The sequence below is a fragment of the Nostoc sp. DedQUE09 genome, from assembly GCF_034530915.1.
Lineage (GTDB): Bacteria > Cyanobacteriota > Cyanobacteriia > Cyanobacteriales > Nostocaceae > Nostoc.
On record NZ_JAVRCE010000062.1, the window covers coordinates 1 to 48,071 of the forward strand.

Below are 48,071 nucleotides of genomic sequence, written 5' to 3' on the forward strand. Positions count from 1 at the left end.
CGAGTATTTGAACTGGATGAATCCACCTTTTATCTCCGTTGACGAGTATTTGAACCGGATGAATCCACCTTTACAGGTTGCTTGAGTAGGGGCGCTATGAGAATATTTACCTATTCTGCTGTTCTAAGATTTTGCGATCGCTATTCCCACACATCTATATAATAAGAAAACAGTTGCGATGAGCGATAACTATATTTTGAAACGTATATGTGCATACAGACAGCAAATCCTAAAAGAAAATAAAGAAACCTGTTTTTCGCCTATCCAACTAATAAGATACTAATAGTAATAGGATATACAAAAAATAGATTTATAGCCTTATCAAATTCATATTTGAGTGCATCTGAGTACAGCTTAATATATTGCAAAATATCTTGATAAAATCTTAGCAAATGCTTACGGGTAAAGTTTCTTGTAGCATGAACATAAATTCTTAACCCCTACCCCAAAAATACTAGTACCCCCATCATTAAATACTAGTGCCCCTACCCCAAGATAAATTTTAAGTTTATCTAGAGTCGGGGTTTTGGCGTTTGAGTACAACCTCAATCAATCCAATAAATCCAATCAGCATTGGGTTTTCTATCGAGTTGAAAGTCACCTGATATAAGCATAAAAATAGCAGATGACTCTTGTACCAGATAGACATTACCGATGCAACAGTCTTTAGACAGTATTAGCGATCCCCCAAGTACCAAAATGCAGGATTCTGCCCGTATATCCATGCTGAAAAATTTACTCTCTGGCGTTTTTTTTGAGCCATTATTGAGTGACTTTCGCATTATTTTTGAGCGCGATCCCGCAGCACGTAATTGGCTAGAAGTGGTGTTTTGCTACCCTGGATTGCACGCACTATGTTTGCATCGTCTTGCTCACTGGTTACATTGTCGAGGAGTCGGTTTTATCCCCCGTTTAATTTCTCATTTGGGGCGATTTTTGACCGGAATTGAAATTCACCCAGGTGCAGAGATTGGCGAGGGCGTGTTTATCGACCACGGAATGGGTGTAGTCATTGGCGAAACTGCGATCGTGGGCGACTATACACTGATTTATCAGGGCGTTACCCTTGGCGGAACTGGTAAAGAAACTGGTAAGCGTCATCCCACAGTCGGCAAAAATGCAGTGATTGGGGCGGGTGCGAAAGTTTTAGGTAATCTGCAAATTGGCGATCGCGTCCGTATTGGCGCAGGTTCCGTTGTCTTGCAGAATGTCCCCAGCGATCGCACAGTTGTGGGAATCCCCGGCCGAATTATTTCTCGCAACGAAAGCGTCAGCCTTTCTCCTTTAGAACATGGAAAGCTACCCGATGTGGAAGCAACTGTGATTCGTTCTTTGCTCTCGCGCATTGAAGAACTCGAAAAACAACTGCAAACTTTAGGCGTTAAGAGTCATTAGTCATTAGTCATTGGTCATTAGTCATTAGCAAAGGACAAGCGACAAATGACAAAGAACAACCGACAAAGGACAAAGGACAACTGACAAAGGACAAATGACAAATGACAAATCACGTTTTGCAGATTCCTTTGAGCGATCGCTGGCGAATCTATCACCGTTTGCAAGAGTTAAAAATTAATTGCTCTTGTCCCCCCGATGGTTCTTTACGAGTGCAAGTGAACAATTTGCTCGAAGTAATTCTAATTCGTAGTACAGTTATGCAACTTCTCGCTTCTCGTCACGAATTATTAGAATGGCTAGAGCGTTGCTGGCATTACAGTGATGAGTCATGATTATTTCAAAAAGACCTAATTTAGGCACGATTAATCTTGAATTCATGACGCAAGTACTGGACTTCATCCTTTTTGTTCATAGATGCACAAAGCTCAAATAGGTTTAGAGTTTGAAGCTACTGTCCGCTAGCAGAATTTATTGCAGACTGAGATGGATTAGATGGGGTTTAGATTTCGTTGGGTCTACTTAATCTGAAACTTCCCTGACATATAGCAACAATTAAAAAGGCGAAATTCCCAAATATAAATTGGAATTTCTGATTTTTAACCTTTTCCCAAATTAAGACATTGAAAGTTCAATTATGGCGACTCGGAACAGAGATATAAAACTACTCAATTTTTTGCACAATGAACTTGAACTTTCAAATGCCGATATTGCTGTAGCTCTGCGACACCGTGAATTAGAAAATGGCCCGTTACCGATGCTCCTCTGGCAGTATGGTTTCGTTGACTTGGAGCAGCTAGGAAAAATTTTTGATTGGCTAGCAGACCAAAGTTAGCGAATTTGCACCTCTTAGTGTTGAGTACCATTACCTGCCTAAATTACACCAAAATGCACTAGAAAAGATGAGGTTACGAAGATGATTACATCCTTAATTGCTGGCTTCTGTGTATTACTTTGTTCGGGATTTGCTAATAGTTATATTAGTTCATTGCTACTCGAAGACATTTCAACTGACATCGGTAAAAACGATTAGTAATTTATACATTGTTTTAGTTCCCTGTCATACAGATGTGATGCTAATAATGGGGCAATAATTAAGGATCATGTATCCTACATTATGAATTGTGATATTTTTAGCATTTACCATCACGAGGGATTGTAGAGGGAAAGGATATTAAGAATACTTCCAAGAGAGGGATATTTGCAATGAATCAAATCATAATTAATGACACTACATTACGTGATGGGGAACAAGCAGCAGGTGTTGCCTTTACTCTACAAGAAAAAGTAGCGATCGCGAAGTTTCTCGATGCTATTGGTATACCGGAATTAGAAGTGGGTATACCGGCAATGGGTGACGAAGAAACCCGTGCGATCGCCGCAATTTCTAACTTGGGTTTACAAGCAAAACTCTTAGGCTGGAACCGCGCTGTCATCTCAGATATCAAGGCTTCCATCGCCTGTGGTTTGAATCGGGTGCATATTGCCATTCCCGTCTCTGGTATCCAAATTGCCACTAAATTTCATGGTCAGTGGCGAGTAAGTTTGCAAAAACTCAAAGACTCAATCCACTTCGCCCTTGACCAAGGTCTTTGGGTAGCAGTCGGCGGAGAAGATTCTTCCAGGGCTGATGAAAACTTCCTCTTAGATGTAGCACTTTATGCCCAAGAATGGGGTGCATCCCGCTTCCGCTTCTGCGATACCGTCGGAGTACTCGACCCCTTCACCACCTACACCAAAGTCCAAAGGCTGGTTTCAGCGTTGACGATTCCCTTAGAAATCCACACGCATAATGATTTTGGTCTAGCAACTGCTAATGCTCTTGCGGGTATCAAAGCCGGAGCTTCATCAGTGAATACCACAGTCAACGGATTGGGTGAACGGGCGGGAAATGCAGCATTAGAAGAAGTTGTCATGGCGATTAAACGCATCTACGGCGTTAATTTGGGCATTGACACACCCAGTTTGCTGGAACTGTCTCAACTAGTCGCAGCCGCATCAGGTGCTAGCGTACCACCCTGGAAAGCGATCGTTGGCGAAAATACCTTTGCTCACGAATCTGGCATCCATGCTCACGGGGTATTGCAAAATCCCATTACCTATGAACCATTTGCACCCGAAGAGGTGGGTTGGGAACGGCGTTTAGTAGTAGGTAAACATTCTGGACGGCATTTAGTTGCTAACTTGCTAGAACAGCATGGAATTTTCTTGAACCCCCAAGAAACCCAATCTGTTTTAGATGCAGTGCGCCATCAATCGGTACAGAAAAAACGCAGTTTGACGACAGAAGAATTATTGAATTTGGTCAGAGAACAGAGGTACTCTCATGCAACGTGATGAATTAGAACTAAACTTGCCACCCGCTTTTGAAATTGGTGAAAAAGTCAGAGTTCGTAAACTGCTAAAAAACGATGGTACCTTTCCCGGTAAGGAAGTCGGCCAAGTTTTAGTCAACAAAGGAGATATCGGTTACATAGCGAGTATAGGCACATATTTGCAGACTTCCTATATATATGCTGTGCATTTCTTAGAAACAGGGTTTATCGTCGGCTGCAAGAAAAAAGAACTAGAATCGGTTGAGGAATCTCATGAAAGTAATGCTACGGATGAATGATGCCGGCACTTTAGTAGTTTACGTTGCGAAAAAAGACCTGGAAGAAGAAGTCGTCAAACAAACCGATGGAAATGATGGCAAGATTCTCACCCTAGCAAATGGTTGGGAATTAGAATTTCGTGAATTGCCAGACACAGCAAATTTACCTCAAACAGTAGAAGCTAAACGCCTCGCTTAAAAATAGTTAGGAGTTAAGAGTTATGAGTTGGAAGTTAAGAATTATGAGTTAAGAGTTATGAATTATTAACTCTTAGCTCCTCATTTTTAACTCCTCACTCCTAACTCCTCACTCCTAACTCTTCGCTTTAACTCCCCACTCCTAACTTTTTATCAATCATGGGTAACAAGTATTTGACGTTATCAGAATTGAATCTTGAGGGACAGTTACTAGGTTTTGTTGGTGGTGAACCAGGAAAATATAAATACTTGCAATTGGCAGTTCCATCTGGAAATGTAGATGTTAAACTGCCTAAAGAGTTACGCCGTTTACTAAGTTCATCCTTAGTTCCTGGTCAGCAAATTCGCATTTGTGGTCATAGTAAAATAGACTCGCGCACAAGTAAAATTAAAATTAAAGCCTATAAGGTGACACCAATCAATACTTGTCCAAAACAAGATTTACCACCTCAAACCAAAGCGAGGATTATGGTATGTCAAAAGGGTGGTTGCCTGAAACGTGGCGGTAAAGGGTTATTATCAGAATTAGAAAAAACTTTGTGCGATCGCGGTTTATTAGACAAAGTTACCATTGAACATACAAGTTGCCAAAAATGCTGTGGCAGCGCTCCCAACTGTGTTTTGCAGCTTGGTAAAAAGAAATACAAGAATATTCATCCTGAAGCGATCGCAACTTTGCTAGAAAGTCACTTAACAGAGTAATAATCATCTCTAGCTATTCTTAAAATAATACATAACTTTGTAGGGGTAAAAATTTATCCCTATTTTTTGTTGGTATAGTATAGCACCCTTGTCAAACTGCGATCGGCTAAGTTATAACTGCTGCACTGCTACTAATACCGAATATAAACAGAATTTATAAAAATTTCCAGTAGTCTTGTTCCATCAGTACTACAAGCTTAATTATTGTGTGTAACTTTTTTGGAATTACCTTAAATACTTAAAAAATAAATGTCTTTGTTCACGAATTTACTCAATCTGCATTCAGGAAACAAACCGCGTGAAGATTTTTTTACTGAGATTGTTGCTTATTTTTTATCCTTGAATAAAGATATTTTAATTGATTGGCTAAAACATCACTCAATCATTAGTGATGATAATTATTCCAGCGTCAAGATTTCAACTCAACAAGAACATCAAGCTCTGGCGAGCCATACTGAGGATAGTAGACTTGATATTGTAGTTGAACTTTCAACTGGTTTAAATACAGATGTAATATTTATTGAATCAAAAATTGGTGCAAAGGATGGAAATAATGCTTTAAAAAAATATGCTGATATTTTGAGTAATTTACCAAATGTCAGACATCGAATTTTAATTTACATCACCCGTGATTATGACCCAAAAGAAGAAATCAAACAATATGATTGTGATCCAAAAGCAGCAATTAAAGAGTATTGCCTTGAGTTATCACCCAAGATTAATTTCTTCCAACTGAGGTGGTATCAGTTTTATAGTTTCCTGGAAAAACGCGCATTTGATATCTTAGCCCAAGAAATCTTAATTTTTATGAGGAATAACAGAATGGCTCACAATAATCAACTTTCATCTATTGACATATTGACAATGGTAAATTTTAACAAAACACTCAATTTTATAGAAGCTACACTTAATGACGAAGTTAAAAAAGAATTTAAGCAAGCTTTTGAAGGTGTCAATAAAGCTGAACTGGATAGCTTATACCAGTGGAAATCTAAAAATAGATATATAATAGGCACTAGCCTTTCTATCAAAAAATGGGCTTTTTGGTGTGGTCTTGGATACTTCGACCTAAATCCAAGCAATTTAACAGATTATCCGTATGTAGGTATATTTTTACAGGTTTCTCCTAATTTTGTAGAACGTCCAAAAATTATTGAGTCCATGCAGAAAGTAATTAACGATAAACACAATATATGGACTCCTATTAATTTAACAATTTTGCCAGCATGGTCAACTATTTTTTATCAAAAAAGCCTACAAGAATTTTTATCTGAAAAAGATCAGTTGTCTGCTATTAAATTATTTTTCCAAGAGTCAATAGAGGAATTAAAAATGGTTCAAAAACAATATTTCAACTTTCTTCGGAATGGTGTAAGTATAGAAGAAACTACAGAAGCTGATAAAGAAGAAGACCTAGACACCTCACCATCTTTCATCGCATCACTTTAATCAGCTACAGCTATATTAAGATAAAAATAACTCTGCATTCTCGTAGTTGTTATGAGCTTTACCATTGCTAAACGCTTTACTATAGCTGAATATCACCGTCTAGCTGAACTCGGCTTCTTTGAGGAAAATGACCGAGTTGAGCTAATTAAGGGTGAAATAATCCAGATGGCAGCAAAAGGTACACCGCACTCTGTTTGTGAAACACGCCTAGAACGAGAATTATATAAACTAGTAGGCGATCGCGCAAGTTAATTTATATGCCAAATGAATCAGTTAATCTGCCATGTTTCCCTGATTTAGTTATGAATTTATCCAAGGTATTTTCAGGTTGACGTACCAAGGTCGATTAAACTAAATCCCCTTTGATAAACTAAACCAAGGCACAGTAAAGTTTCCAGAAAGAAGAGTGAGAAATTCTCAAAACATTTTGTAAAAATATTTGTTCACGAACCGATAATATAATCTCTACTTTTGCATTAGTTACCTGAGCAAACTCTATGTTTGTCGTTTCTTCGACTTCAGGGAGTAAATGTGCAACACCAAATAATTTTCCCAAAGGAGATGTTTTTAGAAAAGCTTGCCGTTGGGCGTGAGTCATCATCTCACTTGAGCCTACTCTTATTTCATCACTGCTCATATAGCTTTGCTTCTCCCCATTGACTTTCGTGTAGCTGACAGAATTTTGCTGCTGCTGTTCGTGAAAATCTGAAGCCATATAACTCTTCTCTAGGAGTGCTACGTGCGAAGCCAAGATATTCCATCTGCACTTTATCTCTATAGTATGACACAGCTGTATCTAGAGCTTCCAGAATAACTAGCGGCTCGTCTGCTTGTGTTTGACAAAATTCCAGACCTACCTTGGTTGCATACCAGATTAACCATTTGCCGATTGGTTCAATTAATCGTTCAGCTACATCTCCTCGACTTGTAGGATAGGCTTCTATATGTTCTATTTCTAGAAAACGGGGATATCCAGGATAGGGATAAAGACCATATTGCACTAATCCCCAAACTTTGCCCTTATAAACGAGTTTGACTATGTTTTGGCACTCAAAACTAGTATTTTTCCAGAAGTTTAACCAGCTACAGAACCAATCGTTTGGCATATCGTTTTCTCTAGCTGGCGAAAGAAAAGCTATTTCTTCAGCCGTCGATTGAATTCGGACTTTTACCTGATAGGAACCAATGCTAGTCAATTAAGTTTTACAACCTTTTAGTAGGAATCTTGCATATTCAAAGATTCTAAAGCACCTACTAAATAATATAAAACAATGAGCATATAAGTTTCATATTTTTCAAATCAATCCTTCCAAAGCGTGTTGCAAATCATTGGTCACATCAGCAACAGCTTGTTTAGCACCCAAACGATTTTCCTTATACGCTGGGTAACGCTCAGAAATAGATATAGGTTCACCCACAGTAATTTTAACTTTTTGCTTACCCAATTGTGGACGCTGTGCACTTTTATCGCCTTTGATTTTAGCAATCATTTGCCATAAAATTAAAGTTGTCTCAGCAAACCTTTCTACTGTGGGATTTTCACGAATATAATTACCAGAAACAGCCACGAAACTTTCTACTAAACGCATGTGCCACATCCGCGCATTTGCTTCTTCAGCAACGCGATCGCCTAAAGCTTTCTCTACAGCAGATATTCCTTTTACATCCTTAAAATCTTCTCTAAATATATAATTCCACCCAGCTTGTTCTACCCGCCGACATCGGTCACTCAAAGTACCTTTTGACTGCAAATCAAAATACTGTTCTGATATTAGTAGCGCCGCATTTAACAAAGCTTGCAAACGAACTGCTAGTGCTTCATTTCTATCTTCAATTTCTCCTACTACTGTTTTCATATCTGGCAGCTTTAGATGATAAAAGCGCGTGTAAAATTTTTCCATCAACGAAAGTAAATGTTCTGCCAAAGTTAACAACCGGGGATAAAGCGACTCTATAGAAGCTTTTTCTGCTTCATTCACAGGTAAACCACTAGCCCCTTCGATTTCGCTTAAAAGATTAGCGATCGCACCCCAAGGAGCATCAACATAACTATATTTAATCCCAACTGGTACAATTAGAACCTGTTGGTCGCGTCCAGCTTTGTGCAAATCTTCAGCACACCAAAAGCCTAATTGGGCAATACCAGGTTCTAGGGGGCTAATATTCTCTGATAAACCATTGGTTGCACCCTCTGGCGCAGCAGCCATCGGAAATTTCCCATTGGCAAACAAGTCACGCGCCGAACGTAACCCCGTCCAGTCAGCTTTACCTCGCTGAATCGGAGTACCACCTAAATGAGAAGCAATCCAGCCAACGTGGGAACCTGCCCATAAAGGAATGCCGCGATCGTAGATAAAATGAGCGTGAATGGGAAGTTGTAGCGCTGTACCTTGTGATCGTGCTACCTTTGGCACGAGTTGAGACAGCAAGTAGGTCAAACAAAACGGATCGTCTGTTTTAGGATGGCGAAATGCCAGCATAAAACGGATCTTACCCTCCTGAAACTGGCGATAAAGATCCACCAGCACCTCTACGTTGTCTGCTTCAATTTGGGTAATAGGTGTTTGCCAGTTTATCCAACTGGGTAGCAACAGATGGACAACTCGTAGAAATAAGGGGTTAAACGCTGGAGGAATAAATTCTAAGGGTGGCTGTGCTTGATAAATTACATCTGCCAAGGTAGTTTTCTCCTAAAATTGCGATCGAAAAAGGCGGAAGGCTATAAGTAAAAATGAAAAATAAATAACGCTGTGTACTTTGTACTTCATCCTTAATACTTCATACTTTAGTTGACATAGAAATTAGCGATCAAAGAAAGGCTATAAACGATGCGACTCTCACAAATGTTATTCGTTACACTCCGGGACGATCCAGCTGATGCTGAGATTCCTAGCCATAAATTATTACTCCGTGCAGGCTACATTCGTCGCATCGGTAGTGGTCTTTATGCTTATTTGCCTTTAATGTGGCGGGTATTGCAAAAAGTTTCTCAGATTGTGCGGGAAGAAATGAACGCTACAGGCGCACAAGAATGTCTCCTACCACAATTACAACCATCTGATTTATGGAAAGAATCGGGACGCTGGGACACTTACACGAAAGCTGAGGGGATCATGTTTTCCTTAATTGACCGCCGCGAGCAACAATTAGGATTAGGCCCAACTCATGAAGAAGTAATCACAGCGATCGCTCGTGATATGATTCGCTCTTATCGCCAGCTACCACTAAATCTCTACCAAATTCAAACCAAATTCCGCGATGAAATTCGTCCCCGCTTTGGTTTAATGCGCGGACGGGAGTTTATCATGAAGGACGCCTATTCCTTCCATACCGATGAAGCTAGCCTTAAAGAAACTTACCAGGATATGTATAAAGCCTACAGCAATATCCTGCGGCGTTCTGGTTTAGCTTTTCGAGCAGTGGAAGCTGATTCTGGTGCAATTGGTGGTTCTGGTTCCACAGAATTTATGATTTTGGCAGAAGCCGGTGAAGACGAAGTTCTCTACACTGAGGATGGTAAATACGCCGCTAACGTAGAAAAGGCTGTTTCTTTACCAATTGACGCCGAAACCTCACGGTTTACAACCTATGAGAAACGCGATACACCTGGAACAGAGACGATTGAAAAGGTGTGTCAACTCCTCAACTGTTCTCCTACTCAATTGGTGAAAAATGTCCTTTATCAGACAGTTTATGATAATGGCGCAACAGTGTTAGTTCTGGTAAGCATTCGAGGCGATCAGGAAGTTAATGAAGTCAAATTGCAAAATGAACTGACCAAATTAGCTTCTGAATATGGCGCTAAAACTATTATTAGTTTGAATGTACCAAATGTAGAAGCCCAGCAAGCATGGACAACTAAATCTCTGCCTTTAGGCTACATTGCGCCAGATATCGCAGATGAGTATATTACTGCTAATAAACAGATCCATCCCAAGTTTTTGCGCTTGGTGGATCAAACAGCAGTTGATTTAAAAAACTTTGTTACAGGCGCAAATGAAGCTGGCTATCACGTAGTTGGTGCTAATTGGAGTGAGCAATTTAAGTTACCAGAGCGAATAGTAGATATTCGTAAGTCAAGACCAGGCGATCGCGCCATCCATAACTCAGAACAAACCTTACAAAGCGCCCGTGGAATTGAAGCCGGTCATATATTCCAATTAGGCACTAAATATTCTCAAGCGATGGGTGCAACTTATACCAATGAACAGGGTGAAGAAAAGCCGCTAGTTATGGGTTGTTTTGGTGTAGGCGTATCACGACTAGCACAAGCTGCCGTAGAGCAATCTTACGATAAAGATGGGATTATTTGGCCAGTTGCGATCGCACCTTATCACGCGATCGTCACAATTCCAAACATTAAAGATGCTCAACAAATCGAAATCGCCCAAAAACTTTACACAGAACTCAATCAAGCGGGAATTGAAACCCTACTCGATGACCGCGATGAAAGGGCTGGAGTAAAATTTAAAGATGCTGACTTGATTGGCATACCTTATAGGATTGTAACCGGACGTGCGATCTCTAATGGCAAAGTTGAAGTTGTAGAAAGAGCCACGCGTAACTCTCAAGAAATTGCCATTGATGAAGTAACAACAACACTCAAACAGTGGATTACGGAAGCAATAGAGGGGAGAGGGAAGTAGGGAGTAGAAAATTTTTCATCCAACCTAACTTTTCACCTCATCTAGAAAGTTCCACGAAAAACCTAACGCCCTTCCCAAAATGGTAAGGTGGAAAATTCAAAGTCTCTCTCCTTCTAGGAGAGAGATTTAGAGAGAGATTTTCCAGATTCTGTAAAAAATTAAATTCTCCACTCCCCAAAATTTACATAATTTGGTAGGTGACGGATTAGAAGTAAAAATTCTAAAATTGAATGAGGGGCTTGCAAAATTAAAAGGCATTAAAGTCTCTTCCAGATTGTGAGAAACTCTTCAGTTACAAGTATCGTCGTTAACCAGGCTGCTCCTCACATAACTACCATATCAGCCCTCAGTTAGGAAGGTTTTGAACATGAAAGACCAACAAGGATCTAATCGTATTTCTTCAGGCGTAATTGCAGCGGTGTCAGCAGCAGTTGTAGCGGTGGGTGGCGGTGTAGCTTGGTTTACCACACAATCCGGCAATACTCCCACACCATCAAACCCTTCTGGCCGCATTGAACAGCCAGCACAGCCATCAACTAGGCAGCCAGCTAATGAGCAAACCCCCAACGTTTATTGGCTAAGATCAAACAACAAAAATGTTACTTTGGTTCCCCAGCCTGTTAGAGTCGCTTCTATTCGACCCAACCAGCCTTTAGAAGCAGCTTTCCAGAGTTTGTTAGCAGGCCCAACAGAAGGCACAGATTCTACAACCATCCCCAAAGGAACCAAACTGTTGGGGCTGAAGGCGGAAAATGATGAAGTTCACGTTAATTTATCTGAAGATTTTACCAGCGGTGGTGGTAGCACTTCAATGATGGGTCGCGTGGGACAAGTTGTTTACACTGCCACAACTTTAAATCCCAAAGCCAAAGTATACATTGACGTGAATGGCAAACCGTTGGATGTTTTAGGCGGTGAGGGTGTAGAGTTACAACAACCGCTAACTCGTGAACAGTTTCAGAAAAATTATCCACTTTAGTCATTAGTCATTAGTCATTGGTTTTTCACAAATGACAAATGACAACTGACAAAAGACCTAACGTTTGCTATTTAACACACGAAAATTACGGGCTTGCTGCTCCAACCTTGTGGCGAGGCGATCGCAAACCCGATTACACAACTCAAAAATCATTTGATCTTCCACCCGGTAATAGGCGCAAGTTCCTTCACTGCGGCGGCTAAGGATACCTGCTTGCCACATTACCTTCAGGTGTTTTGACACATTTGCCTGAGAAGTCTGTGTTGCCTCTACCAACTCTTGCACGCATTTTTCTTCATCCCGTAATAAGTGTAGCAGCCGTAGGCGCATTGGCTCACTTAATAGGCTGAAGTATTCAGCTACTTGTTGCACCACTTCAGGTGGTAAAGGCAACGTTTGTTTCATCAGGGTTGACCCGCAAGGACTGAAAGTTTTAACAATGACTCACATCATATATACATTAATACTTAATCAGGGTTAATTCGCATCAAAGGTTGACCATATTCTACAGCGTCGCCATTTTGGAGGAGAATTTCCATCACCTGTCCAGAGACTTCGGCTTCGATTTCATTCATCAGCTTCATGGCTTCAATGATACAGACTGTTTGACCCTTGCGGACGCGATCGCCCACTTCCACAAATGCCGCTTCCCCAGGCGCAGGAGCGCGATAAAACGTTCCTACCATTGGGGAAGGCACTTCTACTAATCTCTGGTCAATGGTTGAGGGAGGATTTACTGATAACTGCATTTGTGTGCTAGTTCCAGTATTCTCAAATACACGAGATGTGGACACCTCCGTTACCTGACTTCCGCTCATCTGGTTTACTCCAGATGAACTTGATGTCAAGCCTGAACCTACCACACCGCCTAAAGTCCCTTGACCTACCGACAACATTTGATTGCTAATGCTCACAGCCTTACGGACTGTTAGCTCAAAATCATCGCTTTTGAGTATGACTTCTGCAATATCTGTTTGTGCGATAGTTGCCAGTAATTGGCGGATTTCATTAAAGTCCAATGGCACAGTTTTTATTACCTCGACCTATCCGTAAATTAGCATTTTAAGTGTGGCAGGGAATTAATCCCTATGTAGGGATTTAAATCGGGACTTGCATCTCCATAGAGATGAAAGTTATTCCCTGCTGATATATTTATCTTCTTGGGTATCAACTTTGATGCGTTCTCCTTGAGAAATAAACAAAGGAACCATCACAACTGCACCAGTTTCTAGAGTTGCTGGTTTTGAGCCACCTGTGGCAGTGTCACCTTTTAAACCTGGATCTGTTTGGACAATTTCCAGAACCACAGACTTAGGCAATTCTACTCCTAGCACCTGGTCGCCCCACTTAATAACTTCAGCTTCCATACCTTCCTTCAGGTACTTGACGCGATCGCCAATTTGTTCGCGAGTTAATCTGCCTTCTTCGTAGGTTTCCATATCCATAAAGACAAACTCATCGCCTTCTTTATAGGTATGTTGCATCGTGCTTTTTTCTAGAGTGGCTTGCGGCACTGTTTCCCCTGCACGGAACGTTTTTTCCATAACGCTCCCACTCTGGACATTTTTTAGCTTAGTTCGTACAAAGGCAGAACCTTTACCTGGCTTGACGTGTAGGAATTCAAGCACTCGCCATACAGACCCATCTAATACAATTGAAACACCGGGTCGAAAGTCGTTACTGGAGATCATGAAACTTTCAAATTTTGGAAGACAATCGGCATTTATTGTACCCTTCTAGGGTCGTCATTGGGCATTTGTCATTAGTTAGTTGTCATTTGTCATTTATCCTCCGCCCTTAACGTGGGAAGATTATTGATGGGTTACGTCCAGTCAACAATTTAATGCTGCATTTGAGTTATCCCATGCTTAACTTATTAAAATCCTGGCTGAAGAACAGCCTAATGGCAATACTGCTGATAACAATATTTTTAGGCATAACTACAGCTGGGTGGACTCCCTCCAGTAGCGCCGCACTGCCAGCCGGCAATGCAATTACCGACGGAAAGGCTTTGTTGCGGTATGCACTCCCGATAGATAACAAACCTGTGCGGCAATTACAAGGCAGTTTAGAGGACATCTCTGCCCAACTGCGGGCGAATCGGCGTTGGGGTGCTATTTCCAAAGACATTAGCCAAGCATCCCGCATTCTCGATAAACCTTCCCAAATCTTAACAAGCGTTCCCGCAGAACGCCAACCCCAAGCCGAAGCTTGGATTACCGAGTTGAAATCTGGGGTGGGTAAATTGCAAGAATTGGCGAACAGCAAAGATAAAGAACAAATACTGGAAGAGAGAGGTAAACTACTAAATCTCGTTACTCAGCTAGAAGAGTCAATGGTGAAACAATTCCCCTTTGAAGTGCCTGCCCAGTACAATAATCTGCCGCAACTTAAAGGTCGTGCCACTGTAGAAATTAAAACCAACAAAGGCGATTTGGCCCTTGTCGTAGACGGTTACAGCGCTCCTGTGACTGCTGGTAATTTTGTAGATTTGGTACAGAGGGGTTTTTATAATGGCTTAGAATTTACCCGTTCTGAAGAATCTTACTTTCTCCAAACTGGAGATCCTGCTGGGAAAGATGTGGGTTTCATTGACCCAGCAACGGGCAAATATCGCGCTATTCCCTTAGAAATATTAGTTCAAGGAGATAAAGCACCGACTTATGGCATTACTCTAGAAGAAGCTGGTCGTTACGTTGATATGCCAGTTCTACCTTTTTCTGCTTTTGGTGCAGTAGTGATGGCCCGTCCCGAAAGTGAAGTAAATGGTGGTTCATCACAATTTTTCTTCTTTTTGTTTGAACCAGAACTCACCCCCGCCGGACGCAACCTATTAGATGGTCGCTATGCCGTTTTTGGTTATCTCACCGAAGGCAAAGAAGTTTTGGATAAACTGAAGGCTGGCGACAAAATTGAATCGGCAACTGTAGTTCAGGGAATAGAAAATCTGGTTCAGCCGCAAGCTGCATAAGAGAGGGCAGGGGAGCAGGGAAAGCAAGGGAGAATAATTACTAACTCATAACTCTTAACTTCTAACTCCCCTGATTCAGATTTCCGGCGGTGAATATCCGATCAACTGCGTTCACGAAGTGTGCCGAAGGTATCGCTAATTCTGGAAAAGTCCGTGATACAATTTGCTGAGTTGCTGTAAAAACTGTTTCTTCGTAAAATCCATCTTCCAGTAGTAACACCGAAAGTTTTTTTGCCAGTGGGTCTACAATCCAATATTCAGGAACCTCTAAGGCTGCATATTCTGAGCGTTTATAACGATAGTCCCGTTTCACCGACTCTGGACTAACCACCTCGACAATTAGTAACGGTGGTGACTCAAATACTGCTGAAGCATTCAACAATTCTCTAGCTTGCTCCAGTGTCACTACACACAAATCAGTCAACCTAGATTTATTTCTACCCGTTCTCACCCCACTTTCCCGAAAACACAGCCAAGTAGAGTTACAACGTTTGATTTCTGCATCTAGCGATTGCTCAAGAAATTTGGCAATCAGGAAATGTTCAATAGTAGGTGGATTCATTAGCTCTAGCTTGCCATCCACCAGTTCATAATGGAAACCGTTGCCATCATCATAGGTTAAGTACTCCTCAAATGTGATGCTGGTTACTGGTGTTGTTACCATTCCAACTGACTCCTAGACGATACCCTTATCTTAAAACAGTAAAGTAAATCATCAGTTTTCTTCGTAATTTTGCAACACGGAAAACCGATTGTGAACAGTGAGTTATCTTCTCAACAAGTAAAAGACATTGGTGAACAAGGTCTTTTAGAAAGATTACAGCGTTTCTGTCCTCCAGAAATTATCGGCGATGATGCAGCAGTACTTGAGACTGCACCAGAGAAATCTTTGGTAGTGACTACAGATGTACTGGTTGATGGCGTGCATTTTAGCAACCTCACCACTTCTCCAGAAGATGCTGGTTGGCGAGCTGCTGCTGCAAATTTATCAGATTTAGCAGCAATGGGTGCTTCTCCATTGGGAATCACTATTGGGTTGGGATTACCCGGTGAACTTAGGGTGAGTTGGGTAGAACGCTTGTACCAGGGAATGACAGAATGCCTGCAAAAATACAATACCCCAATTGTTGGGGGTGATGTGGTGCGATCGCCTGTTACTACTCTGGCAATCACCGCTTTTGGTCAAGTTAACCCTAGTCACATTATCCGCCGTTCTGCTGCTGTTGTGGGTGATGCGATCGTCGTTACAGGCGTTCATGGAGCCTCCCACGCTGGCTTAGAACTCCTCTTACATCCCGAATTAGGACAAAACCTCAAAGATGTAGAACGCACGGCTCTAATCCGCGCACATCAACGTCCACAACCACGATTAGATGTCTTACCAATCCTCTGGAAAATCTTAACTCCTAACTCCCAACTCTCCATTGCTGGTATGGATAGCAGCGATGGTTTGGCAGATGCGATTATCCAAATTTGCCGCGCGAGTGGCGTTGGCGCTGTTTTAGAACACAGACAAATTCCCCTAGCAAAAACTTTTAACCATTGGCTGACACCAGACCAAGCGCTAAGATATGCTCTATATGGTGGCGAAGACTTTGAATTAGTACTGTGCTTACCACAAGAATTAGCATCAGCCTTAGTGCAACATCTTGGAGAAGGTGCTGCGATCGCAGGCAGAATTACAGCCGGATCGACAGTAATATTGCACGACGAGCAAAAAAAATTCCCTGACCAAGTTCTGAATCTTAGCCAGGGATTTCAACATTTTAGTCAATAATCTTTTATCATTTGTCCTTTGTCTTTTGTCATTTGTGAAAAACCAATGACCAATGACTAATGACTAATGACCAATGACAAATTAATTATTGCCACTTCTCAGCTACCAACTCTGCCAAATCCAAAACTCGTTGGCTGTAACCCCACTCGTTGTCATACCACGCCATAACTTTTACAAGGTCACTGCCCATAACCAAAGTCAAGCTGGAATCAACAATTGAAGAAGCATCACTACCTTGATAATCGGAAGATACCAGTTCTAGTTGGCTGTAGTCCAAAATCCCTTTAAGTGGCCCTTCGGCAGCATCTTTGAGAGCTTGGTTAACTTCTTCAGTAATAGTACGCTTCTCAACCTGAACTACGAAATCTACCATTGAGACGTTCGGGGTTGGTACGCGCAAGGCAACGCCATTTAGCTTGCCTTTCAGGTCTGGGATAACCAGCGCCACTGCTTTTGCTGCACCAGTAGAAGTGGGTACAATGTTTATCGCTGCGGCCCTTGCCCGTCGCAAATCCCGGTGAGAAGCGTCTAGCAAGCGCTGATCGCCTGTATAGCTGTGGGTGGTGGTCATCGTACCTTTGATGATGCCGAACTTATCGTTCAACACCTTGGCGATTGGTGCCAAGCAGTTGGTAGTACAGCTAGCGTTACTGATAATGTTGTGTTTGTTGTGGTCATAGTCATGATGATTCACACCAACCACAAAAGTACCATCCTCGTTTTTACCAGGAGCGGTAATCAGAACTTTCTTGGCTCCAGCATTTACGTGCTTGAGCGCTCCTTCTTTGCTAGTAAATACCCCGGTTGCTTCGATAATTAGGTCAATTCCCCAATCTTTCCAGGGCAAGTTTTCTGGGTTGCGATCGGACACGCACTTAATGGTCTTACCGTTAACGATGATAGAGTTATCATCGGCACTAATCTCAGCACCCTTGATCTTCCCTAGCATTGAGTCATACTTCAGCAGGTGAGCATTAGTTCTAGGGTCTGAAGTGTCATTAATAGCGACAAGATCGATTTTACTATTCTCTCTACCCACCCAGCAACGCGCAAAGTTACGTCCAATCCGCCCGAAACCGTTGATTGCAACTCTAATCACAGTGTCTTGCCCTCTGTATTTATGCTTATATTGATATCGTTGACCCCAATCATATCGCAAAGGGGGGGGGCACTTTTAACCATAAAGTGTTAGATCAATAAAAAAACACATAATTTATTCAGATTTGTAAGAGTAGAGATTGTTGTTAGTGATATATGATCTGACCGATTCCGGGACTAAATAACGAATTGACTGGCGGTCGCGGCAAAATTTGCGAATTAGACTTGACGAAACTCCTACTAAAGGTATATTCAAGAGTTGCCAGTGAATGATCAGAGACTGCTCCCTGAGTTGTTGCTCGACTTGCTTGCAGATTAATTTGCTTTGAGTTATAGTCTCACCACCTAGCTGTCGGGGTGCGATTAACCAATCACACATTTGTGCTAATTCGTGTCCCCGATACCAACCGGGTAAGGTTTGGAAAGTATCCAAGCCCACAATCCAGTACCAATGAGTATTTGGGTAACAAGCAGATAAGTCAATCAGGGTGTTAATGGCATAAGAAGTCCCAGAGCGATTAGTTTCCACGAGTGAGACAGTAAACGCTGGGTTATCTTTTATAGCTAATTGCAGCATTTGCAGACGATGCTCAAACAAAGCTGCTTCTTTGTGAGGAGGATTTAGGGATGGCACCCAAATGACCTTTTCAAGCGATACTTGATGCAAAGCTGTCTCGGCTACGAGCAGGTGTCCCCAATGAATTGGATCGAATGTGCCACCAAAAATTGCTAGTTGCTGCATCCAGATAAGCCTGGGTTATATGCAATTGAAAAATAGTTTCATTACCAATGTACTATTGTACTCAATTCACGCCTAGACTTGATGCAATTTCAAATTAGTTTCACTAAACAATGTATTATGTAGCCAATTCCAGTAAGGTAGCCAAAAATATGTATTTGACATTACAAGAATTTCTTTCCCGATGCAGCGAAAATTTTCAGAATAATCTTAAGAACAGTTCAGAAATAGCAAAAACCTCCAACCAAGGTAAAATCATTCTCAACCAGGAAAACCAGAGCAGAAACATCATTTGGGCATCAAACATAAACATGATACAGGAGTAGTTACGGTAAAAATCAAATTCCTGTTATGATACGCGTGTCATTTGTGATTATGGTGTGGTGTGGTGTAAAAGGAGCAATAAATGACTAATTTTGTAGATTTTAGTGGTAGACCATTTCATTTCATTGGGATCGGTGGCATAGGTATGTCTGCTCTGGCATACGTTCTTGCAAAGCGTCAATTTCCAGTATCAGGTTCGGATCTTCGTCCTAACCACATTACGCACAAGTTGGAATCTATCGGTGCTCATATTTTTGGTAAACAAGAGGCAAGCAATCTCGAATTCTTTCAGCCTCAAGTATTGGCTGATCCAGTAGTATTAAATTCACAAGAACAATTACGTGCTGATACTAAGTCAAAACTGCCTCAAGTCATTTGTTCAACAGCAATAAACCCTAATAATTTAGAATACAAAGCAGCGCTGGAATTAGGTTGTCCAGTTTTACATCGTTCAGATGTACTAGCAGCTTTAATTGCTGATTATTACAGTATTGCAGTGGCAGGAACGCACGGCAAAACTACAACCAGTAGCATGATTGGCTATATGCTTCTGGAAGCAGGTTTAGACCCAACGATTTTAGTCGGTGGCGAAGTCAATGCTTGGTCCGGTAATGCTCGATTGGGACAAAGCCAATATTTGGTAGCCGAAGCAGATGAATCAGATGGTTCTCTGGTAAAACACGCTCCTGAAATTGGCATCATTACCAATATTGAACTCGATCATCCCGACCATTACGATACATTAGAAGAAGTCATTGACACCTTCCAGACATTTGCTAAGGGTTGTAAAACTTTAATAGGTAGCATTGACTGTGCGACAGTGCGCGATCGCTTGCAACCCACAATTACCTACAGCTTACACTCAGATACCGACGCTGATTACACCGTCACCAATATTGATTATCGTGCTGATGGTACCACAGCTTTGGTTTGGGAAAGAGGCAAAGCTTTGGGCGTGTTGACGTTGCGGTTGCTCAGTCGGCACAATCTCAGCAATGCTTTAGCCGCAGTAGCTGTTGGTCGGGCTTTGGGCTTAGAATTTGGAGCAATTGCTAAAGGTATCGCCACCTTTGAAGGAGCAAGACGACGCTTTGAGTTCCGAGGTGAAGTCAATGGCATTACCTTCATTGATGACTATGCTCATCACCCGAGCGAGATTCGCGTTACTCTCGCCGCAGCACGTTTACAGGCAAGACCAGGGCAAAGAGTGGTTGCCATCTTCCAACCCCATCGCTATAGCCGTACACTGACCTTTTTAGATGAATTTGCCGAGTCATTTACTCATGCTGATTTGGTAGTGCTAACTGATATTTACAGTGCAGGCGAACCGAATTTAGGGCAGATTAGTGGTGAACGTCTAACGGCAGAAATTGCTAAACAGCATTCGCAGGTCGTTTATCAACCAACTTTACCCGCAGTGTATGAGTACTTGCTACAAACACTACGCCCAGGAGACTTGGCGCTGTTTTTGGGGGCTGGAAACTTGAACCAGGTCATTCCTGAAGTAATTACGACACTTTGTGAGCCGGCTAAAGCCACATCCTAAAGTGGAGACTTTGCGAAGTTTTATTTCTGAGCAAAGCGCCCCTCTCGCAACGGTTTCATGTGTGAACTCTATTACCGTATCTTTGCGGTAAATAAATGTAAAAATTTTACCAAAAAAAAGTAAAGATGACCATTTCCCAGGCAGCTGGAAACGTCTGCACAGTTTCTGCTTTGAATACAAAGAAACAGCAAACAACTAATTCAGTGGAGAGCGAAGTAATTTACTTACCCAGTACTGATTGTGCGATAAAGCCCCAGGCTTCTTTGTCAGCATTTACTTCCTATAGAGTTGGGGGAGCAGCTGATTTATACGTTGCCCCCCGAAACTTAGAGGCACTGCAAGCAAGTCTTAAATACGCAAAAGAACGTGATTTAAAGGTGACAACACTGGGCGCCGGTTCTAACTTGCTGGTCAGCGATGGTGGCATATCAGGCTTAGTCATTGCGACTCGTCATCTCCGCTTCAGCCACTTTGACCCAGATAAAGGTCAATTAACCGTTGCTGCTGGAGAATCAATTCCCAGTTTGGCATGGGCAGCAGCAGAATTGGGTTGGCAAGGATTGGAGTGGGCTGTTGGCATCCCCGGAACAGCCGGAGGAGCCGTGGTGATGAATGCAGGGGCACATAATAGCTGTATCGCAGATATGTTAGTTAGTGCCCAGGTACTTTCACCCGATGGTACGCTGGAAACTCTTACCGCCGATCAGTTAGGTTATAGCTACCGAACTTCATTATTGCAAGGTGGCGATCGCATAGTCACCCAAGCCACCTTACAACTCGCGCCAGGTGCAGACCCAGCAAAAGTTGTTGCAATTACCAAAGAACATAAAAAGCATCGGTTAAGCACTCAACCATACAACTTCCCCAGTTGTGGCAGTGTGTTTCGCAATCCCAAACCTTACAGTGCTGGCTGGTTAATTGAACAAACTGGTCTGAAAGGCTACCAAATTGGTGGCGCACAAGTAGCACTACTACATGCTAATTTTATCGTTAATCGTGGCGGAGCAAAAGCTAGTGATATCTTCTGTCTCATTCGCCACATTCAACATCAAGTACAAGAACGTTGGTCTATTAATTTAGAGCCAGAAGTCAAAATGCTCGGAGAGTTTCAAGGTGCTTGTGGATAAAGAATGGGGAATGGGGAATGGGGAGATGAGGTTGAAAAATTAATAACCAATGTCCAATACCCTACTCCCTACTCCCAACCTATGACGCATTAATTATTGGTAAAAAAAGAGTCAAATTACTTACCGCATCTATAATTGAATTTGATTTGTTATTCAACGCACAGGCGTATTAATAATTATGACAGGAAAAGGACAGGGATTCGGCTTTGGCTTAGGAAAAATGAAAGAATTAGCCGAAGCTTTTAAGAAAGCGCAGCAAGTTCAAGAAGGCGCAAAGCGACTCCAAGAAGAATTGGAGCAAATGGAGATTCAAGGAGAATCTGGCGGTGGTCTGGTGAAGGTAATTGTCAGTGGAAACCAAGAACCCAAGCGGGTGGAAATTTCTCCAGATGCTTTAGCAGAAGGTGCAGAAGTACTTTCCGATCTTGTAACAGTGGCAATGAAAGAAGCCTACAACAAGTCCACAGCAACAATGCGGGAACGCATGGAAGAATTAACCAGTGGGTTGGAGTTACCTGGATTTTAGTCATTGGTCATTAGTCATTGGTGAGCCAGTGCGGTCTTGGGGGTTTCCCCCATGAGCAACTGGTGTTAGCGAAGCGGTAGCGACGCAGGAGCGTCACCCGAAGGGTCATTAGTCATTAGACAAAGGACAAATGACTATTGACAAAGGACAAAGTGTATCTATGCCTTACAAGTTGCTGTTTGTCTGCTTAGGTAACATCTGCCGATCGCCATCGGCAGAAAATATCATGAATCATCTAATTGAGCAGGCTGGCTTGAGCGAACATATCCTCTGTGACTCTGCTGGTACATCTAGCTATCACGTAGGTAGCCCACCTGACAGACGTATGAGTGCTGCGGCTGCTACTAAGTTGGGAATTCAGCTGCGTGGTCGAGCACGCCAGTTTCACAAGTCAGACTTTCAAGACTTTGATTTGATTTTGGCTATGGATCGAGAAAATTATGAGAACATCCTCACTCTTGATCGAACTAAGCAATATCAGCATAAAGTGCGTTTGATGTGCGAGTTTTGCTCTCGACACACTCTAAAGGAAGTTCCAGATCCCTATTATGGTGGTCAAGAGGGATTTAATCAGGTTATTGATTTACTGATCGATGCTTGTGAAGGTCTGCTGACAAAAGTTAAAAGTGAAGAGTTATGAGTTAGGAGCCAGGAGTTTTAATTCCTCACTCCTCACTTTTAACTCCTAACTTTTATTCCACTAAACCATGCTTCATTGCATAACGGACTAATTCCGCGCGGTTGCTGGTTGAGGTTTTTCTCAATAAACTGCTAACGTACTTTTCCACAGTTCGAGGACTTAGGTGTAGCTGATGACCCATTTCGGCATTAGAAAGACCATGAGTCAATAACTCTAAGACTTCCTGTTCTCTGTGAGTTAGGGCTGAGTGCAGATGAGATTTCTGAATTTGAGTGGACAGAGAATTATGGGCATCCCCCGCTTTTGTCAAGCCGGAGATGCCCAAACTGTCTTTATGAGAAAAACGATACTCTGATTGGATAATTTGCGATCGCTCCAAAAGATTGCGGATTGCTGCTGCTAACTCTTCCAGTTCAAAAGGCTTGGGTAAATATAAATCGCATCCTGACTGGTAGCCCAGAATTCTTTCTTGGGTCTTAATGCGTGCCGTTAATAAAATTACAGGCAATAAACGAAACACTGGTTGTTGACGCACCCGGCGCACGAGTTCATAGCCATTCATCCGTGGCATAACAATATCCGTGACAATCAAATCAGGATGATACTCATCCACCATAAACAAAGCCTCTTGACCGTCATTAGCCGTGATCACTGAGTAGCCAGACAGTTCAAGATAGTCGCTAACAGACAGACGAGTGCCCAAATCATCATCCACTACAAGGATCGTCAAGGGCATGGATAATACACCCCTAGCATTTTTGTACTCAGAAATTTGCTTTTATGTACTCCGTTAATGAACACAGACAATAATAGTGTTCTTATGTTTCATACTATGACAGGATTACCAGCTAATGACTGCTCTCAGGGTTTATTTATAAAGAAAATCTTAAATCATTAGGAAGGTTAACGAAGTGTAACCACCTTAGACTCCCTGTGCTTAGGAGGCATAGAGAGCTTTGTAATTTGTAACAACTTATCATTAGCGTCATACCAATTCTTTGTTAGGACTTATGCAAAAAGGAAGTGAAAATCTTAATTTTCTGTAGAGACAATTTATATAAACGCCAAGAAGCAAGTTACCCGGAGTTTTTCGTAGAGAAGCGGCTTTCCACAGGGTATTACCTCTGATTGATGTGTAAGTCCTATTTGTGAAACTGCACAAAATCAGGCTTGGTGAGACAAGTTGCTCAAGCAACTTGTTCTATGAAATCTTAGAGGTAATCGGTATCAGCTAACTTAAAGTTGCCAGAAAACCTTAATTGTGAACTTAGAAAAGCTAAATTAGTGATATACAGTTCAACATTTATAGCGGTTCTAAGATACACCCTATAATTTACAAACCAATCCAAATAATTTTTTAGGTACATTTAAAGCACACAAAATTATCAATGAGCGACAAGAACGAAGGTTACAAAGTTATTTGCGACAACCGTCAAGCCCGTTATTTGTATGAAATTCTAGAAACTTACGAAGCTGGAATTGAGTTGACAGGAACAGAGGTGAAGTCGATTCGTGCGGGTAAAGTCAATCTCCAAGATGGCTATGCTTTGCTTCGCAATGGCGAAGCATGGTTGATCAATGTGCATATCTCGCCTTACAACGCTAGTGGACAATATTTTAATCATGAACCACGGCGTACACGCAAGCTATTATTGCATCGTCAAGAACTCCGTAAGCTAATTGGCAAAGTCGAACAGCAGGGTTTAACTTTAATCCCTTTGAAAATGTATCTCAAACGAGGCTGGCTAAAAGTGAGTATAGCCCTTGGCAAAGGTAAAAAGCTCCACGATAAGCGAGAAGACCTGAAACGACGCCAAGACCAGCGTGACATTCAACGGGCAATGAAAAGTTATTGAGGATTCAGTGTTGCTAAACTACCACAGCAAGAATGAAAAACGGATTGCTGTGAAAGCTATATTGTATGTCTACAGCGTGAGTTATGAAAATGTCGAGTTTATAGCCGCAGATTGATTTAGTTAAGGTTGAGAACCGATACAGTGGTGAGTAACTTCGGATAGCATCAGGAACTTTTACAACTTATGAAAAGTAATTTCATTACAGCTGTTGGCGCTGGCGTTCTCACCTTGAGTATGGGAATTTTACCTTTAACTCTATCTGCACAAGCTCAGACAACTAATGACACCGGAGCCACTACTACTGCTCCAACAACGACTACTGAAACAACGACTACTGACGATCGCAACGATTTTGATTGGGGTTGGCTAGGATTACTTGGTTTATTCGGTCTAGGCGGGTTGGCTGGCAAAAAGAACGATCGCGAACCTGTAGCTTATCGCGACCCTAATGCCCCAAGTGCCACTACCTACAGAGATTAGAAAATTCAAAAGTTGTCAGTTGTGCGGTAAGAAAACAACTGACAACTTATTTATGTTAATTTACTGCTGGTTCTGAGTTAGTTGTATTTGTCTGGTTTTGAGCTAAAGGTGTCCAGTAGCTGGCAATTAAGGCAACGATCAGCCACCAGAGAGTATTGACTTCAGGACGATACCAGACAGTATCTACGGTACCGTGAGCTAGCATACCCAACAAAATAGCGATCGCTCCGAGTAACCAAAATCCTTCTACACTTCTGATTTGTCGCAATCGTCGCACTTGTAAAAATGCGGTATTAAATGTGACAATTAATAGCCAGAGAAAGCAGGCTAAACCAACAAAGCCAGTTTCTACAGTCACTTCAAATAATATCGAATAGGCGCTCAAAGCAGTGTAACGAGGACGTTGGTAGAGGGGATAAACTTTATTAAAAGAGTTGTGACCAGGCCCAATGCCGAAAATCGGGCGATCGCGAATCATTTCAAATACAGCATCCCACACATTTCGGCGAAAATTATTACTGCTATCCTTACGGTCGGCAAAAATACTAAAGACTCGCAGCCGCACTGGCTCTACAAATATCACTGCTAGCACCAATACGCCGATCAAACCTCCTAAAACAATCGGTATTGACCAAGTACGCCAAAAACGAGGCATTTCCACGCTTTTCCAAAAAACTAGCAATGCCATCGCAGCTAAGACTGCCACCACTAGTCCAATCCAACCGCCACGACTAAAAGTCAGAATCAGGCAGGAACTATTGACAATTAGCATCGTTAATGCAAGAGCTTTTTTAGGCCAGCTTTGCCATGCAAAAATTGCCATTAAGCTGAAAATTACTGCTGGTAAGAGATATCCAGCCAATAAGTTGGGATTGCCTAAATAACTGTAGACTCTTGTAGTCTTAGACATAGGAGATTCTGGATCAACCCAAGTCGCCAGTGCTGTGGCTCCAAAAAACCATTGCCGCAACCCATACACACTAACAATTAACGATACGTGCAGATAAAGGATGATAATCCAAGAACGGAGGCGAGGCGACCTTAATACCCTGGCACAAAGGGTAAATAGTAGCAAATACAAAGTCAACGTTCCCAAGTCGCTAAGTGCCGCCTTTTTGACTGGTGATAATGCTGTTGCGATTGCGGCAACTCCCCAGTAGAGCAGTACCAGCAAGTGAATGGGAGTGACTGAGGAGACATTTGCTGGTGTTACTTCATCAGATAAAGTCAACAACAGCCAAAATCCGACACAAGCCACCAGCAAAAAACCCACCAACGTACTGGAAGCAAAAGGTGCTAGAGCATATATTAAGCTGAGTAAAGCCGCTGCGATCGCATCTCCCCACTGGAGCAAGACGCTAGTTTGCCGCCAAGAACTTAGCAGTCCCACCAGAGAGCGGTGTACATAACTGGTAGCAAGATATTCTTTAAGCGGTAAAGTTGATAGAGTAAATCGTTGCCAGACTAAATTCATAAAAAACATTGCGATCAATTAGCCTGCCGACGCAGAACTTGGAATTGATCATAATGCCTATAGCTATAAAAAGGTAATAACAGAGATTGCACATCGCGTGATGGCGCTCTTATTCCTAGCCATCAGCCAATAGGAAGTTAAGAATAGTTCTTCATATACTTAGTACTTGACATAAAATGGTGGCGAATTGAGGGTTGAAATTTAAAAGCATAGGTAAGCGCAGAAGCACACAGAGAATTCGTTACAAACTAATGAAATCTAGATAAAAAATACATCTTTCCCAATTTCCAATCCCCAATCCCCACGATTAGACATCGCTCATTGCTTGTGAGGAAGTCGCTAGTTGCAGTGGCAAAGAAAGCACATAACGATATCCTGATTCTGGTGAACCTTGAATCAAAATATGTCCACCGTGCAATTCTGCCAGTTGACAACTTAGTAATAGACCTAAACTTTCGCGAGAAAGACTTCCATGTGATTTAGCTAAATTTATACCTGAACTAGTAGCAAAGAAATTTGAGTGGGAATCACTCAAGTTTTTGGAATTTTCCACTGCTACTGATGAAGTATCTAGTTGTTCTTGTCTTTCTGGTTGTTCTTGTCTTTCCGTATGAATATTGTAAGTTGCTACCTCACCTGTAAGCTCCAGCAGCGACAAAGAATTGAGACGGAAGTAAGGATCAACTTCTGTTATGCCATCCCCTAACCAAGGATGGGAAACCCAAATAGTAATGTTGAGCGTATCTTCTTTGTAAGAAACATGAATGCGAACAATGCTACCTGTAGCCGAAAGTTGAATCACACTGAAAACCAGATGATAAAGCATTTGCCGCACCTTGTCTTTATCTAAAGGCCAAATGCGATTGCGTCCTGGTTCTATAGACAGGCGAATATCTTGTTCGCGGCGATTAGCTACTTCTTCTAGGGTATTGATAGCTTGTTGGCATAACATTTCAATATCCACGGGAGCTAAATTTAGCACAGTTGAGTTTTCATCCATAGCTCCTAGTTCGGTAATTTCATTTACTAGGGAAAGTAAGTATCGACCACTGTGTTGAATAATTTCTAAATATTCTCTCTGCTTAGTCGTCAAAGGCCCATAAATCTCACGTCCTAAAACACTAGCCATACCGAGTACAGATGTTAAGGGCGTGCGTAACTCCTGAGTTAGCTGACTCAAAAGTTCTAGCTTCAGTTGTTTAGTAGAAACAGAGTCGCTATCTTGAGTGGATGCAGTGATTTTAATCTCAGTGTTACGTTCCTCATTAAGTGAAAATATCGGAATGTTCTTGGGAACGCTTGATTCGAGTCTCCCTTGCAGGAGCCGATTACGTTCAAATTCACTCATGCTCCAACGAGCAATGATTTGTAAAAACTCAATGTCTCGGGTTGTAAAATTGCGCGGGACTAAATCCATCACCGCTAATGCACCTAAACAATGTCCCTCAGCATCAATTAATGGCGCTCCTAAGTAAGCACGAATACCATAATCTTGCACTAACTTGCTGCCAGCAAGTACTGGATCGGTAAGTTTATGCGTATCATTAATTACAAATACTTGAAAGCTGTCTACTACCTGAGTGCAAAATGATTCCCGGCGTAGTAGTTGGCGGCTTTGTGCCAAATGATTCATTAGTCCTAGCCTAGATAAGCCTATCGCCGATTTGAACCAATGGCGTTCTTGATCCACAAATCCCAATATTGAAATTGGTGCTTCCAAAAAGTGGGCAGCAGTTTGTGTGGCTTCTTCAAAAACCGGAATCGTTTCTGGTTGCCGCAAACCTAAATCTGACAAAGCTTTGAGGCGTTGCTGTTCTCTTGATTCATGAGAATCCCAACCATCCTTTAGGGCAAATAATTTGTTTTCAGGCTCTATCATTGCCACTGCTACCTTAATAATTTCTCGATTGTGTAATTGATCCAAGTCCTATTTCTAGGTTATCAATTGCTATTTTTAAGCATTCCCTAATTTTGCCTCTGACAAACAAATTTAGGGCAAAAATTTTTTCTCCCTTCCATTAAGCCAAGATGTGTGTCTGCTAGTTACTAGTTACTGGTGCTGAATGTTCTTTATTTAGAACTGGTGTAGTCTTTATTGCTTGAGATTTTGCAATCAGACTGCGTTAGATTTGGATTCAGCCAGGGTAAGCTAATGCTAAGGGTACAATAGAAAGGGGCTGTCATTCTTTATGTACATAAGGGGAAATTTCTACTGTAGTATTCAAAGTAAATTTACTTAAAAATATAGATGTTAATGTAATTAAATATAGACATTTTACTGATAACAGCTAGTACCCAGAGATGATAATCCTAGTGCAGGATGACCTAAATAGGCCAACTATATCCCTACGGATTAGCAAGCTACCAAATTATTGAAAAGCCCAGTTTCTAAACTTTTTGAATTTTAAGAGAAGTTTGAGTTGTGGCTTCAGAGAAGTCTGATGGCAACTTCGGGCGATCAAATTAAGAAGGCGTGATTTTGAATTAACCATCACCGACTAAATATTTGATCTCAGCCTTGATCCAATAGATTCAATCTACTACAATTTCATGCCGAAAATTGTACAATAGTTTCTATTTTTTCCATACGAGGAAATATTTTTTGAGGACGACTGGTAATGAATAAAATGACTATTAGAGTTCCTTTTGTAGACCTAAAGTTACAACATGAACCAATTGAAACGCAATTGCAAGATGCAATCCAATCTGTATTGGAACGGGGAGATTTTATTTTAGGGCAAGCACTCTCAGATTTTGAAGCAGCATTTGCGGCAGTATCTGGTACGGCTTATGGAGTTGGTGTGGCATCAGGAACAGATGCGATCGCTCTGGGATTACAAGCGTGTAATATTGGCGCTGGGGATGAAGTAATTTTACCTGCAAATACTTTTATCGCCACCTTAATTGGGGTGCTACGTGCTGGCGCCAAGCCAATTTTAGTAGATTGCGATCGCCAAACTGCTTTAATTGATTTAAGAGAAGCAACAAAGGCAATTACACCCCAGACCAAAGCAATCATCCCTGTGCATCTCTATGGTCAGATGGTATCACCACACGATCTAGTGAACTTTGCCGATACCTACAAACTTCTAATTTTTGAAGATGCCGCCCAAGCACATCTCGCCCAAAGAGACGGATATTACGCTGGTTCAGTAGGAATAGCAGCAGCTTTTAGTTTCTATCCCAGCAAAAATTTGGGAGCATTTGGGGATGGGGGAATGCTGCTGACACGAGATTCAGATGTAGCCCAGAAGATGGTGCGCTTGCGAAATTATGGTGCATCGCAAAAGTATTTTCATACTGAACCAGGTACGAATAGCCGCTTAGATACTTTGCAAGCAGCAATTTTGCACAAAAAACTCCCATATTTGCCCCAGTGGAATCGCGATCGCCTGACTATTGCCCAGCAGTATGATAATGAACTAGCACCCTTGGCAACTGCTGGAATTATTCCTATAGAAAATCAAAGTGATACAGGACACGTTTATCATCTTTATGTGATTAAAGTAGATGATTCTTGCCCAATAGAACGCCAGCAACTCCAAGAAAAACTCACAGTCGCGGGAATACAAACTGGTATTCACTACCCAATTCCTTGTCATCTCCAGCCAGCATTCACCAACTTAGGCTATCAACCAGGAGATTTTCCCCAAGCAGAAAAGTTGTCAAAGCAAATATTATCATTACCGATGTATCCTGGTTTAAGTAGTAGCCAAGTTAAAGAAGTTGTAGCAGCGATCGCCAATGCAGTCTCAACAAGTTATCAAGCAGATAATCTATCTTCTGCCGACCTGGGCAGCGTGGTAGCCTGAAGTTAATTCATACTTAATGTGCATCTTGTCCTTTGTCCTTTGTCATTTATCCTTTGCAAATGACTAATGACCAATGACCCTTCGGGTGACGCTCCTGCGTCGCTACCGCTTCGCTAACACCAGTTGCTCATGGGGGAAACTCCCAAGACCGCACTGGCTCACCAATGACCAATGACCAATGACTAATAACCAAAGTTTTTGAATTACTTAAAATCATGGCACTCCAGCAACAGGTTAAAAATATAAACGCATCAGGCTTGTTAAATCTAGCTATTTTAGGCGTTTTGCTGCTGCTTTATGCTCCAATATTGCTACACTGGTTGGATGGTTGGCTGCACAAAAATATCAGTACAGAACACGAATATTTCAGCCACGGAATTATTGGTCTACCATTTGCGGCTTATCTTGGTTGGATGAACCGGAAAAAGTGGAAACGTTTGCCAGATACCATCAATCCTTTGGGCGCTGTTTTATTGTTATTAGGGGCAATTTTTTATTTTAGCGGTGTTACAGAGTGGGTCAACCTATCCTTGCCCGTTATATTAGTAGGCTTATGCTTGTGGTTTAAGGGAATAGCAGGTTTGCAATTACAAGGATTCTCTCTACTACTAGTATTTTTAGCAACCCCAACAGCATTACCCTATCTTATTGCTCCCTATACTTTGCCTCTCCAAAGCTTTATCGCTGGCACAGCAGGTTTCATACTGAATCAATTTGGGATGGAAGTAACCGTAGATGAGATCAATCTTTACGTGGGAGGACGGATTGTAGAAGTTGCTCCCTATTGTGCAGGGCTGAAAATGTTGTTTACGACTCTCTACGTGGGCTTGATGCTGCTTTATTGGACAGATGCTTTGTCTTCACAGCGGACAACTATATCGTTTTTATCTCTTGCTGCGATCGTTAGTGTTACTGCCAACATCATTCGTAATACTTTACTGACTTTCTTTCACGGCACGGGTCAAGAAGCGGCTTTTAAATGGCTGCATGAGGGTTGGGGTGGCGATCTCTATTCTGCTTGTATGCTGGTGTCACTAGTGCCCTTACTGAATTGGATTAATACCTATTTTTCAGCATCCCTAGAAACTGAGCAAGAGGCAGAAAGTTAGAGGCATTGGGGATTAGGCAGAGGAGCAGAGGAGAAAATTTTCTGCAACTTCTGCCCTGTTCTTTACTCTTCACTCCCAACTCCTTTAATTTTTCATCACTTATACGTAAGTCCTAAATATTACTGAACTCACAATGTGAATTTATAAAGTAAAATTTTGTCTAAGTATTGCAAATTTTACTGATGATTTCCTTCTCCAAGTTTTTCAAGGAAAACCAATTGACTCAGGTAGCAGCACTTTTGTTATTGCTACTGCTGCTAGCAATAGCAGGGGTTCCCGGATATCTGACAGGACACTGGCAATGGAAACAGCCGCCAGCTGTTACTACCCTCAATGAATTAAAACAGATCCGCAAAGCTGGGTTAAACCTTCCTGGTTGGCAAACCATTGAACAAGCAGAACAGCAAATTGGCGAACACAAATGGTCTTTGCAGATAGTTAAAAAAGAAGGTTCCGAATCCCAGGCAATCCTGCTTTTATTGCCACAAAATGGGCCTATGGATCAACCAGAGGTAGAGTGGACAGACGTTAACGGCTGGGGAAGATCGCGCTGGGGAAAGTGGGATATAGCTCAATCTCGTTCTGCGGAATTTACTGTGAAACCATCTGCAAAGTTGGCTTCTAATGTCGAAACTAAAGTAGAAGCTAGATTCTTTCGCGCCTCCACACCACAGCAAACCTTCGCTGTTTTGCAATGGTATGCTATGCCAGACGGCGGAAATCCATCACCTTTTCACTGGTTCTTGGCAGATCAACTGGCACAGTGGCGCAAGCAACGCACTCCTTGGGTTGGCGTGAGCATTTTGATTCCAATGGAACCTTTGGGGCAAGTAGAAACATCTTGGTCTTTAGCCCAGTCTATTGGGGAAACAGTGCAAGCTGCATTAATGGCAGGCCCTTTATAGAGTCTGTTATAGATCCCCTTGTGCAGAGATTTATCAAGAGTATGTCTATAAATTGTGTTCAGGCTGAAACTCACTTAAAATGATGTTAACAACATGAAGTTAGAAATTAAATTTAGCAAAATTATTCTCTTTATCTTGGTAAATACTTGTAGATGAAAGAGACATTTAAGGCATTTTTAGAGTAAAATAACCACTCGGCGCGACTAATTTCTATATCAATATTTTCTGCACCGATGTTCATAGATCCCAGTTATTATATGCGTGGATTCAGCGCCCTGTGTTTTGTCAGTCTTCAAGTAGGAGTTTTCTTAACAACACCTATCCAACTTGTTGTTGCCCAGCCTTTTCCATCTCAAGGACAATCACCAGGGCAATTCCCCTCACCTGTGCCAGTTAATGAAGTTGCACCTCCAGGTGCAAATGAAGAAATTTCCCCGCAACTGAGCCGCTACCTTTTGGGACCAGGAGATGCAATTGGTGTTGTGCTTCAGCGTCCTCCTGGTCCATACCGTTTAGGCATAGGAGATGGAATTAGCGTTTCCGTTCAGCGCTTTCCAGATTTGAGCTTTCAAGCTTTAATCAACCCAGAAGGTAATATTGCAGTGCCGTTATTGGGAACTGTTTCTTTACAAGGTTTAACTTTGGAAGAAGCTCAAGAAAAAATTCGCTTGGGTTTAAATCGTTATGTAGTCGATCCGATAATAGTTTTAGCGTTAGCAGCGCAGCGTCCAGACCTCAGTTTTCAAGCTGTAATTAGTCCAGAAGGCAACATCATCGTGCCGCAAGTGGGAACGGTATCATTAAAAGGTTTAACCTTGGAAGAAGCTCAAGAAAAAATTCGCCTGGGTTTGAGTCGCTTTTTTCCAGATCCAATCGTGGTAGTATCTTTGGCAGGAACGCGACCAGTTCAAGTTACCATTAGCGGAGAAATATTTCGACCAGGAATTTATCCAATTAATTCACCAACACCCCGCGTTGCTGATGCTTTGCTAACATCTGGTGGTTCAACGTTGAATGCAGACCTGCGACAGGTGCAAGTACGCCGGAAATTAATCGATGGTTCTGTGATTTCACAAACGATTGACTTATACGCAGCACTGCAAAATGGCGGTTCAATCCCGAATTTACGCTTACAAGATGGAGATGCGATACTCGTGCCCCGTCGTGAAGTTGGTAGTGAGGATGGTTATGACCGCAATTTGGTAGCACGTTCATCCTTGGCCACACCACAGATTAGAGTCCGAGTTTTAAATTACGCTGCGGGTGGTCTTTCCATTCAAGCACTGCCTAATGGCAGTACATTTGTCGATGCTTTGGGAGGTGTAAATCTAGACACTGCTAATCTGAGAGATATCGCTCTGGTTCGCTTTGATTCGGAACGAGGCAAAGCTGTTACCCAAAAACTTGATGCTAAAAAAGCTCTAGGCGGTGATGCGTCGCAAAATGTGGCACTTCAAGACAATGATGTTATTGTTGTTGGTCGGAACCTCATTGGTAGAATTACTAATTTCTTGACCACCATTACCCAACCTTTCTTCAATGTTCAATCCTTTCTCCGGTTTTTTGACAACATCGGTGGTGGCTCGGATTAGTAACTTTAAAAGAAGGATACAACCTAGAAATAGTTTGGAGTGTAGAAAGTCACATCTCCAAGTTATCTTTGAATTCATTTATGTAAAAATCTTAAAGATCGATATATACAGTAGGAAGTTGATAGCATCCTTGTATCAAAGCCACTATCTTTAGTTTGGTGCTTCCTAAATTTTGAATTTTGAATATTTAAATTTTGAATTGGAGCGAAGCGACCATGACCCCACCAATTGTTAAGCGCTATCTTATTGCTTTTGATAAATATAAGTGGATTGGACTAGCTAGTTTTGGTTTAGTTGTCGCTGGGTCAACTGTGGTAGCTATGCAACCAGAGCCACCTACTAGCTATATTGCATCTGGGGCACTTACTTATAGTGGCCCACCAGTTTCTTTCTCTGCAACTGGTAATGAAATCCAACAGCAAGGAAAGGAACTAAATGAGGAAGTTTTACTATCAAACCAGATAATTGCAGGCGTAGCAGAGAAAGTCGGTGTCAAACCAAAACAACTCGGTGCAAGTCTTGCTCTTGCTCTACCTAAAAAAAATGCTAAGAGTGGAGAATTAGAATCTTCTACCTTTGAACTGAAATATGTAGATAGTGACGCCAAACGAGGCATACAAGTCTTGACAGAATTGATGCAAGCAATGATCAAGTTGAGCAGTGACATCAATACTGGGCGCTTACAAGCAATTATTCAAAAGATTAATGATCGCACACCACAAGCTAAACGGGAATTGCAAATTGCTGAAAAGAAGCTGGAACAATACGATCGCGTCGAGCGAACAGCAATATTAGCAGCAGAGAATGGCAGCTTGTTAAGCGCCATTACTGCCAGCCAAAATCTCCAACGGCAAATTCAATTAACTATTTCTGGGGTTGATGGTCAAGTTCGCAGTTTACAAAATAAGTTAGGCTTAACAGTCGGCCAAGCTTATGTTTCTTCTGCTTTGAGTGCTGATCCAATTATTGGTAACTTACGAGCGCAAATTTATCAAAGTGAATCACAAATCGCTGTACTCAGAAAAGATTTGCGGCCGGAACATCCAACGATGGTGCAGTTAGTGCGTCAGAAACAAGCTGCTGAGGAATTACTACAACAACGTGCGGCTGAGGTTTTAGGTGGTGGTGGAACGGCGGCTCCGCTTCAGGGTAGCGTTGCAGGTATTCGCACTCAAAGCAGCTTAGATCCAACACGCCAGCAATTGGCTAACCAAATGGTGTCTTTACAAACCCAAAGGGAGACACTGCAACAACAACTAACTCAAGAAGTCCAACAAGAAGCGCGACTCCGGCGAGAGTATGCTCTAATACCCAATAAGCAATTAGAGCGATCGCGTTTAGAACAAGAGGTTGGACTCAAAAAAGCCATCTACGATCAAATGCAGGTGAAGCTAACCGATGCTAAAACCGCAGAGGCAGAAACTACTAGCAGCCTCAGTATTGCCAGACGCCCCGCAGTCACTGTCGATCCTAAACCGCCGAAGAGTGTGCCTATTACCCTTGCTGTGGGTGGTTTCTTAGGTGTATTGATTGGTGGCGGGGTGATATTTTTATTAGGAGCGCTGGAAGGGACTTTCAAAACCAGGGAGGATATCCGCGAGAGCCTCAAGCAACGAGAAGTGGCACTGTTGGGAGAATTGCCTTTAATGCCAGTTGATGATTTGGAGCCAGATGCTGTACCGGTAGTATTTTCCCAAGATTCCCCTTATTTAGAATTTTATGAAAAATTCCGTAGTAATATGCGCCGGATTGGTGGTAAAGCCTTAAAGGTAGTATTGATTACTAGCACCAGTAGCCTAGAGGGTAAAACAGCAAGTGCTTATAATTTGGGTGTTGCCTCCGCACGTGCTGGTAAAAGAACCTTGATTATCGAAACAGATTTGCGATCGCCTTCCCGTTGTGCATCCTTGAAAGTAATTCCTGACCCAGAAGCCACTATTGAACCCCTACGTTATTACGCTAATTTGAGTGAATGTATTCGTTTAGTTCCTGATGTGGAAAATTTATACATTCTTCCCAGTCCTGGCCCAGTGCGGCAATCCGCTGCTATTCTTGAATCCAGCGAAATGCGGCGGCTGATAGAAGATGTCCGCGAACGTTTTGATTTAGTCATCTTAGATACTAGTCCCCTCAGCATATCCAATGATCCTTTGTTAATTCAACCCTACAGCGATGGAATCGTACTAGTGGCACGACCAAACTATACACAAGAGAACATGCTAGGTGAAGCTATCGATCAATTGGTTGAATCTGAACTGGGGTTATTGGGAGCAATTATCAATGGTGCTGATATCATTGTTTCTGCACGTGAAGAAGTTGCAAAATCATCAACATTTATATCTGAAGTAGAACAGTCAGAAGAAGTTTCAGCGAGTGCCAACAAAAACTAATAGTTTCAAATGTGGAAATTTTAACTTGAGTATCGCGTTAGCGTTTGCTTTAGCGTCTCTGAAAGAGAAGGGTCTTGCAGAACATTGAAAGGTAGCAATTTTTTTTGCTAAGAGTTTCAGGAAATGCTGTATTTAGTCGCGCCGAAACAAGCCAAATAAGGGAGCAAGAATTACCCCAAATACAAAACCACCGATGTGCGCCCAATATGCAACTCCACCAGTTTGCACGGTCATATTAGCGGCTGTTTGGAGAGTAGCAAGACCGGATATCACATTTTGCACAACAAAAATTCCAATTATGATTAGTGCTGGAACTCTGATTGTGGTGATGAAAAACCCCAAAAATATTAAAGTCATGACTTGAGCGTGGGGAAAGCGGATAATGTACGCACCCAAAATCCCAGAAATTGCACCACTTGCACCCAAAGAAGGAATCTCAGAATTCATTCCAATAAACCATTGGCACAAGGCAGCTAAAGCACCACACGCTAAATAAAAAATCAGATATTTGGCATGACCTAATCGATCTTCAATATTGTTGCCAAAAACCCAGAGAAACACCATATTTGAGATTAAGTGCCACCAACCACCGTGTAAAAATTGTGACGTAAATAACGTTATCCACTCTCCATTTAAATTCGTGGTTAACTCTTGAGGCACTACTGCATACTCACTGAAAAATTGACTTAATTGTGCATTCGGCAGGCTCACCTCGTGAATAAAAACTAAAACATTCATGCCAATTAACCCATAGGTGAAATACGGGGTGATTCGCGTCGGATTTTCATCGTAGAGGGGAAACACAGGTGTTTTTCCTAAATTATTGACTAACTGCAATATAGCTTGTCAGGCATGGCAGTTGCGAAGGTTAAACAATTTCACCTATTAAATTAATCAGTATAATTGAGGGTAACAAAGATACTACGAAAAATTATTGATACCAAGATTCTTCTTGAGATTTATCGCTAAACAAACCCAACAGTGGTCCGAGAATTGCCCCGAAGATAAACCCGCCTGCATGGGCCCAGTAGGCAATACCGCCGCTTTCCATACCGATGTTGGTACGTGCTTCAAGACTAGTAAGTCCGTAGAAAGCTTGTTCGAGAAACCAGAATCCTAAAAAGAAATATGCGGGGACACGGAAAGTTGGGAAGAAAAACCCTAAAGGTACTACACCAAGAACTTCGGCGTTGGGAAAGCGGAGAATGTATGCACCCATAACACCTGCGATCGCACCACTTGCACCCAAAGAAGGAATGCTAGAATCTTGAGCGAAGAACCACTGTGTTAAGGATGCCAAAACACCGCAAGATAAATAAAACAGTAAATATTTGGCATGACCTAATTTATCTTCAACATTATTACCAAAAATCCAGAGAAACAACATGTTGCCGGCTAAGTGCAAGAAACCGCCGTGCAAAAATTGCGAAGTAATCAAAGTTGCCCACTCTGGTACTGGTTGATGTACAGAGATACCAGCAAAGCTTAAAGTCAGTTCTCGTGGAACTACAGCCGCAAGGTGTAGAAACCCATTTAATGCTTGGGGGGGAAGATTTGCCTCATAAAGAAAGGCAAGGACATTAGCAGCAATCAGTCCATAAGTCACATAAGGCGTAATTTTTGTAGGATTATTATCTCTAATGGGAACCATGAACGTTTTTTCCTGATTTTAAGACAGCAGTTACACAATACTGAATAATCCAAGTAGTTTCTTCTACCTCGTGGATGGATCTCACTTGGAGATTTGAGATTCATAGTAGGACTTACGCTTCAGCAAAGAATTTCCTGCCCAATGCTGCAAACTATTTATTAGATATTGACTGTGGAGAATAATGGCCTCTTGCTGCTAAAGAAACGCAATCACGCTGGTTATGCAAAAGTGAAAATATTACGCCAAGAATTTAGTATGCCAAAACTTGATTCATTTTAGGGGTTGACGAGTTCTCCCCAAGCCTGAAAATATTCTATTTAATGCATAGCTAGGCAAACTCATGTTTTTTTCAAATTCTCTGGAAAATCAACTCCAGGGCTGGAATGAAACCATTCGCAATCAGCCGAAAAATCCCAATGCTTACATTCGCCGAGGCATGGTTAACTTTCAACTGGCTAAAATTGATGAATCTATTCAAGATTTTGATATCGCAGAGCAATTGGATGTCCGTATTAAACCTTATCTCTGGCAACGGGGATTATCGTATTATTATGCAGAAAGATTTGCTGAGGGCGCTGAACAATTTGAAATAGATTTGACGGTGAATGCTCAAGATTTAGAAGAAACAGTATGGCGATATCTCTGCGTAGCTCGTTCGTTAGGTGTTGAAGAGGCGCGTAATTCTTTACTAACTATAAAAAATGACCCTCGACGTATTATGCAGCGCGTATATGATTTGTATGCAGAAAATTGTTCGCCAGATGATGTTTTAATTGTTGGTCAATCAGAAGGGATAAAGGGAAATTTTTACAGTCATCTTTACTTGGGATTATATTACGAAGCTCAAAATAATCTTGATTTAGCTCAGGAGTATATAGTGAAAGCTGCTGATAATTACAAAATTGATGATTATATGTGGTATTTAGCGCAGGTACATAAAAAATTACGAGGGTGGAGATAGTGCTTATAATGACAGATACGGTACTCTTCGACGAATATTTACTATGCCATGCACAATTCCTAACACTGCACCGATGTAAAGTCCAATATGGATTCCCCAAACCAACATAAACCTGGAAACTTCTGCTGGCTGAACGACTGGCGTAATCTGATCGGCAAAGAAGGGAAATTGAAAATAATAAAATATGAATCCTGCGATTTGAGAAACTACAATTGCCCAAGTAATCGGATATCGTGCCATTTTAAGTAATTGCCGATAAGACAAAGGTAACTTTCGTCTCTGATTAACCAATAAAAATATGCCGTAGCTTAAAAAACCAGCAAAAAAGCCCGCCTGAAATCCAACTTCACTGACTTCCCAGCGAAAACTATAACCATAAGGAATATTTTTGAAGTAATAAAAGTAAGCAGGTGAGACAGTACAGGTAATCTGATCGTTAACGATACCAAACCCAGCACCAATTAAACCGGACACCACCAAAAACGAGTATTCCTGAAGTTTTGTCGGTTTTGTTGGATTACGCCAGTAGTCTACCGCTACAACCAAACCCATCAGCAAAAACAAAATCAGCAGTCGGTATTGATATGGAACACTTTGCATAAGACAACTGGTTTAATCCAAAATTAGCCTTTCAGGAAGTGTGACTATTTACAACTTCTTCAGAATTTTCACCATTGTATGCGAAGCATCTGTGAGATCGCATGAAATTCAAAGATTGACTATCTATCATGTCAATTTTCGGTGGCTGCGGTTTCAAACTGTACTTGTCTGTACAAATGGGCGATCGCAATTTCCACATCCACCGATTCCAGTCGCAATCTCTCATCCAAATTATACTCCGACAGTACCCATTTACCCTGTTCGTTGCGCCGAAACACTTCTACACCCGGTTGAGCTACTTGTACTAAGACATATTCTTGCAAGGTTGGAGATTGGCGATATTTGGCAAACTTTTTCCCCCTATCGGCTGCTTCTGTTGAAGGTGATAGCACTTCGATAATTAAGCAGGGAAATTGTACCAATTGTGGATCGGTATCTCGCTCATCGCAAGTCACTACCACATCTGGATAAAAATATTTTTGCCCAGGTTCTACCTGCACCTTTACATCTACAATGTAGACTTCACAAGAGCGATCAGCTAGGGCATCATCTAGAAGCTTCGAGAAATTCAGAGAAATCCGATTATGGTTGCGTGTAGCACCACTCATCATTACGACTTCGCCATCCCAATACTCGTAGCGTTCTTCTTGGGTGGGTTCCCAAAGCAGATATTCCTCTGCACTCATCAAAATGTTGTCGGGTAAAGCAACCATTGGCGCGACTCTTAATGATTCACTTGATTTAGGATAGCGAAAAAAGGGCGTTCTCTTTTAGTATGACTATTCCCACATCCTCTGAACAGAATAAGCATCGAGTTTTTTATCCCTGCTAATAATAATTAAGGAGTGATTGATAGCCTGTGCAATCAACATTCGGTCAAATGGATCGCCATGATGTAGCGGGAGATTCCCAACTTGAACTGTATCGGCAAAAGATATCGGAATTATGAGGATATCTGAAGCGTTGATCGCAGAACCTATTGTTTCATAACTCCGTTGAAGCGATAATTTGCCAAGGTTCAACTTGATGGCAATTTCCCAAAGACTAGCAATGCTGAGATAAACGATATCTGCGGTATTGATCATCATCCTCAGATTATCTGGAAGGCTTAAGTCATTTTCAGTTAGCCAGATAAAAGCATGAGTATCTAAAAGGAAAGCACTCATTCCATATATTCCTTAAAAACTTCGAGAGGTTCATCAAAGTCATCAGGTAAAGGTAAAACAAAAGTTCCTTTTAAGATGCCAGATCGACGCTTTTTTTGTTGTAAACTTTCCTGATAAACAGCCTTTGAATAATTCTCAACTAAATATTTAGCATAATGCAAGAGTTCTTGTTTAAGTGGCTCTGGCATTTGATCTAGTGTTTGTAAAATTTCTGCATCAATAGCCATGATTTCTCCTGAGAGGTTCTCCTACTTGTAATTTTAGGGGAATTTCTGGAAGGGATTTTATTTTTCCGTGTCTTCGGTTCCAAACTGCTTGCCAGTCAGCTCAAATCGGGTTGTTAGCTTGCTTCTTCTTACTATAGTTCATGTTGGTTTAAACCTATAGCCAAAGCCAGAGGATTTGATATATCAGCCCAGTTAAAGTTGTGGAACATTCTTGAGCCAGAATTTTCTGATTTCTGAAAAACAATTACTTCCACATTATTTAAATTTTTTGCAACAATTCCCGAATCGAATTGCGATCGCACAATCACGGAAAGCTAAAGGTGAAATTGTCACATCTTCTGCAAGTATGCTCTAACTGTGGTATCCATCTGGACTAGGGAGACGATACATATACAACTTGCGTCCATTGACATCTAAAATCCAGTACTCAATAATGCCTGATTTAGCATAAGCGTTCGCCCTTGGCGTTGGCGAAGCCATCGCTTTTACTTCTCGATCATATTTGAGACTGTAATCACCTATTTGAATAATTGGTGAGTATAAAATTCAAGTTAACGTCCTAGCATTTTATCCCGCAGATGTTTAATGCGATCGCGCAATTTTGCCGCTTCTTCAAATTCTAATTTCTTGGCAGCTTCTTTCATTTGCGCTTCTAACAGTGTAATCAACTGGGGAATCTGTTCTAATGGCAGTTCATCTAGATGTTCATCTACAACTTTCAAGTCAGTTGCATTTAACCGCCGAGATACATCTAAAAAAGCCAAAATCGCATTACTTGATTTTTTCACAATTGGTTGTGGTGTAATCCCATGCAGTCGATTATGTGCCGTTTGAATACCGCGACGCCTGTCTGTTTCATCAATAGCTTTAATCATACTACCTGTCAGATTATCGGCATATAAAATCGCTTGTCCTTGGATGTGACGCGCGGCTCTACCAATAGTTTGAATTAAGGAACGCTCGGTTCGTAAGAAACCTTCTTTATCTGCATCCATAATCGCTACTAAGGAAACTTCGGGTAAATCTAAACCTTCCCGCAGCAAATTCACACCAACTAATACATCAAATTTACCCTCGCGCAAGTTCTGCAAAATCTCAATGCGCTCAATAGAAGTAATCTCAGAATGTAAATACCGTACCCTGATACCATGGTCTTGCAAATATTCGGTTAAATCTTCCGCCATTCGCTTAGTTAATGTGGTAATTAACACTCGTTCATGGCGGTCGGCTCTATCTTTAATTTCGCCTAATAAATCATCAATTTGTCCTTCTGTGGGACGCACAGAAATTTCTGGATCAACCACCCCAGTTGGTCGAATCACTTGCTCAACTACATGATCTTCAGAAACTTCTATTTCCCAATTTCCGGGAGTTGCTGAAACAAAAATACACTGATTCACCTTTTCCCAGAATTCTTCTGCTTTCAAAGGACGGTTATCGGCAGCGCTAGGAAGCCGAAATCCATGTTCAATTAAAACTTTTTTTCTAGCTTGATCGCCGTTATACATACCGCGAATTTGGGGTACAGTAACGTGAGATTCGTCGATAATTAATAGCCAATCTTTGGGAAAATAATCAATTAAACATTCTGGTGCTTCTCCAGCTTGTCTTCCTGCTAAGTGACGGGAATAATTCTCAACGCCGTTGCAGTAACCCACTTCGCGCAGCATTTCTAGGTCATAGCGTGTACGCTGATCTATGCGTTGCGCTTCTAATAATTTTCCAGCTTGTTCTAAGTCTAGTTTTTGCTGTTTTAATTCTGCTGCAATATCATTACAAGCTACTTCTAACCGTTCTTCTGGGGTGACGAAGTGGCGTGCTGGGTAAACATTTACCGCTTCCAAACTCTTGAGAATTTCACCTGTCACTGGGTCAATATAGCGAATCGCGTCAATTTCATCACCAAAGAATTCGACACGAATAATTCGGTCTTCATAAGCTGGGCCAATTTCTAAGACATCTCCACGAACGCGAAATTTCCCCCGACCCATTTCGATGTCGTTGCGGCTATATTGAACATTTGCCAAATCCCGTAAAATTTGGCGTTGATTTACTTCCATACCTATCTGAAGGGGGATGGCAGCTTTCAGATATTCTGCTGGCATTCCTAAACCATAGATACAGCTGATGGAAGCAACGACGATGACATCACGGCGTTCAAAAAGCGATCGCGTCGCTGAATGCCGCAACATATCTATTTCATCATTAATTGCCGCCGTTTTTTCAATATAAGTATCGGTAACGGGAATATACGCTTCTGGCTGATAATAATCGTAGTAGCTAACAAAGTACTCAACTGCGTTGTTGGGGAAGAAATCCCGCAACTCGTTACAAAGCTGTGCTGCCAGGGTTTTGTTATGCGCCAAAACTAAGGTAGGCTTGCCAATTTTCTCAATAACTGCTGCTACCGAAAATGTCTTACCAGTTCCAGTGGCTCCTAGTAAAGTTTGATAACGATTGCCTGATTGAATACTAGCAGAAAGTTTAGCGATCGCTTGTGGTTGATCGCCTGTGGGACTAAAGGGAGCTTGAAGACAAAATTCTGTCATACAGTTTTGCTGTAAATACCCTATCTGATGGTGACGATTCCGCCCTGTATCCATTGTAGCTGGCTTCTTAAAGCAAATAAATAGTAATGATTATTTACAAAAATTATTAATTTACATCTACTTATGTATTGGTTTTAAAGATTCTTATATCTATATGGGGTTTTTTAAGGTTAAACTCTAGGGTATATGGGAAAAAATTTCATCTTTCCTTAATTATTGTAAAATTCAGTTAACAAACTAGAGGTGTTCGTTTATGGCTATTAGCAACGCTGGCAAAGCAACCAGTTCTCGGCAGAAGTATGCCAAGTCTACAGAGGAAGTTGAAAATCAACAAGACCAGAGCTTGAATGCAGATAAAGTCGAGGAAGTTAATGAACTGCCAGTAGGAGCTTCTGGAACACTTGCTATTTCTGGAATTCGTCCCATAGGTGCTAGCGACTTAGAAGTTGCTGAACACCTTTCAATTTCTGGGGTGCGTCCTGTTAGCACCAGTAGTTTGGAAGTAGTTGAAACCTATAACGCAATGGGTATTCGCCCAATTGGTGCGAATAAATTCCAAATTGTTGAAAGTATGAATCTCTCTGGTATTCGTCCAATTGCCTCAAGTTCATTGGTAATTGATGAAAGCTATTCGACATTCGGTAATCGTCCGATAGCATCAAATGAGATTGACAATTCTGAAAACCTGATGGGTTTTCTAGATTAAAGAAAAAAACATCCCCATAACTTTATTAACCCATTTTCTATACGAAACTGGGTTTTTTTATTTAAAAAGTAAAAATTACTATCTTTAACATTTCTTCTATGTCTTTTAGCATAGGTAACTAAACTATTTTCGCTTTATTTTATATTCCAATAACAGCCAGAACGCCTACTAAAAGTAACTTTCTTAATTACGAATTACGAATTACGAATTGCGAATTATTGAATATGCCTTGTGGTAGAAGGCTTTAGCAAAAACTTTAAGTTACTGTGTAAAGGTAATAACAAAGAGTTTCGAAGTTAGTTGCTAGCTTTGAAATGACTTTTTAATTTAATCAGGAGTATCCAAATGAGCATAGAAGATCGCGCAAAGGCTGCTGCTAAAAATGTTGAAGGTAAAGCCCAAGAAGCATTAGGAAACGCCACTGGAGATCCAGAAGATAAAGCAAAAGGTAAAGCAAAGCAAGCTGAAAGCGAAGTACGCCAAGGCATTGAAGACGTGAAAGATAATGTAAAGAAAAACATTGACTAACAATTCATGGTTTTTTTGCAGAAACTCAGGGATAAAAATGGGGTAAATTCCTATTTTTGCAAGAACAAATTACGAAATGTTAAAGATTCAATGCTATGTACCTTTATTCTTTTCTTAGCAAGCGTTGAAAGATAAAGGACTAGCTTGATTTACAAAACTTTTATAGAGACGTAATTAATTACGTCTCTATATTGATGTTTATAATTATTAAAAAGCTATAAAGCAATACAGTTCAGATAGAGCAACAAAAGCCTGATTTAGAGACATGATTTATCGTGTCTTGAAAAACCAATCACCCTTAACTAAATCCTATTTATTATAAAGTTAGAACTTTGCACTCAGATACCCCAACTTGCTTCAAAGTAATTTTTGCCACAAATCTATGGAGTATAATTTCATTGCTGAAAATTCTGATTCATTTTTTCTAATTCACAATCGATGAGAATATACGGTGAACCTAACTCTTTATTTCCTCCGTCACGGACAGACAGAATGCAGCCGCAATAATTCCTTTTGCGGTTCCATAGACTCAGAACTTACCCCAGAAGGGTTGGATATGGCAAAGGCTTTTGCTGACGCATATACTTCTAAAAATTGGACAGCAATATTTTGTAGTCCTATGCGGCGAACTGTATTGACAGCAAAACCTTTGTATGAAGCAATAGGGATAGAACCACAATTTAGGGATGGTTTGAAGGAAATCAACTATGGCTTGTGGGAAGGAAAAACCCCAGAAATAATTAGCCGTGAATATCACGATGATTATATTCGCTGGTCAGCAGATCCTGCTTGGAATGCTCCAAATGGCGGAGAAATGGCGGTTACAATTGCTTCTCGCGCCTTGCAGGTAATTGAAGAAATCAAGCAAAATTACAGTAGTGGAAATGTTTTAGTCGTTTCTCACAAGGCAACCATCAGAATTCTTCTGTGTAGTTTTCTGGGGGTTGACGTGGGACGCTTCCGTTTTCGTTTGGGATGTCCTGTGGCTTCGGTCAGTGTTGTGGAATTTAGCTCACATGGGCCGCTGTTAAAGGTTTTGGCAGACCGTAGTCATTTGGATGAGCGGTTGCTAAATTTACCGGGAACGTGAGGGTATACGGAATTAATCGCGTCTGTACAATATTATTTTTACTCTTACTCTGCCAGGCTATCTGGCTCAGTATATTTGCATAAAACTCAGAAACCACCCGCAGTAGATATCGCACTTGTAAATAACTACCTTGTTGTGATTAATACCAATTCCAGAAAAAATAAAACAGATGCGTAGTAGCGCGGTAAGCTTAATTTATTGAGTTGAGTAATGTTCATGAGTTTTTGAAACCCAACATTTTAAGCCTGTCGCGCTAGTACATTCTATTTACCAGAATCGATATCTCCTAAAAAATTACCTAGAGAGAATTTACAAGTTCTTGAATCAACGATCGCAGTTATAAGTTAATGTCTTGTCGTCACCAACATTACAACATTAAGGCTTAAGGTTACGAGATTAAGGCTTAATGCTACAACCTTAAGGCTTAACGTTACGACATTAAGCCTTAACATTACAACATTAATCACCAGTATTATAAGATTAAGGCTTAAGGTTACGACATTAATCACCAGTATTATAAGATTAAGGCTTAAGGTTACGACATTAAGCCTTAACATTACGACTTTTTGACAAAAGCTTATGCGATCGCTCTTGAGGGTAGTGCGCTTTGCGCGATCGCAAGCAATGCTTAAATAAAACTTATGAGTGATTTGACGTTGGCAATATATCTTGCACTGCACCCTACGACTCTGTTTCTAGCCCATCCCGCGCTGTTCAAATTGCCTGGGCACACCTATCTGGCGAACTCTTCACCCATCGCCTCGCGCAAAATGGTTTGAAACGGCTTTCACCTAACTGCTGAAGCATAGGGACTAAAGCATTGATATAGAAAATAATAGTTAATGTAATACTACCTTAACCTAAAATTTACGTAGAGGTTAGCTGATTACGCAAATGAAATCAGCTAATTCTATTGGGCTAGGCTTTTAATTCAGTACAGATACAGCGATAATTTACTCAAATTATCACTGAGTTATTTTATGCTTCCAGTTATTGAAAGCATTGTATTACGTCAAATGGCTTCGGGCGATCGCCTCTACTTACAAATATACAAATTCATCGGCGCTCAACCTGGTAAAAAGGCTTACATTCAATCTAATCTGCACGGTGCAGAAATTGCTGGTAATGCCGTAATTCACCAGCTAATTGAGTTTTTATTAACAATAAATAATACAGATTTAACTGGAGAAATTTGGTTAGTTCCCGTTTGTAATCCAATGGGTACAAATGAACGCGCTCATCATTTCTCCCCTGGACGATATTGCATTTATGAAGCCAAAGACTGGAATCGCATCTTTTGGGATTACGAGAAAGAAGCTGATGATTTAGTAGCTTTTACTAAATCTCAACTTCATAGTGTTCTAAAGGTCATTCGACAAAATTATCTAACTATAATTAAGCAACAATTCGCAAAAACTTTAGAAAAACTTAATTCTTCTAGTGGTGTTCCTTACACTGAGCTTTTTGCCTACAAGCTACAAAATCTCAGTTTAGATGCAGATTACTTAATTGACTTACATACTTCTACAAATCAAGCTTTAGACTACCTTTACTACTTCCGAAATCGAGAAGAGAGTGCAAAATATTTCGGGTTTGATTTCGGAATCTTGCTTGATAAATATGATGGTGATGCTTTTGATGAAGCTTTTATCAAACCTTGGTTAGCATTAGAAGCTTGTTTTAAAGAATTGGGTAGGGAAATCAAGTTTGATGTAGAAGCTTGGACACTGGAATTAGGAACAGGAATGCAAATAAACCCTGATTCAGTTGCTAAAGGCGTAAGAGGTGTGAAAAACTATTTAGTGCAAAAGGGTGTACTGCAAATTCCTAATTTTTCGGATGACACAAAAACCCATGAGATGACTTTTAAATCTAACAGCAACCGGAAAAAATATTATGCGATCGCAGGTGGTATGATTCAATCCAGAATCGAATTAGGTAGCACAGTCAAAGCTGGTGAAAAACTCTATCAGATTCTCAGTTTTAACAAAGAAGGTCAACTACCTACTGTAATTGATGTCTGCGCTCAACATAATGGATTGGTTTATGATGTCGCAACCAATCAAGCCGTGAATGAAGGCGAGTTTGTGTTAGGAATTATTAGCTAGTCATGTGTCATTTGTCATTGGTCATTTGTCATGTGTCATTTGTCATTTGTCATTTGTCATTGGGAGTTTAGAGTTTTTTAACTCCTCACTCCTCACTCCTCACTCCTCACTCAGCACTCAGCACTCAGCACTCAGCACTCAGCACTCAGCACTCAGCACT

Annotated in this window: 49 protein-coding genes and 1 pseudogene; 30 read left to right on the forward strand and 20 right to left on the reverse strand. The window is 41.3% G+C overall.

The window, feature by feature from the left end:
• Nucleotides 1-654: 654 nt before the first annotated feature.
• The 9 genes and pseudogenes from cysE to RMY27_RS28150 all read left to right on the forward strand — a co-directional run.
• Nucleotides 655-1,395 (forward strand): serine O-acetyltransferase, encoded by a 741-nt coding sequence (gene cysE / locus RMY27_RS28110; protein ID WP_322668141.1) that lies wholly within the window; start codon nt 655-657, stop codon nt 1,393-1,395.
• Between the two features lie 101 nt (nt 1,396-1,496).
• Nucleotides 1,497-1,727: an Asr1405/Asl0597 family protein gene (locus RMY27_RS28115; RefSeq protein WP_292816153.1), complete on the forward strand. Its 231-nt coding sequence runs from the start codon at nt 1,497-1,499 to the stop codon at nt 1,725-1,727.
• A 302-nt stretch (nt 1,728-2,029) separates the two neighbouring features.
• Nucleotides 2,030-2,227, forward strand: coding sequence for a DUF2949 domain-containing protein (locus RMY27_RS28120; RefSeq protein WP_094349915.1), 198 nt, complete (start codon nt 2,030-2,032; stop codon nt 2,225-2,227).
• Nucleotides 2,228-2,598: 371 nt separating this feature from the next.
• Nucleotides 2,599-3,729, forward strand: a complete 1,131-nt coding sequence (gene nifV, locus RMY27_RS28125) for a homocitrate synthase (RefSeq protein ID WP_322668142.1) — start codon at nt 2,599-2,601, stop codon at nt 3,727-3,729.
• Nucleotides 3,719-4,006: a nitrogen fixation protein NifZ gene (locus tag RMY27_RS28130; RefSeq protein ID WP_322655417.1), complete on the forward strand. Its 288-nt coding sequence runs from the start codon at nt 3,719-3,721 to the stop codon at nt 4,004-4,006. Before nifV ends, RMY27_RS28130 begins: the two co-directional genes overlap by 11 nt.
• A complete protein-coding gene (gene nifT, locus RMY27_RS28135; RefSeq protein WP_069070440.1) occupies nt 3,981-4,184 on the forward strand; it encodes a putative nitrogen fixation protein NifT in 204 nt (67 codons plus the stop codon). Before RMY27_RS28130 ends, nifT begins: the two co-directional genes overlap by 26 nt.
• 158 nt (nt 4,185-4,342) lie before the next feature.
• A complete protein-coding gene (locus tag RMY27_RS28140) occupies nt 4,343-4,885 on the forward strand; it encodes a (2Fe-2S) ferredoxin domain-containing protein (RefSeq protein ID WP_322668143.1) in 543 nt (180 codons plus the stop codon).
• A 249-nt stretch (nt 4,886-5,134) separates the two neighbouring features.
• Nucleotides 5,135-6,334 carry a PD-(D/E)XK nuclease family protein gene (locus RMY27_RS28145; RefSeq protein WP_322668144.1) on the forward strand — a complete coding sequence of 400 codons (1,200 nt, stop codon included), beginning with the start codon at nt 5,135-5,137 and terminating at the stop codon, nt 6,332-6,334.
• 51 nt (nt 6,335-6,385) lie between these two features.
• Nucleotides 6,386-6,583 (forward strand): annotated as a pseudogene (locus tag RMY27_RS28150) (Uma2 family endonuclease); the annotation flags it as partial.
• Between the two features lie 121 nt (nt 6,584-6,704).
• Here the strand turns inward: RMY27_RS28150 and RMY27_RS28155 are convergent.
• From RMY27_RS28155 to RMY27_RS28165, 3 genes are all read right to left on the reverse strand, one after another.
• Nucleotides 6,705-6,971, reverse strand: coding sequence for a protochlorophyllide oxidoreductase (locus tag RMY27_RS28155; RefSeq protein ID WP_322668145.1), 267 nt, complete (start codon nt 6,969-6,971; stop codon nt 6,705-6,707).
• Entirely contained in the window at nt 6,961-7,530 is a 570-nt protein-coding gene (locus RMY27_RS28160; protein WP_322668146.1) for a hypothetical protein, read from the reverse strand. Before RMY27_RS28160 ends, RMY27_RS28155 begins: the two co-directional genes overlap by 11 nt.
• A gap of 99 nt (nt 7,531-7,629) precedes the next feature.
• Nucleotides 7,630-9,012 (reverse strand): 1-acyl-sn-glycerol-3-phosphate acyltransferase, encoded by a 1,383-nt coding sequence (locus RMY27_RS28165; protein WP_322668147.1) that lies wholly within the window; start codon nt 9,010-9,012, stop codon nt 7,630-7,632.
• Nucleotides 9,013-9,162: 150 nt separating this feature from the next.
• On the opposite strand from RMY27_RS28165, the gene RMY27_RS28170 reads away from it, so the two are divergent.
• Both RMY27_RS28170 and RMY27_RS28175 read left to right on the forward strand, forming a co-directional pair.
• Nucleotides 9,163-10,980 carry a proline--tRNA ligase gene (locus RMY27_RS28170; protein ID WP_322668148.1) on the forward strand — a complete coding sequence of 606 codons (1,818 nt, stop codon included), beginning with the start codon at nt 9,163-9,165 and terminating at the stop codon, nt 10,978-10,980.
• Nucleotides 10,981-11,347: 367 nt separating this feature from the next.
• Complete coding sequence (locus RMY27_RS28175; RefSeq protein WP_322668149.1) at nt 11,348-11,959, forward strand: GerMN domain-containing protein; 612 nt, start codon at nt 11,348-11,350, stop codon at nt 11,957-11,959.
• Between the two features lie 57 nt (nt 11,960-12,016).
• On the opposite strand, the gene RMY27_RS28180 is transcribed toward RMY27_RS28175, so the two are convergent.
• The 3 genes from RMY27_RS28180 to efp all read right to left on the reverse strand — a co-directional run bounded on the left by RMY27_RS28180 (nt 12,017) and on the right by efp (nt 13,650).
• Complete coding sequence (locus RMY27_RS28180; protein ID WP_094349905.1) at nt 12,017-12,364, reverse strand: ArsR/SmtB family transcription factor; 348 nt, start codon at nt 12,362-12,364, stop codon at nt 12,017-12,019.
• Between the two features lie 62 nt (nt 12,365-12,426).
• On the reverse strand, nt 12,427-12,984 hold the full coding sequence (accB, locus tag RMY27_RS28185) for an acetyl-CoA carboxylase biotin carboxyl carrier protein (protein WP_322668150.1): 558 nt from the start codon (nt 12,982-12,984) through the stop codon (nt 12,427-12,429).
• 108 nt (nt 12,985-13,092) lie between these two features.
• Complete coding sequence (gene efp / locus RMY27_RS28190) at nt 13,093-13,650, reverse strand: elongation factor P (protein WP_109012189.1); 558 nt, start codon at nt 13,648-13,650, stop codon at nt 13,093-13,095.
• A 173-nt stretch (nt 13,651-13,823) separates the two neighbouring features.
• Here efp and RMY27_RS28195 point away from each other — a divergent pair, with 173 nt between their 5' ends.
• A complete protein-coding gene (locus RMY27_RS28195; protein ID WP_322668151.1) occupies nt 13,824-14,930 on the forward strand; it encodes a peptidylprolyl isomerase in 1,107 nt (368 codons plus the stop codon).
• Nucleotides 14,931-14,991: 61 nt separating this feature from the next.
• On the opposite strand, the gene RMY27_RS28200 is transcribed toward RMY27_RS28195, so the two are convergent.
• Complete coding sequence (locus tag RMY27_RS28200; protein ID WP_322668152.1) at nt 14,992-15,594, reverse strand: Uma2 family endonuclease; 603 nt, start codon at nt 15,592-15,594, stop codon at nt 14,992-14,994.
• A 90-nt stretch (nt 15,595-15,684) separates the two neighbouring features.
• Between RMY27_RS28200 and thiL the strand changes: the two genes are divergently transcribed.
• Entirely contained in the window at nt 15,685-16,707 is a 1,023-nt protein-coding gene (thiL, locus tag RMY27_RS28205) for a thiamine-phosphate kinase (RefSeq protein WP_322668153.1), read from the forward strand.
• 85 nt (nt 16,708-16,792) lie between these two features.
• Here thiL and RMY27_RS28210 read toward each other — a convergent pair whose 3' ends face one another.
• Both RMY27_RS28210 and nadD read right to left on the reverse strand, forming a co-directional pair.
• Nucleotides 16,793-17,806, reverse strand: a complete 1,014-nt coding sequence (locus RMY27_RS28210) for a type I glyceraldehyde-3-phosphate dehydrogenase (RefSeq protein WP_322668154.1) — start codon at nt 17,804-17,806, stop codon at nt 16,793-16,795.
• Nucleotides 17,807-17,920: 114 nt separating this feature from the next.
• Nucleotides 17,921-18,547, reverse strand: coding sequence for a nicotinate (nicotinamide) nucleotide adenylyltransferase (nadD, locus tag RMY27_RS28215; protein ID WP_322668155.1), 627 nt, complete (start codon nt 18,545-18,547; stop codon nt 17,921-17,923).
• A gap of 403 nt (nt 18,548-18,950) precedes the next feature.
• Here nadD and murC point away from each other — a divergent pair, with 403 nt between their 5' ends.
• From murC to RMY27_RS28235, 4 genes are all read left to right on the forward strand, one after another.
• On the forward strand, nt 18,951-20,414 hold the full coding sequence (gene murC / locus RMY27_RS28220; protein ID WP_322668156.1) for a UDP-N-acetylmuramate--L-alanine ligase: 1,464 nt from the start codon (nt 18,951-18,953) through the stop codon (nt 20,412-20,414).
• Between the two features lie 125 nt (nt 20,415-20,539).
• Complete coding sequence (gene murB / locus RMY27_RS28225) at nt 20,540-21,541, forward strand: UDP-N-acetylmuramate dehydrogenase (RefSeq protein WP_322668157.1); 1,002 nt, start codon at nt 20,540-20,542, stop codon at nt 21,539-21,541.
• Nucleotides 21,542-21,719: 178 nt separating this feature from the next.
• Nucleotides 21,720-22,067 carry a YbaB/EbfC family nucleoid-associated protein gene (locus RMY27_RS28230; RefSeq protein ID WP_099100025.1) on the forward strand — a complete coding sequence of 116 codons (348 nt, stop codon included), beginning with the start codon at nt 21,720-21,722 and terminating at the stop codon, nt 22,065-22,067.
• A gap of 160 nt (nt 22,068-22,227) precedes the next feature.
• Complete coding sequence (locus tag RMY27_RS28235) at nt 22,228-22,707, forward strand: low molecular weight protein-tyrosine-phosphatase (RefSeq protein WP_322668179.1); 480 nt, start codon at nt 22,228-22,230, stop codon at nt 22,705-22,707.
• Between the two features lie 52 nt (nt 22,708-22,759).
• Here RMY27_RS28235 and RMY27_RS28240 read toward each other — a convergent pair whose 3' ends face one another.
• Nucleotides 22,760-23,443 (reverse strand): response regulator transcription factor, encoded by a 684-nt coding sequence (locus tag RMY27_RS28240; RefSeq protein WP_289794909.1) that lies wholly within the window; start codon nt 23,441-23,443, stop codon nt 22,760-22,762.
• A gap of 652 nt (nt 23,444-24,095) precedes the next feature.
• Between RMY27_RS28240 and smpB the strand changes: the two genes are divergently transcribed.
• The gene (smpB, locus tag RMY27_RS28245; RefSeq protein ID WP_094349892.1) at nt 24,096-24,563 is read left to right on the forward strand and encodes an SsrA-binding protein SmpB; all 468 of its coding nucleotides are present in this window, start codon (nt 24,096-24,098) and stop codon (nt 24,561-24,563) included.
• A gap of 183 nt (nt 24,564-24,746) precedes the next feature.
• The gene (locus RMY27_RS28250; protein ID WP_322668158.1) at nt 24,747-25,043 is read left to right on the forward strand and encodes a WGxxGxxG family protein; all 297 of its coding nucleotides are present in this window, start codon (nt 24,747-24,749) and stop codon (nt 25,041-25,043) included.
• A gap of 55 nt (nt 25,044-25,098) precedes the next feature.
• Here the strand turns inward: RMY27_RS28250 and RMY27_RS28255 are convergent, their stop codons facing one another.
• Complete coding sequence (locus RMY27_RS28255; RefSeq protein ID WP_322668159.1) at nt 25,099-26,517, reverse strand: IctB family putative bicarbonate transporter; 1,419 nt, start codon at nt 26,515-26,517, stop codon at nt 25,099-25,101.
• 307 nt (nt 26,518-26,824) lie between these two features.
• A complete protein-coding gene (locus RMY27_RS28260) occupies nt 26,825-28,396 on the reverse strand; it encodes a GAF domain-containing sensor histidine kinase (protein WP_322668180.1) in 1,572 nt (523 codons plus the stop codon).
• Nucleotides 28,397-29,135: 739 nt separating this feature from the next.
• On the opposite strand from RMY27_RS28260, the gene RMY27_RS28265 reads away from it, so the two are divergent.
• The 5 genes from RMY27_RS28265 (at nt 29,136) to RMY27_RS28285 (ending at nt 36,325) form a co-directional block, all read left to right on the forward strand.
• The gene (locus RMY27_RS28265; protein WP_322668160.1) at nt 29,136-30,329 is read left to right on the forward strand and encodes a DegT/DnrJ/EryC1/StrS aminotransferase family protein; all 1,194 of its coding nucleotides are present in this window, start codon (nt 29,136-29,138) and stop codon (nt 30,327-30,329) included.
• Between the two features lie 215 nt (nt 30,330-30,544).
• Nucleotides 30,545-31,438 (forward strand): cyanoexosortase B, encoded by an 894-nt coding sequence (gene crtB, locus RMY27_RS28270; RefSeq protein WP_322668161.1) that lies wholly within the window; start codon nt 30,545-30,547, stop codon nt 31,436-31,438.
• A 182-nt stretch (nt 31,439-31,620) separates the two neighbouring features.
• Entirely contained in the window at nt 31,621-32,343 is a 723-nt protein-coding gene (locus RMY27_RS28275) for a cyanoexosortase B system-associated protein (RefSeq protein WP_322668162.1), read from the forward strand.
• Between the two features lie 233 nt (nt 32,344-32,576).
• Nucleotides 32,577-33,935, forward strand: a complete 1,359-nt coding sequence (locus RMY27_RS28280; RefSeq protein ID WP_322668163.1) for a polysaccharide biosynthesis/export family protein — start codon at nt 32,577-32,579, stop codon at nt 33,933-33,935.
• Nucleotides 33,936-34,150: 215 nt separating this feature from the next.
• Nucleotides 34,151-36,325, forward strand: coding sequence for a polysaccharide biosynthesis tyrosine autokinase (locus tag RMY27_RS28285; RefSeq protein WP_322668164.1), 2,175 nt, complete (start codon nt 34,151-34,153; stop codon nt 36,323-36,325).
• Between the two features lie 132 nt (nt 36,326-36,457).
• Here the strand turns inward: RMY27_RS28285 and RMY27_RS28290 are convergent, their stop codons facing one another.
• Together RMY27_RS28290 and RMY27_RS28295 are read right to left on the reverse strand one after the other, a co-directional pair.
• Complete coding sequence (locus tag RMY27_RS28290; protein ID WP_322668165.1) at nt 36,458-37,129, reverse strand: rhomboid family intramembrane serine protease; 672 nt, start codon at nt 37,127-37,129, stop codon at nt 36,458-36,460.
• Between the two features lie 127 nt (nt 37,130-37,256).
• Nucleotides 37,257-37,976, reverse strand: coding sequence for a rhomboid family intramembrane serine protease (locus RMY27_RS28295; protein ID WP_322668166.1), 720 nt, complete (start codon nt 37,974-37,976; stop codon nt 37,257-37,259).
• A 340-nt stretch (nt 37,977-38,316) separates the two neighbouring features.
• On the opposite strand from RMY27_RS28295, the gene RMY27_RS28300 reads away from it, so the two are divergent.
• Nucleotides 38,317-38,937 carry a hypothetical protein gene (locus tag RMY27_RS28300; protein WP_322668167.1) on the forward strand — a complete coding sequence of 207 codons (621 nt, stop codon included), beginning with the start codon at nt 38,317-38,319 and terminating at the stop codon, nt 38,935-38,937.
• 3 nt (nt 38,938-38,940) lie between these two features.
• On the opposite strand, the gene RMY27_RS28305 is transcribed toward RMY27_RS28300, so the two are convergent.
• From RMY27_RS28305 to RMY27_RS28320, 4 genes are all read right to left on the reverse strand, one after another.
• Nucleotides 38,941-39,537, reverse strand: a complete 597-nt coding sequence (locus RMY27_RS28305) for a hypothetical protein (RefSeq protein WP_322668168.1) — start codon at nt 39,535-39,537, stop codon at nt 38,941-38,943.
• Between the two features lie 131 nt (nt 39,538-39,668).
• Nucleotides 39,669-40,250, reverse strand: coding sequence for a Uma2 family endonuclease (locus RMY27_RS28310; RefSeq protein ID WP_322668169.1), 582 nt, complete (start codon nt 40,248-40,250; stop codon nt 39,669-39,671).
• A 66-nt stretch (nt 40,251-40,316) separates the two neighbouring features.
• On the reverse strand, nt 40,317-40,703 hold the full coding sequence (locus RMY27_RS28315; protein ID WP_322668170.1) for a type II toxin-antitoxin system VapC family toxin: 387 nt from the start codon (nt 40,701-40,703) through the stop codon (nt 40,317-40,319).
• Entirely contained in the window at nt 40,700-40,930 is a 231-nt protein-coding gene (locus RMY27_RS28320) for a DUF2281 domain-containing protein (RefSeq protein ID WP_322668171.1), read from the reverse strand. Before RMY27_RS28320 ends, RMY27_RS28315 begins: the two co-directional genes overlap by 4 nt.
• A 211-nt stretch (nt 40,931-41,141) precedes the next feature.
• Here RMY27_RS28320 and RMY27_RS28325 point away from each other — a divergent pair, with 211 nt between their 5' ends.
• A complete protein-coding gene (locus RMY27_RS28325) occupies nt 41,142-41,285 on the forward strand; it encodes a hypothetical protein (RefSeq protein WP_322668172.1) in 144 nt (47 codons plus the stop codon).
• Here the strand turns inward: RMY27_RS28325 and RMY27_RS28330 are convergent.
• Together RMY27_RS28330 and uvrB are read right to left on the reverse strand one after the other, a co-directional pair.
• Nucleotides 41,282-41,410: a hypothetical protein gene (locus RMY27_RS28330; RefSeq protein WP_322668173.1), complete on the reverse strand. Its 129-nt coding sequence runs from the start codon at nt 41,408-41,410 to the stop codon at nt 41,282-41,284. The genes RMY27_RS28325 and RMY27_RS28330 overlap by 4 nt on opposite strands.
• Nucleotides 41,411-41,481: 71 nt before the next feature.
• Entirely contained in the window at nt 41,482-43,479 is a 1,998-nt protein-coding gene (gene uvrB, locus RMY27_RS28335) for an excinuclease ABC subunit UvrB (protein WP_322668174.1), read from the reverse strand.
• 253 nt (nt 43,480-43,732) lie between these two features.
• Between uvrB and RMY27_RS28340 the strand changes: the two genes are divergently transcribed.
• The 4 genes from RMY27_RS28340 (at nt 43,733) to RMY27_RS28355 (ending at nt 47,911) form a co-directional block, all read left to right on the forward strand.
• Nucleotides 43,733-44,185, forward strand: a complete 453-nt coding sequence (locus tag RMY27_RS28340; protein WP_322668175.1) for a hypothetical protein — start codon at nt 43,733-43,735, stop codon at nt 44,183-44,185.
• A gap of 345 nt (nt 44,186-44,530) precedes the next feature.
• The gene (locus tag RMY27_RS28345) at nt 44,531-44,713 is read left to right on the forward strand and encodes a CsbD family protein (RefSeq protein WP_322668176.1); all 183 of its coding nucleotides are present in this window, start codon (nt 44,531-44,533) and stop codon (nt 44,711-44,713) included.
• Between the two features lie 451 nt (nt 44,714-45,164).
• Entirely contained in the window at nt 45,165-45,803 is a 639-nt protein-coding gene (locus tag RMY27_RS28350) for a histidine phosphatase family protein (protein WP_322668177.1), read from the forward strand.
• 980 nt (nt 45,804-46,783) lie between these two features.
• Complete coding sequence (locus tag RMY27_RS28355; RefSeq protein WP_322668178.1) at nt 46,784-47,911, forward strand: succinylglutamate desuccinylase/aspartoacylase family protein; 1,128 nt, start codon at nt 46,784-46,786, stop codon at nt 47,909-47,911.
• The last annotated feature ends 160 nt before the right edge of the window (nt 47,912-48,071 follow it).

Bases quoted from the DNA above. Each gene is read 5' to 3' on its own strand.
- cysE (WP_322668141.1), top strand. From the start codon at position 655: ATGCAACAGTCTTTAGACAGTATTAGCGATCCCCCAAGTACCAAAATG.
- RMY27_RS28115 (WP_292816153.1), top strand. From the start codon at position 1,497: ATGACAAATCACGTTTTGCAGATTCCTTTGAGCGATCGCTGGCGAATC.
- RMY27_RS28120 (WP_094349915.1), top strand. From the start codon at position 2,030: ATGGCGACTCGGAACAGAGATATAAAACTACTCAATTTTTTGCACAAT.
- nifV (WP_322668142.1), top strand. From the start codon at position 2,599: ATGAATCAAATCATAATTAATGACACTACATTACGTGATGGGGAACAA.
- RMY27_RS28130 (WP_322655417.1), top strand. From the start codon at position 3,719: ATGCAACGTGATGAATTAGAACTAAACTTGCCACCCGCTTTTGAAATT.
- nifT (WP_069070440.1), top strand. From the start codon at position 3,981: ATGAAAGTAATGCTACGGATGAATGATGCCGGCACTTTAGTAGTTTAC.
- RMY27_RS28140 (WP_322668143.1), top strand. From the start codon at position 4,343: ATGGGTAACAAGTATTTGACGTTATCAGAATTGAATCTTGAGGGACAG.
- RMY27_RS28145 (WP_322668144.1), top strand. From the start codon at position 5,135: ATGTCTTTGTTCACGAATTTACTCAATCTGCATTCAGGAAACAAACCG.
- RMY27_RS28155 (WP_322668145.1), bottom strand. From the start codon at position 6,971: ATGAGCAGTGATGAAATAAGAGTAGGCTCAAGTGAGATGATGACTCAC.
- RMY27_RS28170 (WP_322668148.1), top strand. From the start codon at position 9,163: ATGCGACTCTCACAAATGTTATTCGTTACACTCCGGGACGATCCAGCT.
- RMY27_RS28175 (WP_322668149.1), top strand. From the start codon at position 11,348: ATGAAAGACCAACAAGGATCTAATCGTATTTCTTCAGGCGTAATTGCA.
- RMY27_RS28180 (WP_094349905.1), bottom strand. From the start codon at position 12,364: ATGAAACAAACGTTGCCTTTACCACCTGAAGTGGTGCAACAAGTAGCT.
- efp (WP_109012189.1), bottom strand. From the start codon at position 13,650: ATGATCTCCAGTAACGACTTTCGACCCGGTGTTTCAATTGTATTAGAT.
- RMY27_RS28195 (WP_322668151.1), top strand. From the start codon at position 13,824: ATGCTTAACTTATTAAAATCCTGGCTGAAGAACAGCCTAATGGCAATA.
- RMY27_RS28200 (WP_322668152.1), bottom strand. From the start codon at position 15,594: ATGGTAACAACACCAGTAACCAGCATCACATTTGAGGAGTACTTAACC.
- nadD (WP_322668155.1), bottom strand. From the start codon at position 18,547: ATGCAGCAACTAGCAATTTTTGGTGGCACATTCGATCCAATTCATTGG.
- murC (WP_322668156.1), top strand. From the start codon at position 18,951: ATGACTAATTTTGTAGATTTTAGTGGTAGACCATTTCATTTCATTGGG.
- murB (WP_322668157.1), top strand. From the start codon at position 20,540: ATGACCATTTCCCAGGCAGCTGGAAACGTCTGCACAGTTTCTGCTTTG.
- RMY27_RS28230 (WP_099100025.1), top strand. From the start codon at position 21,720: ATGACAGGAAAAGGACAGGGATTCGGCTTTGGCTTAGGAAAAATGAAA.
- RMY27_RS28235 (WP_322668179.1), top strand. From the start codon at position 22,228: ATGCCTTACAAGTTGCTGTTTGTCTGCTTAGGTAACATCTGCCGATCG.
- RMY27_RS28240 (WP_289794909.1), bottom strand. From the start codon at position 23,443: ATGCCCTTGACGATCCTTGTAGTGGATGATGATTTGGGCACTCGTCTG.
- smpB (WP_094349892.1), top strand. From the start codon at position 24,096: ATGAGCGACAAGAACGAAGGTTACAAAGTTATTTGCGACAACCGTCAA.
- RMY27_RS28250 (WP_322668158.1), top strand. From the start codon at position 24,747: ATGAAAAGTAATTTCATTACAGCTGTTGGCGCTGGCGTTCTCACCTTG.
- RMY27_RS28255 (WP_322668159.1), bottom strand. From the start codon at position 26,517: ATGAATTTAGTCTGGCAACGATTTACTCTATCAACTTTACCGCTTAAA.
- RMY27_RS28260 (WP_322668180.1), bottom strand. From the start codon at position 28,396: ATGATAGAGCCTGAAAACAAATTATTTGCCCTAAAGGATGGTTGGGAT.
- RMY27_RS28265 (WP_322668160.1), top strand. From the start codon at position 29,136: ATGAATAAAATGACTATTAGAGTTCCTTTTGTAGACCTAAAGTTACAA.
- crtB (WP_322668161.1), top strand. From the start codon at position 30,545: ATGGCACTCCAGCAACAGGTTAAAAATATAAACGCATCAGGCTTGTTA.
- RMY27_RS28275 (WP_322668162.1), top strand. From the start codon at position 31,621: ATGATTTCCTTCTCCAAGTTTTTCAAGGAAAACCAATTGACTCAGGTA.
- RMY27_RS28280 (WP_322668163.1), top strand. From the start codon at position 32,577: ATGTTCATAGATCCCAGTTATTATATGCGTGGATTCAGCGCCCTGTGT.
- RMY27_RS28285 (WP_322668164.1), top strand. From the start codon at position 34,151: ATGACCCCACCAATTGTTAAGCGCTATCTTATTGCTTTTGATAAATAT.
- RMY27_RS28295 (WP_322668166.1), bottom strand. From the start codon at position 37,976: ATGGTTCCCATTAGAGATAATAATCCTACAAAAATTACGCCTTATGTG.
- RMY27_RS28300 (WP_322668167.1), top strand. From the start codon at position 38,317: ATGTTTTTTTCAAATTCTCTGGAAAATCAACTCCAGGGCTGGAATGAA.
- RMY27_RS28305 (WP_322668168.1), bottom strand. From the start codon at position 39,537: ATGCAAAGTGTTCCATATCAATACCGACTGCTGATTTTGTTTTTGCTG.
- RMY27_RS28310 (WP_322668169.1), bottom strand. From the start codon at position 40,250: ATGGTTGCTTTACCCGACAACATTTTGATGAGTGCAGAGGAATATCTG.
- RMY27_RS28315 (WP_322668170.1), bottom strand. From the start codon at position 40,703: ATGAGTGCTTTCCTTTTAGATACTCATGCTTTTATCTGGCTAACTGAA.
- RMY27_RS28320 (WP_322668171.1), bottom strand. From the start codon at position 40,930: ATGGCTATTGATGCAGAAATTTTACAAACACTAGATCAAATGCCAGAG.
- RMY27_RS28330 (WP_322668173.1), bottom strand. From the start codon at position 41,410: ATGGCTTCGCCAACGCCAAGGGCGAACGCTTATGCTAAATCAGGCATT.
- uvrB (WP_322668174.1), bottom strand. From the start codon at position 43,479: ATGACAGAATTTTGTCTTCAAGCTCCCTTTAGTCCCACAGGCGATCAA.
- RMY27_RS28340 (WP_322668175.1), top strand. From the start codon at position 43,733: ATGGCTATTAGCAACGCTGGCAAAGCAACCAGTTCTCGGCAGAAGTAT.
- RMY27_RS28345 (WP_322668176.1), top strand. From the start codon at position 44,531: ATGAGCATAGAAGATCGCGCAAAGGCTGCTGCTAAAAATGTTGAAGGT.
- RMY27_RS28355 (WP_322668178.1), top strand. From the start codon at position 46,784: ATGCTTCCAGTTATTGAAAGCATTGTATTACGTCAAATGGCTTCGGGC.